Origin of the sequence: Pseudomonas sp. B19125 (assembly GCF_044218855.1) — a bacterium.
In the GTDB taxonomy this organism is placed as follows: domain Bacteria; phylum Pseudomonadota; class Gammaproteobacteria; order Pseudomonadales; family Pseudomonadaceae; genus Aquipseudomonas; species Aquipseudomonas edaphica.
The window spans coordinates 6,359,432-6,417,102 of the sequence record NZ_CP162589.1; the positions used below are offsets into that span (position 1 = coordinate 6,359,432).

Genomic DNA, 57,671 nt, shown 5'->3' on the forward strand with positions numbered 1-57,671 from the left:
CGATGAGGCCGGCGCAGACGACGCTAAGCCCGAAACTGCCCCAAACTCGCCTTCAACTGCGCTGCCAACCCATCCAGCACCTTGCCACTGGCCGTCGTCTCCACCACCGCCTGCGCGGCCCGCTCAGCCTGGGCGTGGATCACCTCGACCCGGCCACGCACCGCATGCGCGCCCTGGGCCTGGTGCTCGGCCGCACGCGTCGCCAGGCCAATCGCCGCATGCACTTGCTCCACCGAAGCCTGCACCGACTGTTGCAAGCGCACACTGTCGCGCAGCACCAACAACCCTTCATTCGCCTGGCGCCCGGCCTTGCCGATGGTTTCCACCGCTTCCCGTGCGCCCTGCTGCAACGCCACGATATGCGCCTGGATATCCCCAGTGGAGCTTTGGGTTTTACTCGCCAGCGCCCGCACTTCGTCCGCCACCACCGCAAAACCTCGCCCGGTCTCACCGGCACGCGCCGCTTCAATCGCCGCATTCAGGGCCAGCAGGTTGGTCTGCTCGGCAATCCCGTGAATCACCGTCAACACCACTTCGATCTGCTCGCTTTGCTGCGCCAACCGCTCGATCACCTGGGAACCGGCCTGCACTTGCCCCGCCAGCGCTTCGATCAGGCTGCCGACCTCAGCCGAGGTCCGTGAGTTTTCGTCCGTGGCCTGGCGAATACCCACCACCTGCTGCAACGCTGCCTGCATTGCATGGCTTTCGGCCTGGGCCTCATCGGCCATTTGCGACAGAGCGCGCAAGCTTTCGGCAACTTCGTCGCGCTGCAAACCGGCCGCCTTGTCAGCCCCGGCATTGCGCAAGGTCATGGCGCCGATTTCGACGCCGGTGCGCTGTGCCACATCGCCGGCCTCACGCACGATTGGCTGCAACTTATCCACAAAGCGATTGACCGCCGAGGCCATGTCGCCGATTTCGTCCTTGCTATTGATCTGCACACGCTTGGTGAGGTCGCCCTCGCCCGCCGCCAGGTCGTCCATAGCGGCAATCAACAACTTCAGCCGATTGACCACACGGCGCCCCAGCACGATGGCGATCAGCAGCAATACGCCAAACCCGACAAGGGCGAGCCCCAGGCCGATGCGCCAGCGCAACGCTCCCGCAGCGTCCTGTACGGCGCCGCTGGTGTTGGCGGTCATCTGGGTGGCAGTGGCTTGCGCCGATTGCAGGCGCGCGCCCATGGCCGCTGCGCTGTCGGCGGCGGCGCCTTTGAGGCTGTCACCGACCAACTGATCACTGCTCGCGATCAGTGCGGCAAAACGCTTGTCCAGCGCCGCCAGGTCGGCCTCTACGGCTTTGGTCGAGACGCCCATGCGGACTTTGCCGATCTCCGTGCCGTTGGGGCTGATGGACGCCTCGACGTAGAACACCGAAGGGTCGTTTTTAGCCGCATCCAGGACCTTATCCAAGGCTCGGTCGCCCTTGCCCTTGTCGAGCAGTGCCTGGTTGATCGGGTTTTCGCGATTGAGGTAACGGGTCAGGTGCTCGCCAGCGGCGTCGTCATACACCACGAACAACACGTTGGGATTACGCTGGGCGCGCCGGGCGAACTCCGACAATGTCGGCACGTCGCTGTCCCACATGGCGCGGGGCGCCACCGACGCCAGCAGTTGGGCCATGTCATTGGCCGAGTCCTGCAGGTCTTTTTCCAGGGTCGCACGCAGTTGCTTCTGCTCCTCTTGCAGGCGCGTGGAAAGCCCTGCGGTCAGACGCTGGCGCGTGCTCGAAGACAAGCTGTCCAGGCTCGAGGTGACTTCCTTGCCGGCTTGCGCCAGCTCGCCAGACAGTTTCTGGCTGTCGGCACCCAGGCGGCTGCTTAAATCCGCTTCCAACGCCGTCACGGTGCTTCGCGTCAGGGCAACGGCCACCAGCACTTGCACCAAAAGAGCGATACCTAGGGTAACGAACACCGGCCGCAACAGCCGGCTTTGTAACAATGAGAGAACGGCAGACACGGTAAATCCCTCCACCACGGGTGCCATTAATTTGATAGCACCGCGAAAGAAAGAACCGTAGCAAGGGTCGTGCCGATTGCCAGCCGGCCACAAAAAAGGGCTCCCGAAGGAGCCCTTTGCTTTTTACATCAACAGCTTATTAAGCGAACGGGTGACGCAGAACGATGGTCTCGTTGCGGTCCGGGCCTGTCGAAATAATGTCGATCGGCGCGCCGATCAGCTCTTCAACACGCTTGATGTAGGCACGAGCATTGGCCGGCAGTTCTTCCAGGGTTTTGGCGCCCACGGTCGATTCGGTCCAGCCCGGCACTTCTTCGTACACAGGCTGCAGGCCTACGTAGCTGTCAGCGTCGGTCGGTGCAACATCCTTGCCTTCGGCATCTTTGTAGCCGATGCAGATGTTGATGGTTTCCAGGCCGTCGAGAACGTCCAGCTTGGTCAGGCAGATGCCCGAGATGCTGTTCACATCGATAGCGCGGCGCAGGATAACGGCGTCGAACCAGCCGCAACGACGGGCGCGGCCAGTGGTAGCACCGAACTCGTGACCTTGCTTGGCCAGGTGCGCGCCGACTGCGTCGAACAGCTCAGTCGGGAACGGGCCCGAACCCACGCGCGTGGTGTAAGCCTTGGTGATGCCCAGGATGTAGTCCAGGAACATCGGGCCAACGCCCGAACCGGTCGCAACGCCACCCGCGGTGGTGTTGGAGCTGGTCACGTACGGATAGGTGCCGTGATCGATGTCCAGCAACGAACCCTGGGCGCCTTCGAACATGATGTCTTTGCCGGCGCGACGCAGGTCGTGCAGCTCGGCGGTCACGTCCAGCATCAGCGGCTTGAGCAGCTCAGCGTATTCCTTGCACTCAGCCAGAGTCTTTTCGAACTCGATGGCCGGCTCTTTGTAGTAACCCACCAGCATGAAGTTGTGGTAATCCACCAGCTCACGCAGCTTGTCTTCAAAGCGCGGCATGTTGAGCAGGTCGCCCACACGCAGGCCACGACGTGCAACCTTGTCTTCGTACGCCGGGCCAATGCCGCGACCGGTGGTGCCGATCTTCAGCTCGCCACGCGCCTTTTCACGGGCCTGGTCCAGCGCAACGTGGAAGGACAGGATCAGCGGGCAGGACGGGCTGATACGCAGGCGCTCGCGCACCGGTACGCCTTTCTCTTCCAGCTTGGTGATCTCACGCAGCAGGGCGTCAGGTGCAACCACAACACCGTTGCCGATCAGGCACTGCACGCCTTCGCGCAGCACGCCCGACGGGATCAGGTGCAAAACGGTTTTTTCGCCATCGATGACCAGGGTGTGGCCAGCGTTGTGGCCACCTTGGTAGCGCACTACGGCGGCAGCATGTTCGGTCAGCAGATCAACGATCTTGCCTTTGCCCTCATCACCCCATTGGGTGCCCAGGACTACGACATTCTTACCCATAACACTTGTCCTCATTCGCGCAAACTTGGTGCCGGCGATGGCCGGCAGGAAAACTCAAGAAGCCAGTGGCGATACTTGCCAAAGCCCGTTCTGCAGAATCAATTGCCGGTCGCAGTCCGCTTCACGGGCGGCGGCCAATGGCTGCCCAGGCAAAGCCTGGACAACACGCTGACCCTCACTGCGCAACTGGCAAACCTGCTGCCAGAGTGCTGCGTCCGTACTGTCGGGCATCCAGATGCCACCAGACGGCAGCTCGACCTCAGCACGCCCCAGGGTCACCAGGGTTTTCAAATCGGTAGAAAAGCCAGTCGCCGGACGTGCGCGACCGAAGTCAGCGCCGATATCGTCATAACGACCGCCCTGGGCGATGGCCTGGCCAACACCCGGCACAAAAACGGCAAACACCACACCGGTGTGGTAGTGATAGCCGCGCAACTCACCCAGGTCGAAATACAGCGGCAACTCGGGGAAGCGCGCCGACAACTGCTCGGCAATCGCAAACACATCATCCAGTGCAGCCAATACCGGCGCCGGCGCATTGGCCAGGCGCTCACGGGCAGCCACCAGCACTTCACGGCCACCGCACAGGTTCACCAGTGCGCGCAACATGTCGGCCAGGTCCGCAGGCACGCCTGCAGTCAGGGCGATGACTTCATCGATAGCCTTGCGCTGCAAGGCATCGAACAACTGTTGCTCCACTTCACCGGACAAACCAGCCGCACGGGCCAGACCACGGTAGATACCAACGTGGCCCAGGTCCATGTGTACATCCGGCACATCAGCCAGTTGCAGCATGGCCAGCATCAGGCTGATCACTTCAACGTCGCTGCTCGGGCTGGCATCACCGTACAACTCGGCGCCCAACTGGATCGGGCTGCGCGAAGACGACAAAGCACGCGGCTGAGCATGCAGCACGCTGCCGGCGTAGCACAGGCGGCTCGGGCCTTCGCGGCGCAGGGTGTGCGCATCAATGCGCGCCACCTGCGGCGTGATGTCGGCACGGAAACCCATTTGCCGGCCCGATTGCGGGTCGATGACCTTGAAGGTGCGCAGATCCAGGTCCTGGCCCGCGCCGGTCAGCAGGGATTCCAGGTACTCGATATGGGGGGTCACGACAAACTCGTAACCCCAGCTCTGGAACAGATCCAACACCTGGCGACGCGCTACTTCAATGCGCGCAGCTTCTGGTGGCAGTACTTCTTCGATGCCATCTGGCAGCAGCCAGCGGTCTACCGTTGCCATTACGCCATTCCCCTATGATCCGGGCGGCCAGCCCTCGGCCGAGCCTTGAGTGAAGCAGAAAATACCCACGCTTTGCATAATCCACGCGCAAGAGCGACGTGACGAACGGCCTGCCAGCGGCCTCGTCGGGCACTTTCCTCGAAAAACCTGTGGCGCCTGCCGAATCAAACATGCAGACGCAAAAAAGCCGGGAATTTCCCGGCTGCCGCATCATACACCCGTTTTCTGAAAGGATCACCCCGCCAGGCATTTTAGCCGCCCGACGGAGTGCGCCCTAAGGTCACAGGCTTGGTTACTTGGACTTTTCCAGGTAGCGGAAGAAGTCGCTGCTTGGGTCCAGCACCATGACGTCGGTTTTGTTCGCGAAGCTTTCACGGTAGGCACGCAGGCTACGGTAGAACGCGTAGAACTCCTGGTCCTGGCCGTAAGCCTTGGCGTAGATCGCCGCAGCTTGAGCGTCGCCGTCACCACGAGCCTCTTCAGACTCGCGATAAGCCTCTGCCAGCAGTACACGGCGCTGACGGTCGGCATCCGCACGGATACCTTCAGCCAACTCGTTACCTTTGGCGCGATGCTCACGGGCTTCACGCTCACGCTCGGTGCTCATACGCTCGAACACGCTGCGGTTCACTTCCTTCGGCAGGTCGATAGCCTTGACCCGGACATCAACCACTTCAATGCCCAACTCTTTTTCTGCCATCGTGTTCAGCGAACGGGTGATGTCAGCCATCAGCGCATCACGTTCACCGGATACCACCTCGTGCAGGGTGCGTTTACCAAACTGGTCACGCAGGCCCGATTCCAGACGGCGCGACAAACGCTCGTCGGCAATCTGCTTGAGGCCGGAGGTCGCGGTGTAGAAGCGCTCGGCATCCTTGACGCGCCACTTGGCGTAGGCGTCAACCATCACGGCTTTCTTTTCCAGGGTGAGGAAGCGTTGTGTCGGTGCATCCAGGGTCATCAGGCGGCCGTCGAACTTGCGCACCTGGTTCACGTAGGGGACTTTCACATGCAGGCCCGGCTGGACATCCGCCTGCACCACACGACCGAATTGCAGCAACACCGCGCGCTCGGTCTGAGACACGATGTAGAAGCAGTTCCAGGCAGCGATGACCACGACGACGCCCACAATCAGGGCGGTCAGCGATTTATTGCTCATCAACGACTCTCCCTGGTACGTGTTTGCTGTTGCAGCAAGTCAGCGGCCGCACGGGCGCTCGCTTCGTTGGCAGCGGCATTCGAGCTGCTGGACGGTGCGCTGGTGCCGCTACGACCACCTTCGATCATCTTGTCCAGCGGCAGGTACAGCAGGTTGTTCTGCCCACCTTTGCTGCCGGTCACGAGAACCTTGCTGGTGTTGCTGAAAACTTCCTGCATGGTGTCCAGGTACAGACGCTCACGCGTGACTTCCGGAGCCTTGCGGTACTCGGCAACCAGTTTGGTGAAGCGATCCGCCTCACCCTTGGCGCGGGAGACCACTTCGTCGCGGTAACCGTTGGCATCTTCAAGGATACGCTGGGCCTGACCACGGGCTTCCGGTACGACACCGTTGGCGTAGGTTTCAGCCTGGTTGCGCGAACGCTGCTCGTCTTCACGGGCGCGGATCACGTCATCAAAGGCTTCCTGCACTTCGCGCGGTGCAGCTGCGCTCTGTACGTTCACCTGAGTGACGGTGATGCCGGTGCGGTAGGTATCGAGGAACCGCTGCAGGCGCTCCTTGATCTCGCTGGCCATCAATTCACGACCTTCGGTCAGCACCTGGTCCATGGCGGTGGAACCCACCACATGGCGCAGGGCACTTTCGGTTGCGTGTTGCAGGCTGATTTCCGGCTGATCAACGTTCAGCACGAAGTCCTGCAGGTTGCTGATCTTGTACTGCACGGTCAGTGGCACTTCGACGATGTTCTCGTCTTCGGTCAGCATCTGGCCCTGCTTGGTGTAGGCACGCTCACGCGTGACGTTCTCCATGTACTTCTTGTCGATCGGCGGGAAATAGATGTTCAGGCCTGGCCCGACAGTCTCGTAGTACTTGCCGAAGCGCAGCACAACAGCCTGCTCCTGCTCGTCCACCACGTACACGGCGCTGTACAGCCACACGGCTGCGAGCACGACAAGCCCGAGGCCCAGCAGGCCATAGCCGCCGCCCTTGCTTGTGCGACCGCCGTCGTCACCACCACCACGTTTTTTTCCACCACCGAACAACCCATTCAGGCTTTCCTGCAGCTTTCGGAAGGCCTCGTCGAGATCTGGTGGCCCCTTGCGGTCGCCATTATTGCGGCGTTTACCACCCCAAGGATCCTGATTATTCGAGTTGCCACCCGGCTCATTCCAAGCCATAGCGCTCTCCATCTGATAAAGCAAAGACGCACCCACGGCGCGCCGACCAATGCTACAGAATGCCTGCTACTGCGGCACAACCGCTTTCGGAGGCTTTTATTGCAAAGTGTGTTGTTCGATGAACTCTGTCGGTACCACACCTTCACGGCTGACCAGCCGATTCAGCTCCGAGCGCGGCAATCGAACGGCCAGCAAGCTGACACCTTCTTCGTCGTATTCTTCTTTCTGTACGGCGCCCAGTTCGAAAAACTGTGCACGCAGTCGAGCAAAACGTTGCGGCAAGCGCAAGGTGCCGACAAACAAATCGCTGCCCAGCAGTTCGGCAATCGCTTGTTCAAGCAACTCCAGACCACTGCCATCGCGCGCCGACAGCCATACCCGCTGGGGCTTGCCGTCTTCATCGCGCTGGATTTGCGGCTCAACGCCCTCAAGCAAATCGAGTTTGTTATAGACCTCGAGGATCGGCAAGTCTTGTGCACCAATCTCGCCCAGCACCACCATCACTTGCTCGATCTGCAACATGCGATCCGGTTCGGCCGCATCGATCACGTGCAACAGCAGGTCGGAATTGCTCGACTCTTCGAGCGTAGACCGAAATGCCTCGACCAGCTTGTGGGGCAAATGACGAATGAAACCTACTGTGTCGGCCAGGACAATCGGCCCCAGGTCGTCGATATCCAAACGGCGCAAGGTCGGGTCAAGGGTGGCGAACAGTTGGTCGGCCGCGTACACGTCCGATTTCGTCACGTTGTTGAACAGCGTGGATTTGCCGGCGTTGGTATAGCCCACCAGGGACACGGTAGGGATATCCGCACGCGAGCGACCACGGCGTGATTGTTCGCGCTGGCTGCGTACTTTTTCCAGGCGGCCCTTGATCTGGCGCAGGCGCACCCGCAGCAGGCGGCGGTCGGTTTCCAGCTGGGTTTCACCCGGGCCGCGCATGCCGATGCCACCACCCTGGCGTTCAAGGTGAGTCCAGCCGCGTACCAACCGGGTGCTCATGTGGTCAAGCTGGGCCAGTTCTACCTGGAGCTTGCCTTCATGGGTACGGGCGCGCTGGGCGAAAATATCGAGAATCAGACCGGTGCGGTCGATCACGCGACACTCGAAAACACGTTCGAGGTTACGTTCCTGACTGGGCGTGAGGGTGTGATTGAAGATCACCAGATCGGCTTCTTCGGCGTGAACCAGGTCGCGCAGTTCCTCGACCTTGCCGCTGCCTATCAGGTATTTGGCGGTTGGCCGATGACGCGGTACGTTAAAAAACGCAACGGTCTCGGCGCCGGCCGAATTTGCCAACTCCTGAAACTCCTGCGGATCTTCGCGCGCCTCAGGGTCCTGTCCATCCAAGTGAACGAGGATTACTCGCTCACCACCACCGTGGCGCTCAAAGAACAAAGGAGACTCCTATCAGGCGTTACCTGGCTCAGCGTCACCCTGTTCATCACCTGCTGCGCTAGGCAGACGGATTGGACGAACTGGAACGACTGTCGAGATAGCGTGCTTGTAAACCATCTGGCTGACGGTGTTTTTCAGCAGGATCACGAACTGGTCGAACGACTCGATCGTGCCTTGCAGCTTGATACCGTTAACCAGGTAGATGGAAACCCCAACTTTCTCTTTACGTAAAGTATTCAAGTAAGGGTCTTGTAGCGAATGCCCTTTTGACATGTGCCGCACTCCTTTAAGGATCAATAATAAAATTCGGAAAATAGATAGCTTATGGCCGTCACACCCCCAAGGATAGACGGCAATTGCAAGGACTCAGCTCAATATGGAGACCGATCCCAAGTATTTCAAGGCGCGTGACAGATTGTCGCTGTCCAGGCTGTCCAACCAGTGCAACTCGCTCCAGCTGCGCAGCCAGGTGAACTGGCGCTTCGCCAATTGGCGCGTGGCAATGATGCCGCGCTCCTGCATTTCGGCTGACGTCAGCTTGCCATCCAGGTGTTCCCAGACTTGGCGGTAGCCTACAGCACGTATCGAAGGCAACCCGGCATGCAGGTCACCTCTGGAACGCAGTGCTACGACCTCGTCCACAAACCCCTGTTCCAACATAATTGTGAATCTTTGTGCAATTCGTTCATGCAACACCTGGCGATTTGCCGGAGCAATGGCCAGATTCGCCACAGTATAGGGCAATTGTGACTGTCCAGATGCGCCTGCATCAGCACTTTGCGCAGTTTGTTTCAGCCTGTGTTCAGTCATGGTCTGGCCGCTCACCCGCCAGACTTCCAGGGCGCGACTGAGGCGCTGGGGGTCATTGGGGTGAATGCGCGCAGCGGAAACCGGGTCGACTGCCGCCAACTGGTCGTGCAGGGCTTGCCAGCCAAGGCGTGCAGCCTCTTCTTCAATTTCGCCACGCACCTGGGCGTCGGCCGCAGGCATATCCGCCAAGCCTTCCTGCAAAGCCTTGTAATAGAGCATCGTACCGCCCACCAGCAGCGGAATATTGCCCCGCGCGGTGATCTCGGCCATGGCGGCCAGGGCATCGGCACGGAAATCGGCGGCGGAATAGCTCTCGGCCGGGTCGATGATGTCAATCAACCGGTGCGGATACTGTGCCAACAGTTCTTTTGAAGGCTTGGCCGTGCCGATGTCCATGTCCCGGTAAACCAGGGCAGAGTCGACGCTGATCAGCTCGCAAGGCAGCACTTTGGTCAGCTCGATGGCCAGGTCGGTCTTGCCGGCGGCCGTAGGGCCCATCAGGAAGATGGCGGGGGGCAAGGCACTCATCAACGGCCGCGCAAGAACAGTTTGTCCAAGTCGTCCAGGCCCATTTGGGTCCAGGTCGGTCGGCCATGGTTGCATTGCCCGCTGCGCTCGGTGTTCTCCATGTCGCGCAGCAAACCGTTCATTTCCGGCAACGCCAGGCGGCGGTTGGCGCGGATTGCACCGTGGCAGGCCATGGTACCGAGCAGTTCGTTGATATGTGCCTGGATGCGATCGCTGGTGCCGTATTCCATCAGGTCGGCCAGCACGTCGGCGACCAGGCGGTTGGCTTCGGCTTGCTTGAGCAAGGCGGGAATCTGGCGAATAGCCAGGGTTTCCGGGCCCAGGCGTTGCAGTTCGAAGCCCAGCTTCTGGAACACGCTGTGGTGCTCCTCGGCGCAATCGGCTTCACGCTGGCTCACCGCCAGGGATTCCGGCACCAACAACGGCTGGCCGCTCAGACCTTCACTGGCCATGGCGATCTTCAAGCGCTCGTACATGATCCGTTCGTGGGCGGCGTGCATGTCCACCAGCACCAGGCCATGGGCGTTTTCGGACAGGATATAAATGCCCTTGAGCTGCGCCAGCGCATACCCCAAAGGCGGAATATCACCGCCGCCCTCAGGCAACGCCACAGCGCCCGGCTCAGCCCCCGGCAGCGGTGCAAAAAATTCGCGATAGGCCGCCTGGGCCTCGGCTACCGGCACAGTCGACTGCGGGCGTGGCGTGTATTGGTACTGATAACCCGCGCCCGCACCGGACCCCGGCGCGGTGTAGGAAGGCTGCGGCTGCGGCGATTGCAGCAGGTTGGCCGCCAGGCTCATTTCACCCTGAGGCCCGAACTCGCCGGCCTCCGGACCGCTGGGCCTGACCACCGCCGTCACAATCGGCGCTGACAACTGATCATCGGGGCGCACATCGCCCAAGGCGCGGTGCAGCGTGCCGTAGAGGAAGTCATGCACCATGCGCCCGTCACGGAAGCGCACTTCGTGCTTGGTCGGGTGCACGTTGACGTCGACCACCGACGGGTCGACTTCAAAGAACAGCACAAACGTCGGGTGCCGCCCGTTGAACAGCACATCGCGATACGCCTGGCGCACCGCGTGGGCCACCAGTTTGTCGCGTACCGCACGGCCATTCACAAAGAAATACTGCAAGTCCGCCTGGCTGCGGGAGAAGGTCGGCAAACCGACCCAGCCCCACAGGCGCAAGCCATTGCGCTCGATTTCAATCGGCAGCGCCTGCTCAAGGAAGCCTGCGCCGCAGATCGCCGAGACCCGCCGAGCGCGCGCGGCGTCGTCATGGGCTTCGTGCAGGCTGAGGATGGTTTTGCCGTTGTGGCGTAAATGGAACGCCACATCAAAACGCGCCAACGCCAGGCGCTTGATGACTTCTTGCAGGTGATCGAATTCGGTTTTTTCGGCCTTGAGGAACTTGCGTCGCGCGGGCGTGTTGAAAAACAGGTCGCGAACTTCAACCGACGTCCCCACCGGGTGCGCGGCCGGCTGCACACGAGGCGCCATGTCACGGCCTTCGGTTTCCACCTGCCAGGCTTGCTCGGCGCTGCGGGTGCGCGAAGTCAGGGTCAGGCGCGCTACGGAGCTGATGGACGCCAATGCCTCACCGCGAAAACCCAGGCTCATTACCCGCTCAAGGTCTTCAAGGTCGCGAATCTTGCTGGTGGCGTGACGAGCCAGGGCCAGCGGCAGGTCATCCGAGGAAATCCCGCTGCCGTCGTCGCGAACCCGCAGCAGCTTGACGCCGCCCTGCTCCACATCGACATCAATGCGCTTGGCACCGGAGTCGATACTGTTTTCCAGCAATTCCTTGATCACCGACGCCGGGCGCTCAACCACCTCACCCGCAGCAATCTGGTTGGCGAGGCGCGGGCTGAGCAGTTCGATGCGCGAGCCACTGTTCAATAAGGAGTCGCTCATTACTGCGCCGCCAATTCAGTGCCAGGGATGGTCAACACCTGACCGACTTTCAATTCATCGGTCTTCAGGTTGTTGGCGCTGCGCAAGGTCGCGGCAGATACCTGGAAACGCACGGCCAGCATGGCCAGCGTGTCGCCGGGTTGCACGCGATGGTCACGCGGGCCTTGGGCGATTTTGCCGGAATCACGCAGCCAGGCAATGTAGGTACCCGGCGGCGGGTTCTGCTGGAAGAACTGGCGAATACCCGCGCTGATCGAACGCGCCAGCGCCTGCTGGTGATTGGCGCTGGCCAGCTTCGAGGCTTCGTTGGAGTTGGAAATAAACCCGGTTTCCACCAGGATCGACGGGATATCCGGCGACTTCAACACCATGAACCCAGCCTGCTCCACGCGCTGTTTGTGCAGGGACGTCACGCGGCCAATGTTGCTGAGGACTTTTTGGCCAACGTTCAAGCTGGAGGTCAGCGAAGCGGTCATCGACAGGTCGAGCAGTACACCGGCGAGCATTTTGTCCTTGTCGTCGAGGGACACGTTGCCGGCCCCGCCGATCAGGTCGGAACGGTTTTCACTGTCGGCCAGCCAGCGTGCGGTCTCGGACGTGGCGCCACGATCCGACAAGGCAAACACCGAGGCACCGAAGGCAGCGGTTGATGGCGCGGCGTCGGCATGGATCGACACAAACAGGTCTGCACCCTTCTTGCGGGCGATTTCGGTACGGCCACGCAGCGGGATGAAGTAGTCGCCGGTACGGGTCAGCTCGGCGCGATAACCTTTCATGCCATTAACCTGGCGCTGCAGTTCACGGGCGATGGCCAGTACCACATCTTTTTCATGCTGGCCGCGCGAGCCGGAGGCGCCCGGGTCTTCGCCGCCGTGGCCGGCGTCGATCACCACAATAATGTCGCGCTTGCCCGCAGGCGCAGGTGGTGGCGGCGGCAACTTGACCTGCGGCTGCGACGGGTTGACCGGCACGGCCGGAACAGTCGCAACGCTTGGGGTTGGCGCAGGCGGCGGTGCAGCGTCGGCGGCGTTGTCGAACAGGTCGACCACCAACCGATTGCCGTATTGGGCATTAGGCGCCAGCACAAAGCTTTTCGGGGTCACGGCCTTTTTCAGGTCGATGACCACACGCAGGTCCGTCGGCGTGCGCTGGGCCGAGCGCATCGCGGTGATCGGGGTATTGGCGGTTGAGACTTTCAGCGGCGCGCCGAGGGTGGCGCCGTTGATGTCGATCACCAGCCGATCGGGCGCCGTCAGGGTAAAGACGCTGTGCTGGACCGGGCCAGACAGGTCGAACACCAGTCGCGTGTTATCCGGCGCTCGCCACAGGCGAACACTTTTCACCTGTGAAGCAGCCAGAGCATTGAAAGTCATTGCCGCAAGCAACACCCCTACGACAGCAACTATCGCGCGAAAGCGCATACCTAACCCCACCAATTTTATTTGAATTCCAATGCCAGGGCCGCGCACCAAGACTGGCCGCGCGCACTCTGGGGCAACAACTTCAGCTGACGTCCATGCTCATGCGGCGTAATGGTAATGGTCAGGTCCGGCTTTGGCAAAAAGCCTGTGCCTTTATCTGGCCACTCGATCAAGCACAGTGCGTCTTCATCGAAGTAATCACGGATACCCATGTACTCCAGTTCTTCAGGGTCGACCAGCCGATACAGGTCGAAATGGAAGGCGCGAACTGCACCGATCTCGTAGGGTTCGACCAAGGTGAACGTCGGGCTTTTTACCGCGCCCGTGTGGCCCAACCCACGAATGATCCCTCGCGACAGCGTGGTTTTGCCCGCGCCCAGGTCCCCTTCAAGGAAAATCAGTCCTGCGCCGGCCGAAACCTGTGCAATACGCTGACCCAACGCAACCATGGCGTCTTCATCAGCCAGAAAAAGGCTTACTTCAGGCACGGCGACTGCTCCTCCAGCAATTGACGAATGGCAGGTATCAGGTCGCTGGCGGCCAGGCCGCGACCATAAGTGCCTTGGCGATCCCCCGCCGTGGCGTGCAACCACACGGCCAGGCAACTTGCCTCATAGGCGGGCATGCCCTGGGCCAGCAATGCACCCACCAAGCCGCTCAGCACATCACCCAAACCGGCCGTCGCCATCGCCGGGTGACCTTGGTCACAGCGCGAAACACGGCCGTCCGGGCTGGCAATCAAACTGCCAGCACCCTTGAGGATAGCCACTGCATTGAATTTCTGGCTTAACGCGCGCGCCACGTTAAGGCGATCGGCCTGAACCGCGGCTGTCGTGATGCCCATCAACCGCGCCGCCTCACCGGGATGCGGCGTGATAACGCTGTTGGCCGGCAGGCTTACGACGCCTGCGGCCAACTGGTTCAAGGCGTCAGCATCCCAAACTTGCGGCTGCTGGGCGTTGGCGGCAACCGACAACAGGCTTTTGCCCCAGGACGCTGCGCCCAGGCCAGGACCGATAACGATCACCGAGATTTTTTCCAGCAGCCCCATCAACTGATTGGCCGAACTGACGCCGACGGTCATCACCTCCGGCAAACGTGCGAGTGCGGCTGGCACGTGTTCCGGGCGAGTCGCCAACGAAACCATGCCTGCGCCACTGCGCAAGGCGCTTTCGGCGCTGAGCAGCCCGGCACCGCCAAAGCCATGGTCGCCGCCGATGACCAGCAGGTGACCGAACTGGCCTTTATGGGCGTCCGGGGAACGTGCAGCCAGTTGCGGCAAATGGCCGTGCAACAGCGGCTGTACGTCGGTAATTGTGTGTTTTGTCTGCGGCATGCGTCTTCAAGCTCCGATGTCTGGCAGAATTATACGCATCTAACCTGTGGTTTCCCGTGTCTCATGCCTGCAATTACTTCCGATCTGCCCGCCCTCGCCCAATCGATCAAAGACTGGGGCCGCGAGCTGGGTTTTCAACAAGTCGGCATCAGCGGCCTGGACCTGGCCGAGCATGAGCAGCACCTGCAACGCTGGCTCGACGCGGGCTACCACGGCGAGATGGAATACATGGGCGCCCATGGCAGCAAACGCTCGCACCCCGATGAACTGGTGCCGGGCACGCTGCGTGTAGTTTCGCTGCGCATGGATTATCTGCCAGGCGACACGCAAATGGCGCAGTTGCTGGCCAAGCCAGAAAAAGCCTACATCTCCCGTTACGCCTTGGGCCGCGATTACCACAAGCTGATCCGCAAGCGCGTGCAACAACTGGCCGACCGTATCCAGGCACAGATCGGCCCGTTCGGCTTTCGCGCCTTTGTCGACAGCGCGCCCGTTTTGGAAAAAGCCATTGCCGAACAAGCTGGCCTCGGCTGGATCGGCAAAAACACCCTGGTACTCAATCGCAAGGCCGGCAGCTATTTCTTTTTAAGCGAACTGTTTGTCGATTTGCCGTTGCCGGTGGACGCGCCTCACGTCACCGAGCATTGCGGCCGCTGCACCGCATGCCTGGATATCTGCCCCACCAATGCCTTCGTCGGCCCTTATGTGCTCGACGCGCGGCGCTGCATTTCCTACCTGACCATCGAACTCAAGAGTGCGATCCCCGAGGACCTGCGCCCACTGATCGGCAATCGGGTATTCGGCTGCGATGACTGTCAGATCGTTTGCCCCTGGAATCGTTTCGCCCGATCCACGGCCGAAAGCGATTTCAAGCCACGGCACAATCTGGATAACGCAGAACTGGCCGAATTGTTTATGTGGGACGAGGATAAATTCCTCAGCAACACAGAAGGCTCGCCCCTGCGTCGTGCCGGGTATGAGCGCTGGCTGCGCAACCTGGCAGTGGGCCTGGGCAACGCGCCGTCAAGCATTCCGGTACTCGAAGCCTTGAAAGCACGTCGCGATTATCCGTCCGAACTGGTGCGCGAACATGTGGAATGGGCGCTGAACCAGCACGCTACGCGCTAGTGCACGTCGTCGTTGTAGACAAACTTGGGCATTTCCCAGTGAAAACGTATCGCCAGCAACCGCAATAAAAAGCCGCTGAACAAAGTCAGCAGAATCGCCTGCTCGCTGGGCAGTTGCAGATACAGGCACAGCATGTAGAACCAGGCGGCGAGAAACGACACACTGGCGTACAGCTCGCGGCGAAAGATCAGCGGGATGTCGTTACAGAAGATATCGCGCAGGATGCCGCCGAATACGCCCGTGATCACGCCGCTGACTGAAGCCACCAGCATGCCGTGACCCATTTCCAAAGCAGTCATGCAGCCGATCAGGGTAAACGCCACCAGGCCCAAGGCGTCCAGCGCCAGGAACAGCGAGCGCAGACGGCGCATCAGCGGTGCAATAAAGATCGTCACCAGCGCGGCGATCGAGGTCAGCACCAGGTATTCCGGGTGTTTGACCCACGTCAGCGGGTAATGCCCCAACAGTACATCGCGCACCGAACCGCCGCCCAGCGCCGTGACGCAGGCGATCAGCACCACGCCAAACCAGTCCATGCCACGGCGCCCGGCGGACAGCGCGCCGGTCATGGCTTCGGCGGTGATGGCGATGAGGTAGAGCATCAACAGCATGATGGCGATCCTTGCGAATAGGCGCGCATTCTAATCATTGGGTGATGGCACCAAAAGGGGGCAGCAGGCGAAAGACCGTATCGACAGCATCGCAGGCAAGCCAGCTCCCACATTTGAATGTGTTCACAAGTCAAAGTGTGGGAGCTGGCTTGCCTGCGATAGGGCCTGGTATCTACACAACTTGAAGGCATCCAGATTTCCCTGTGGCGAGCAGGCTTGCCCTGCGTTGGGCTGCGAAGCGGCCCCAGTAAAGACACTGCAATTTTCCTGAAAGAACTCAGCGTCTGGATTTGGGGCTGCTTCGCAGCCCAACGCAGGGCAAGCCTGCTCGCCACAACAGCCCACTTACCACAGACTTTGTTTCAACCGGCTGCGTAGACACCAATGCTGCAATGGGGCCAGAGCAGGCGCCACAGATTCAAGCCTTGATGAAATGCTTGCGGTAATGCTGCAACTCGGCGATCGACTCGCGAATGTCATCCAGCGCCAAATGCGTGCTGCCTTTGTGGAAGCTGTCCTTGACCTCCGGCGCCCAGCGCGCCGCCAGCTCTTTGAGTGTGGACACGTCCAGGTTGCGATAGTGGAAGTAGCTTTCCAGCCCCTTCATGTGCGTATAAAGGAAGCGACGATCCTGGCAGATGCTGTTGCCGCAGATCGGCGACTTGCCCTTGGGCACCCACTTTTCCAGGAAGGCGATGGTTTCAGCTTCGGCCTCAGCCATGCTGATGCGGCTCTCGCGCACGCGCTGGGTCAGGCCCGAGTTGCCGTGGGTGCGGGTATTCCACTCGTCCATGGTGGCCAGTACAGCGTCGCTGTGATGGATGGCGATCACCGGACCTTCGGCCAAGGTGTTGAGGTTGCTGTCGGTGACAATGGTCGCCATCTCGATGATGACGTCGGTGTCGGGGTTCAGACCGGTCATTTCCAGATCGATCCAAATCAGGTTCTGTGGGTTTTGCATGGCTTGATTCTCTTGGCCCTTGGCTTAGCTGCGCAGTTTAGCAGGCGGGGGCGTGCTAGACTCGCGACCGTTTTACCCAACCTTTGCATTATCGACACGGAACACCAATGGCCAAACGCCAGCTCAATCGCCGCCAAAACTGGCGCATCGAAAAGATTCAAGGCGAACGCGCCGCTCGCGCCGCCAAACGTGAATCCTCCGCCGTGGAAGCGCTCGAGGGCGGCGACCTGGGGCCTGAACAAACGGGCCTGGTGATCGCGCACTTCGGCGTGCAGGTCGAAGTCGAGGCGCTCGAAGGCGAACTCGCAGGTTCGGTGTCCCGCTGCCACTTGCGCGCCAACCTGCCTGCGCTGGTCACCGGCGACAAGGTCGTGTGGCGTGCCGGCAACCAGGGCATCGGCGTGATCGTCGCCCAGTTGCCGCGCACCACCGAACTGCGCCGCCCCGACAGCCGTGGCCAGCTCAAGCCGGTGGCGGCCAACGTCGACATGATCGTGATCGTGTTCGCGCCGCTGCCCGAGCCGCACGCCAACCTGATCGACCGCTACCTGGTCGCAGCCGAGCATGCCGGCATTCGCCCGCTGCTGCTGCTGAACAAATTCGACCTGATCGACGAGCAGAACGCCCGGGCGCTCAACGCGTTGCTGGCGGTCTACCGCACCCTGGGTTACCCGGTGCTGGAAGTGTCGGCGCATCACGGCAATGGCATGGAACAACTGCAACAGCAGTTGGACGGGCGCATCAGTGTGTTCGTCGGCCAGTCTGGCGTGGGCAAGTCATCGCTGGTCAACAGCCTGCTGCCGGAAGTCGACACCCGTGTCGGCCCGCTGTCGGAACTGTCCGGCCAGGGTACCCACACCACCACCACCGCGCGGTTGTTCCACTTCCCCGGCGGCGGTGAGTTGATCGACTCCCCAGGCATCCGTGAATTCGGCCTCGGCCACGTCAGCCGCAGCGATGTGGAAGCGGGCTTCATCGAGTTCAACGACCTGATCGGCACCTGCCGCTTCCGCGACTGCAAACACGACCGCGAGCCGGGCTGTGCGTTGCTAAAGGCCCTGGAAGATGGGCGTGTGCAGCAGCAGCGAATGAACAGCTATCGGTCGATTATTGCGAGCTTGCCGGAGAGCAGCTACTAACGATCCACTTCTTGATACACATAAACCAGTGTACTGAAGCCCCTAGTCCATTGATTTAATAGGAGCAGGCATCAAGAATCCGGACCAACTGGGTGGCTCATACGCACAAGCCAGCTTGTATTCGGATTTCTCGATGCGCATAATTGCTCCGTCACCAGCGAAAGCTGGCAGGAGTCTGGATCCTTTTCGGGGTTGATCCAGCGGCGCAGAAGGGGCGAAGCAAGCTCCACTGCGCGTCGAATGAAGCCGCCTTCGGGCGGCTTTGCTTTTTGTGGGGCATTAACAACTGCACAGAAAGACTCGCTCCAAGGGCCGGGAGTACTTCGTGCCGCGCCAGTGCGTGGAGGACATGCGAGGTGTCATCAGCGGCGTCAAAGCCTACCTTCCTCTCTGAACACAAATGAAAACGCCCCGACATAGTCGGGGCGTTTTCATTTACAACCAACAAAGACCGCTTACGAACCCGGCGTTGGCGCAGGCGCCGTAGGGTCTTTCACCCCGCCGTCATCAAACAGGTTCAGCTTCTGCCGCAGCTCATGGGCCGGCAGCGGCTCCTGCCCTGGCGGAATAGCATTCGGATCTGCCGGCACTTCACCCGGAGCGCCTTCGCCCTGGGTCGGCGCCGCAGGTGGCGGCTGATCACCTTCAATCGCACGCTGGGCTTTTTTAGTCAGCACCACGATATCGATACGGCGGTTGATCGGGTTGAACGGGTCTTTAGGGTCAAACAACTGCGAGGACGCAAACCCCACCACGCGCGCCACTTGCGGGTCGGGATAGCTGCCCGCCACCAGCGCACGACGGGCGGCATTGGCGCGGTTGGCCGAAAGCTCCCAGTTGCCGAAGTCGCCTTGGCCCGCATAGGGCTTGGCGTCGGTATGACCGCTGATGCTGATCTTGTTCGGCACCGCCTTGATGGTGTCGGCCATGGCCAGCAGGATATCTTCGAAGTACGGCTTCAAGCGCGCACTGCCGGAGTCGAACATCGGCCGATTGGCCGCATCGGTGATCTGGATGCGCAAGCCTTCGGGGGTGATCTCGAAGGAAATCTGATCCTTGAACTTCAGCAGCTGCGGGTTTTCTTCGACCTTGGTCTGCAGTTCCTGCAGCAACAACTCCAGGCGCTCTTTCTCGACCTGCTCGGCCATGCTCTCGACGGTGTCGCGCTCGATCGGGATATTTTCCTGCGGCGACTCGGTCTTGACCTCGGGGTTGATGGTGCGCTCAGGCGCCAGTTGCGGTGAGCCGCCCAGGTCGATCACGAAGGGCGTGCCGCTTTCCGAAAAACCAATCGGGTCTTTGAAGTAACCGGCAATGGCGATCTTCTGCTCGGGCGTGGCGGTCGACATCAGCCACAGCACCAGGAAGAACGCCATCATCGCCGTGGCAAAGTCGGCGAAGGCGATTTTCCAGGCGCCGCCATGGTGCCCCGCAGCGAAGCGCTTGACGCGCTTGATGATTATCGGCTGGTTGTTTTCCATGACTTAGCGACCGCGAACCGCTTGTTCCAGCTCGGCAAAACTTGGGCGATGTTTCGGGTACAGCACCTTGCGCCCGAACTCCACCGCCAGCGATGGCGGCATGCCGGACGCCGAAGCCACCAGGCAGGCCTTGATCGCTTCGTACAAATTCACTTCTTCCTTGGCATCGTGGGCCAGGGACGTGGCCAGTGGGCCGAAGAAACCGTAGGCCGCGAGGATACCGAAGAAGGTACCGACGAGGGCCGCGCCCACGTGCATGCCGATAGCCTTCTGGTCGCCCTCACCCAGGGATGCCATGGTCACCACAATGCCCAGTACCGCCGCAACGATACCAAAACCGGGCATGCCGTCAGCGACGCCGGTCACGGCGTGGGAAGGATGTTCCAGCTCTTCCTTCAGGCTGAACAGCTCCATGTCGAACAGCCCTTCGAGCTCGTGCGGGGCCATGTTGCCGGAGGACATGATGCGCAGGTAGTCACAGATGTAGGCGGTCATGCGCTCATCTTTGAGCACGGCCGGGTACTTGGCGAAAATCGGGCTGGCGGCAGCGTCTTCGATGTCGCCTTCGATGGCCATCATGCCTTCGCGGCGGCTCTTGTTGAGGATCTCGTAGATCAGCCCCAGCACTTCAAGATAGAACGTGTGAGAGAAGCGTGAGCTGAACATGCCCAGCGACTTTTTGATCACGTGCATGGTCATGTAGCCGGGGTTGGCCTGCAGGAAAGCACCAAACGCGGCGCCGCCGATGATCAGCACTTCGAAGGGCTGGATCAGCGCGGCAATTTTACCGTGGGACAGGACGTACCCACCGAGCACACTTGCGATGACGACGATGATGCCGATAATTTTAGCCATAGGAGATTGGTACTTGCGCCGTCGGGTTCATGGACATAGTGGGTGCTGCAGAAAACTCTTGTTCTACTTATCGGCAAAACTGCGCCAGACTATAGCCCGTTAAGGCGAAAAGCCAATTCGGCCCGTTCCGGGCGTGTAGAACGCAAGTGATGATCGCGCCCCAATCATGGCAAACGAAACGACAGTTCCAAATACAAAACCCACCACCCTCGCCGCTTGGATCAAGCGCCTGGACGATGTGCTGCTGCCTGTTCCTCAGGCTAGTCACGAACGCGTGTGCAAGGCCATCCGCGACAGCCGCAGTTCATTGCGAGATATTGCCGAGCTGATGCAAAACAGCCCGGCACTGGTGCTCAGTGTGATGCGCGAGGCCAACAGCCAGGCGCACGGCAGCCTGTCGGGGCCGGCGGAAAACCTCGAAGTGGCGCTGAACCGCCTGGGTCTCAAACGCGCCGAAGAATTGCTCGCGCGCCTGCCCTCGGTGCCGGAAAAAGACATCCCGGTGGCTTTGCGCCAACTGCTGCTGATAAGCCAGCACGCCTCACAGCAAGCCAACGGTTTGTTCGCCAGCCGCCTGGCGCGGCTGTGGCAAGACATCCATTGGGGCAGCCTGCTGTTTCTGTCGCCGCTGTGGCCGCTGGCCGTGGCCTACCCCAAACTCCTGGAAGAATGGGAACTGCGGGTCATCCACAAAGGCCAGTCGGCGCACAAGGTCGAGCAGGAACTGTTCGGTGTACGCCTGCTCGACTTGTGCCTTGGCCTGACCGAAGCCTGGCACCTGCCGATCTGGGTGTCCCAGGGCTACAACCTGCTGCTGACCGAGCAGCGCTTGCTGGTCAAGGCGCTGCACATCGCCCGCGAAGATGACGCGCTGCGCCAGCAGCAACTGCTCGATGCCGAACCCAACCTGCGGCGCTGGTTGAACCAACCCGCCAACACCGTGCTGCTGGCCAACGGCCTGGCGATGTCGGCCCAGGAATCCTGGACCTGCCCGCACACCGAGCGCTGGCAATACCTTACCGCGCTGTACCTGCAAGCGCCGCTGTGTGACGTGCAGCAGCAGGTTCACCAACAAGCGGTCACCAGCGCGCGCACCACCTTGATGCCGGACCTCTGGCACCCGGCGCTGTCGCTGATCTGGCCGTGGCATGTGCAGAAGGTCCATCGCGGCCTGCTGCCCGCACCGCCGCCCACTGCCGAAGCACTGGCCGTGTGGCGCAAGCGCTGCACCGAGTTGCTGGTCGAACCAAGCCGCTTTGCCAACGCCATGCACTTGACCACCTGCGCCAAGGAAGCCTTGGTCGCCAGTGGCATGCAGCGGGTGCTGCTCTTTATGGCCGACCGCGCCCTGAGTACCTTGCGTGTGCATCAGGCCGATGGCTTGCCCAAGGACGCTGCCAACCTGAGCCTCGACGTCGTCAACAGCACACTGCTGCAACGCTTGCTGGAAAAGTCCGCCCAGGTGCGCCTCACGCCAGACAATCACGCGCAATTTTCTGCGCTGCTGCCGCCGATCCTGCGCCGCTGGTTTACCGGTGAACACCTGTTGCTACGCTCTCTGAGCTGCAATGGTCGCGTGGTGATGCTGATGGTCGCCGACCAGGGCGGCGGGCCGTTCTCGGAAACCACCGTGCAGGCTTTTGGCAAAACCGCTCAATGCATCGAGAAAGCGCTGCACAGCTTTACCAACCGCAGCGCCTGATGCTTGCGCTACAATCGCCCTCTTTTATCACCAACATTTGTGCCCAGGAGACCTCACATGCCTGACTTCTCTGGCTTGCCGCTGGTGATCGAGTCCAGCGACCTGCTTGGTCGCCTGGATGCCGAACACTTGATTCTGGTGGACCTCACCAGTGCCGCCCGCTACGCCGAAGGGCATATCCCCGGCGCGCATTTCGTTGACCCCAAGCGCACCCAACTGGGCCAGCCGCCAGCACCCGGCTTGCTGCCGCACAAGGCCGACCTGGAAAAGCTGTTCGGCGAACTGGGCCACACCCCGGACGCCACTTACGTCGTCTATGACGACGAAGGCGGCGGCTGGGCCGGGCGGTTTATCTGGTTGCTCGACGTGATCGGCCACCAGAAGTACCACTACCTGGATGGCGGCCTGCTGGCCTGGCTGGACGAAAAACACCCGGTATCCACCGAAGTGCCCGCCCCGGTTGGCGGCCCGGTCAGCCTCACGCTGCACGACGGCCCCACCGCCACCCGCGAATACCTGCAAAGCCGTCTCGGCGCCGCCGACCTGGGGATCTGGGACGCACGCGGCCCGCTGGAATATTCCGGCGAGAAAGTGCTCGCCGCCAAGGGTGGTCACATCCCCGGCGCCGTCAACTTCGAATGGACTGCCGGTATGGACAAGGCGCGCAACCTGCGTATCCGCCGCGACATGCCGCAGATCCTCGAAGACCTCGGGCTGACCCGCGACAAAGAAATCATCACCCACTGCCAGACTCACCACCGCTCTGGCTTCACCTACCTGGTGGCCAAGGCGCTCGGTTATCCGCGAGTCAAAGGTTATGCCGGTTCCTGGGGCGAATGGGGCAACCACCCCGACACCCCCGTCGAGATTTAAGGTTTAAGGACAGTTATGAAAAAGCAGTTGTTTATCCTCAGCCAGTACTTGCTGCCGCACCACTTGCTGTCGCGCCTGGCCGGCTGCATTGCCGAGTGCCGCGTGCGCTGGTTCAAGAATGCCTTCACGGCGTGGTTCGCCAAGCGCTATCAAGTGGACATGTCCCAGGCGCTGGTCGAAGACCTAACCGCCTACGAGCACTTCAATGCCTTCTTTACCCGCGCCCTGAAAGACGGCGCCCGCCCGTTGGATGAAACTCCAGGCGCGGTGCTGAGCCCAGCCGACGGCGCGGTCAGCCAGCTTGGCCCGATTGAACACGGTCGTGTGTTCCAGGCCAAAGGCCATAGCTTCAGCGTGCTGGAATTGCTCGGTGGTGATGCGGCGTTGGCTGCACCGTTCATGGGCGGTGATTTCGCCACTATTTACCTGTCACCGAAGGATTACCACCGCGTACACATGCCTTTGGCCGGTACGCTGCGTGAGATGGTCTACGTGCCGGGCCGGATTTTCTCGGTCAACCAGACCACCGCCGAAAACGTGCCGGAACTGTTTGCGCGCAACGAGCGTGTTGTCTGCCTGTTCGACACCGAACGCGGCCCGATGGCTGTGGTGTTGGTGGGCGCGATGATTGTGGCGTCGATTGAAACCGTATGGGCCGGGCTGGTCACGCCGCCGAAACGCGAGCTGAAAACCTTCCGCTACGACGAAGCCGCACGCGCGCCGATTCACTTGGAGAAAGGTGCTGAACTGGGCCGCTTCAAGCTGGGTTCGACCGCCATCGTGCTGTTCGGGCCGGATCAGGTGAAGTGGGCAGAGGAGTTGGTGGCGGGTACGCCGGTACAGATGGGCCAGGGTATCGCACTGCCGAAAGCCTGATTTGAAGCTGATGCAAATCAAATGTGGGAGCCGGGCTTGCCCGCGATAGCGGCGTACCAGTCAATACTTCAATGACTGAACTACCGCTATCGCGGGCAAGCCCGGCTCCCACAGTTACTGCAATATTGCAGTTAGATCGGGTTACAACTGCCCGTCGCGATCGCGAAAGCCCAACAGATACAACACACCATCCAGCCCCAGCGTCGAAATCGCCTGCTTGGCCGATTGCTTCACCAACGGCTTGGCACGGAACGCCACACCCAACCCGGCAATCGCCAGCATCGGCAAGTCATTGGCGCCGTCGCCGACCGCAATGGTCTGCTCCAGACGCAAACCTTCCTTGTGGGCCAATTCCTTCAGCAAGTCCGCCTTGCGCTGTGCGTCGACAATCGGCTCGACCGCCACGCCGGTCACTTTGCCATCCACCACTTCCAGCTCGTTGGCAAATACATAGTCAATGCCCAGCTTGGCCTGCAATTGCTTGGCGAAGTAGGTGAAACCGCCCGAGAGAATTGCAGTCTTGTAGCCCAGGCGCTTGAGTTCGGCAAACAAGGTTTCGGCGCCTTCGGTCAGGCGCAGCGAAGCACCGATCGAATCCAACACACTTACGTCCAAGCCCTTGAGCAGTGCCAGGCGCTCCTTGAAGCTGGCGCGAAAATCCAGCTCACCGGCCATGGCGCGCTCGGTGATTTCGGACACCTGCTCGCCCACACCGGCGGCCTTGGCCAACTCGTCGATGACTTCGGCTTCGATCAGCGTGGAATCCATATCGAACACCGCCAGGCGGCGGTTACGGCGGAACAGCGAATCTTCCTGGAAGGCGATGTCGACATTCAGTTCCTGGGCCACGCTGAGGAATTCGGCGCGCAAGGCTTGCGGGTCGGCCGGCTCGCCGCGCACGGAGAATTCGATGCAGCCCTTGCCTTTGTCGGCCGGCGTGTCCAACGGCATACGACCCGACAGACGGTCGATGTGATCGATATTCAAACCATATTGAGCGGTGATCGAGCTGACACGCTGCAATTGTTCGGCGGTTACTTTGCGGGTCAGCAGGGTCACGATGTGGCGCTTTTTACCCTGGCCTTCGACCCAATGCTGGTAATCGGCTTCGGAAACCGGGGTGAAACGCACCTGTTGATCAAGCTTATACGCCGTAAACAGGATGTCTTTGAGCACCGACGAGGCCTGCTCGGTGCTGGGGATTTCCACCAGGATGCCGAACGACAGCGTGTCGTGGATCACCGCTTGGCCGATGTCGAGAATGTTCACACCACCCTGGGCCAGAACACCGGTAATGGCTGCGGTGAGACCCGGGCGGTCTTCGCCGGTGATGTTTATCAGGACAATTTCGCGCAAAGCGCACCCCCAGGCTGGAAAAAAACCGCATTCTACCCACTTTCAGTGACCATCGGGCACAGCGAGCGCTTTGCCGGTTCTAGGCCTGTCGCTATACTGCGCGTCAACTTCACGGACCAAGAGCCGAGCGCAAGTGAACCGGCCCACGCCAGTAAAAACCGATAACTTCTTCCTGCTGATCTTCCGGGCACTGCGCCACCGCCGTGTACCGATCGCATTACGCATCGCCAGCCATAACGTGATCCTGGTCGCTCTGGCCCTGGTGATCTACGCCTGCGTGATGGGTTTGCAGTTCAAGCAGGCCATGCACGAGCAAGCCGACGCCCTGGGCGAGAGCCTGACGACCCAGACCGCCACTTCGGCGACTGAGTTGCTGGTGTCCAACGACATCCTCAGCCTCAACGTGCTGCTCAATAACCTGACCAAGAACCCGCTGGTGGCCCACGCCGCCATCTACAGCGTGGACAACCGGATCATGGCCGAAGCCGGGCAGCGCCCGAAAAACGGCCTGCTGGGTGAAGCCGAAGGTCTGTATTCGAGCAATATTACGTTTCAGGATGTGAAGGCCGGGCAACTGCGCATCAGCCTCGACATGCAGCAATTCCAGCAGCCGATGACCATCAGCCTGCAAAGCATGGGCATCCTCAGCGCGATCCTGCTGGCACTGGCCCTGGCCCTGAGCTTGCGCCTGGGTCGGCATATCTCCACGCCGCTGATGCAACTGCGCATCTGGCTGCGCGATATCGACGAACACACCCCGGCCACCGACCGCCAGGATGAAATCGGCGACCTCGCCCGCCAGCTTCACGCCAGCTTCGCTCCCGAGCCGGTGGTGCCTGAGGTTGAACCCGAGCCTGAGTACGACGACACCGACTACGACGACGAGCCCGAGTTTGAAGTGCGCAACCTGCGTGACCCAGGCTTTGACGAAAGCACGCCGGTGGCCGCCCTCAAGCCTGCGCCACGCCAGGTGATCAAGGCCGAAGAAGACGAACTGGACGATGAAGACCCGTTCGCCGACCTGCGCGACACCTCGGCCGCCGCACCCGTTGTGGCCCCGCAACCTGCGCCGGTAAAAAATACCGAGCCGCAGCACAGCGCGGTACTGGCTGTGCAACTGGGTGCCCAGGACCAACTGCGTCGCCTGCCCCGTGCGCGCCTCACCGAATTGCTGGAGCGCTACCGCGACTGCCTCGACCAGGCTGCGTCGCTCTATCAGAGCGAGCTGCACACCCTGAACGACGGCAGCACGTTGATGCTGTTCCACAGCGAAGACAGCGGCGAAGACTACCTGACCAATGCCATCTGCTGCGGCGAGCTGCTGCGCGCCCTCGGCCATGCCTTGCAGATTGAAGTGGCCGACAGCGGCATTACCTTGCAGCTGCAACTTGGCCTGACCGTCGGAGACGATCTGTTCGGCATGAGCCAGATCGACCTGCTGCTTACCGAGATCGCCCAGGATGCGCTGGCCTTGTCCCAACACAGCCGCAACCTGCTGCTGGTGGAGCGCAAGATCAGTGAAGATGCGCTGATCCGCCAGCGCGCACGAATCCGCCCGATCGCCAGCCCTGAAGGCGCGAGCTGTGTGGAGCGGCTGATGGAGCCGTACCCGTCGATGCTCGAGCGGCAGTTGGCGCGCATGCATGAGACCCGTAACAAGCCCTGATGGCTGATCGTTCCCACGCTCCGCGTGGGAATGCATTCCGTGACGCTCTGCGTCACTGCTGCGCAACGGGACGCGGAGCGTCCCAAGAGGCATTCCCACGCGGAGCGTGGGAACGATCAACAACAAAAAGGCCCGCTGAGTAAGCGGGCCTTTTGTTTGGGCGCGATTCAGATCAGAACCTGAACACTTCCATATCCGTGCGAATCGGCGTGGCCATCGGCATCTTAGGCTTCTGCGGAGCTGACGGTTTGGCCTGGGATGGCGCTTGCTTGCGCGGCGCCTCGGCCACTGGCGGCTGGTTGGCCAATGGCTTGAGCGCCACCGACAACTGTTGCGCCAGATGCTGCAACAACACGCCCTGGGCCTGGACCTGGGACGCGGTGGTGCCGGTATGTTCTTCCTGCAGGTGCACGATGCGGTTATCGCGCACCTGGCCACGGCGGTCGATCAAGCGCCATTGGGCGTCAAGAATCGCCGGTTGCGAAGTACCCGAATCGAGCCGCGTGATGGTCAGCAATACCTGCACGTCCGGGGTAAAACCCGCCGGCCCAGGTGCAAGCACCACACGCTGGCTGTCGAGATGGCCAGCCACCTGACGCAACATCAGCTGGTTGATATCGGACGACAAACTGCCCGCCCAACGACCATCGGTGGAACCTTGCAGGCTGCCGTCGTTCTGACGTTGAAGCAGGGTTTCGCGTTGCAGGTAATCAGCAACGACGACCGGGCCAAGCAAAACGGCCATGCCTGCGGTTTGCGCAGGCTGAGCCGGACTTCCGCTGTCCAGCTGGTACAGCGACACCGGTTGGTGTGTGCTGCAACCCGCCAGCCCCAAAAGGCCAGCGAGCATCAAAAATAAAGGAAGGCGTGGAGCAGTCATCATCCCATCCAGGTGGCTGCCACAAGGCGAACCACAATGTAATACTAAAAATAACCTAAACACGCTCGGCCACGCCGGCGCTGGAAAGGCCATATCATCCGTGAATATGCGCCCTGACTCCAGCGCGAAAGCGCCGATCTACGCGTTAAATCGTAGATCGAGCCCTCTAATCCGCCTTAAACAGGCGTTTCCACCAGCAAAGCATCCACGCGCTGGAAGCCACGCGGCAGTTTATTACCCCGTCGGCCACGCTCACCCTTGTAGTGTTCAAGGTCGTCGGGGCGCAGTGACAGCGTGCGCTTGCCAGCCTGGAGCACCAGGGTAGAGCCTTCCGGGATCACGGCGATGTCGGTCACGTACTCTTCGCGACTGGCCACGCGCTCCCCGGGAATCCCGATAATCTTGTTGCCCTTGCCTTTACCCAACTGCGGCAAATCGCTGATCTTGAACACCAGCAAACGCCCTTCGGTGGTCACCGATGCCAGCCAATTGCTCTCGCGATCTTCCACGGTACGCGGCAGGATCACCTTGGCGTTGTTCGGCAAGCTCAACAACGCTTTGCCCGCCTTGTTCTTGGCCTGCAGGTCTTCACCCTTGACCACAAAACCGTAACCCGCGTCGGAGGCGATCACGTACAGCGAATCGTCATCCGGCAGCAGCACGCACTCGAAATTCGCCCCCGGTGGCGGTGTGAGACGCCCGGTCAGCGGTTCGCCTTGGCCACGTGCCGATGGCAAGGTGTGCGCCGGCACCGAATAGCTGCGCCCGGTGGAGTCGATAAACACCGCAAACTGGTTGGAACGCCCGGCCGCAGCGGTCTTGAAACCATCGCCAGCCTTGTACGAGAGGCCGGTGGCGTCAATATCATGCCCTTTGGCGGAACGAACCCAACCCTTTTCCGACAGAACGACGGTAATTTTCTCGTTAGGCAACAGTTCGGTTTCTGTCAGGGCTTTCGCTTCTGCGCGCTCGACGATTGGCGAGCGGCGATCATCGCCATAGGTTTCGGCGTCTTTGATCAGTTCGCTGCGCACCAGCTTCTTGAGCTTGGTTTCGCTACCCAACAGGGCTTGCAGCTTGGCTTGCTCCTTGAGCAGCGCGTCTTGCTCGTCGCGCAACTTCATCTCTTCGAGCCGCGCCAACTGACGCAAGCGGGTGTCGAGGATGTAGTCGGCCTGGATCTCGCTCAGTTCGAAACGCGCTATCAGCTCGGCTTTCGGGTGCTCGGCGGTGCGGATGATGTGGATCACTTCATCCAGGTTGAGGTAAGCGATCAGCAAACCATCCAACAGGTGCAGGCGGCGCTCAACCTTGTCGAGACGAAATTGCAGGCGGCGGCGCACGGTCTGTACGCGGAACTCCAGCCATTCCACCAGCAGGTTGCGCAGGTTTTTCAGCTGTGGCTTGCCGTCCAGGCCGATGATGTTGACGTTGACCCGGTAGCTGGACTCAAGGTCGGTGCTGGCGAACAGATGCTGCATCAGCACTTCGTGGTCGACCCGGCTGTTGGTCGGGATGATCACGATGCGGCAGGGGTTTTCGTGGTCGGACTCGTCACGCAAGTCAGCCACTTGCGGCAATTTCGACGGTTTGGCCTGCATCAGCGCGGCAATCTGCTCCAGCACCTTGGCACCGGACACCTGGTGCGGCAGTGCGGTGACAATAATGTCGCCGTCTTCAATGTGGTAAACCGCGCGCATGCGCACCGAGCCCTTGCCGGTCTCGTACATCTTCAGCAGGTCGGCACGCGGCGTGATGATTTCCGCTTCGGTCGGGTAATCCGGGCCTTGAATATGCTCGCAGAGCTGCTCGACCGTAGCTTTTGGCTCATCAAGCAAACGCACGCAGGCAGTCGCGACTTCGCGCAGGTTGTGCGGCGGCACATCAGTGGCCATGCCGACCGCGATGCCGGTGGTGCCATTGAGCAGGATATTCGGCAAACGCGCCGGCAACACCAGCGGTTCGTCCAAGGTGCCGTCAAAATTCGGCCCCCAGTTCGCAGTGCCCTGGCCCAACTCGCTCAGCAGCACTTCCGAGTAACGCGACAGGCGCGCCTCGGTGTAACGCATGGCGGCGAAGGACTTGGGATCATCCGGCGCACCCCAGTTACCCTGGCCATCCACCAAGGTGTAGCGGTAGCTGAACGGCTGGGCCATCAGCACCATGGCTTCGTAGCAGGCCGAGTCGCCGTGCGGGTGGAACTTACCAAGCACGTCACCGACCGTACGCGCCGATTTCTTGTGCTTGGAATCTGCGTCCAGGCCCAACTCACTCATGGCGTAGATAATGCGCCGTTGTACGGGCTTAAGGCCGTCGCCGATATGCGGCAAGGCACGGTCCATGATCACGTACATGGAGTAGTTGAGGTAGGCATTTTCGGTGAAGTCAGCCAGCGATCGGCGTTCTACGCCATCTAAGCTGTCTGCGAGGATGTCACTCATGCGGGCCTCATCATTGTTTGGTCTGGCGCAGCAGCATGGTGCCGCTGCGCTGGGTAAATTCAAGTTGTTTCAATGCACTCATGCCCAACAGTACCTGCTCACCGCCCAAGCCCGGCGCTACCAGCGCGCGGACGTCCTGCAGGACAATATCGCCCAGCTTCAGGCGATCAAGGCTGGTGCGGTAGCCCTGGCTACGCCCATTGGCGGTGCTCAAGGTCACGGGCAGGCCGCGCTTGAGCCCGAGGCGGTCGGCCAATTCGGCCGGCACCGCCACATCGGTCGCGCCGGTGTCGAGCATAAACTCCACCGGCGATCCGTTGATCTGGCCGCTGGCGACAAAATGCCCTTGGCCGTTGCCCAGCAATTTTACTTCGATGTAACCCTCATGCTGCTCTGAGGTCACCACCGCATTGGGGTTTTCCTGACGCGCTTCCCACTGCCCAAAAAAACGCGTGGCCAAAAACAGCCCGGCGCCCCATGCCACGAACATCAGTACACGTCCGGCACGTTTGCCGGGCGGCGCTGCCGTCATGGTTGGGCGCCCCAGCCACCGGCCGGCGCGGCAAAACGATAGACCACCGGGCGTTTTTCACCGTCGGCACGCGGGCCAAAATTATTGTCGATACCCAACCACACACCTTCGGCATCCACCACCAGGGCTTCGGCCAAGCCATAAGGCTGGGCATAACGCCGGTTCGGTGTCAGGGTTTCGTCGGCAAACGACCAGCACAGCTCGACTTTGGCCGTGACCGCATCGCGCCGGCAAATCTGGAACGCATTGCGCTCCAGGGTAAACAGCTTGCCGTTGAACAGCGCCAGGTCGGCAAAGTCCTTGGACACCGCCTTGGCGTTGGTGAACTGTGCCGGTTGCACTTCCTGGCCGGCCTCGCTCAGCAACACACAGGGCCCATCGCAATCCCACACGCTCTGGCCACGCTTGATCGAGATCAACCCTCGTCGCTCTCGCTCGGCGGCCAGCCAGATCTGATTGCCTTCGGGGTTGATCGCCAAACCTTCGAACAAGGCATTGAAGTGCAGCAACATCCCACTGGCCCGCGCTTCGCGGACCATGCCCGGAGCAATCTTCAACCATTGCGGCGCACCGTTCACCGGCACTTGCAGCACCGCCGCATGGGCTTCACTGACAATGTAGCGGTTGCCGGCGGCGTCACAGGTGATGCCTTCAAAATCCAGGTCGCCGCCACGAATGAACGACGCAGCCTTGGTGCGCGAACGCAAACCCCAAGGCAGGCCGGACTCGGGTACCGGCGGCACCTCGATCTTTACAGTTTCGGCCTTCCAGGTCGGCGCGCTGATATCGAGGCGATAGATCTGGTCGTCATCACGGTCGGAAACCGTCCACAGGTCCTGGCCACACAGCGCCAGGCCCGACAGGTTGCCACCGCGCATGCCGTCCACCGGGTGTTCGGAGACCAGTTTAAGCTCAGCCACGGGCGCGGCCACCGCTTGGGTGGCCGCCAACCCGCTCAACATCAGGATCGCCAGGGCGAAGCCTGTGCGCATCAGCCCAGTACCTCGGCCAGGTTACCCTTGGACTCCAGCCAGGCTTTGCGGTCCGGCGCACGCTTCTTCGCCAGCAGCATGTCCATCATTTCCGACGTGCCGGCGAAGTCTTCCAGGGTCAACTGCACCAGGCGCCGCGTGTTCGGGTCCATGGTGGTTTCGCGCAGCTGCGGCGGGTTCATCTCACCCAGGCCTTTGAATCGCGTGACCTGTGGCTTGCCGCGTTTCTTCTCGGCCACCAGGCGGTCGAGGATGCCATCGCGCTCGGCTTCGTCCAGGGCGTAGAAAATCTCTTTGCCCAGGTCGATACGGTACAAGGGCGGCATGGCGACGTAGACGTGGCCGGCATCCACCAACGGGCGGAAGTGCTGCACAAACAGCGCACACAGCAAGGTGGCGATGTGCAAACCGTCGGAGTCGGCGTCGGCAAGGATGCAGATCTTGCCGTAGCGCAGCTGGCTCATGTCCGCCGCGCCCGGGTCTACACCAATTGCAACGGCGATGTTGTGCACTTCCTGGCTGGCCAGGACTTCGCTGCCGTCGACTTCCCAGGTGTTGAGGATCTTGCCGCGCAACGGCAGGATCGCCTGGAATTCCTTGTCTCGCGCTTGCTTGGCGGAACCGCCGGCGGAGTCACCTTCGACCAGGAACAGCTCGGAGCGCATCGGGTCTTGCCCGGCGCAATCGGCCAATTTGCCTGGGAGTGCCGGGCCTTGGGTGATGCGCTTGCGCTCGACTTTCTTGCTGGCCTTCAGGCGACGACCGGCGTTGTTGATCGCCAGCTCCGCCAGGGCCAGGCCCAGTTCCGGGTGCTCGTTGAGCCATAGGCTGAACGCGTCCTTGACCACACCGGAGACAAACGCCGCCGCCTCGCGGGACGACAAACGCTCTTTGGTCTGGCCGGAGAACTGCGGCTCCTGCATCTTCATCGACAGCACGAACGCGATGCGCTCCCACACGTCTTCCGGCGCCAGCTTCACACCGCGCGGCAACAGGCTGCGGTATTCGCAGAACTCGCGCATGGCGTCCAGCAAACCCTGGCGCAAACCGTTGACGTGGGTGCCGCCCTGGGCGGTGGGGATCAGGTTGACGTAGCTTTCCTGCACGCTGTCGCCACCTTCGGGCAACCACAGCAGCGCCCAGTCGACGGCTTCTTTATTCCCCGCCAGGCTGCCGCAGAACGGCTCGTTAGGCAGGCGTTCAAAGTCGCTGACCGAGTCTTCCAGGTAGGAGCGCAGGCCATCTTCGTAGTGCCATTCGACCTTTTCGCCGGTGCCTTTGTCTTCAAAGCTGACCAGCAGGCCCGGGCACAATACCGCCTTGGCCTTGAGTACATGCTTGAGGCGGCTGATGGAGAATTTTGGCGAATCGAAGTATTTCGGGTCCGGCGCGAAGTACACGCTGGTGCCGGTGTTGCGCTTGCCAACGGTACCGACGACCTCCAGGTCGGTGGCTTTGTAGCCATCGGCAAAGGTCATCTGGTACTCGTTGCCGTCACGCTTGACCTTGACCCGCACCAGGGTCGACAGGGCGTTGACCACGGATATACCCACACCGTGCAAGCCACCGGAGAACTGGTAGTTCTTGTTGGAGAACTTGCCGCCCGCATGGAGCTTGGTAAGGATCAGCTCGACGCCCGACACACCCTCTTCCGGGTGAATGTCCACCGGCATGCCGCGACCATCGTCGGACACTTCCAGGGAATGGTCGGCGTGGAGGATGACTTGTACCGACTTGGCATGCCCGGCCAAGGCTTCGTCGACGCTGTTGTCGATGACTTCCTGGGCAAGGTGGTTCGGCCGACTGGTGTCGGTGTACATGCCGGGGCGTTTGCGCACCGGGTCGAGGCCCGAGAGGACTTCGATGGCGTCGGCGTTATAAGAGCTAGCGCTGGGAGTGGCCATGGGGTCTCGTCGTGAGTCGTTCGATTAAAAAGTGCCCCTGGACTTTACAGTGCTGCAAAGTCGAAGGATTGATACTGATCTGCGCCAATGCCGGCAAAACTCAACATGGCCGGCAATTGCTGGGCGAACCCCTGGTAACCATGGTCGCCACCGGCCTGGATGCGCAAGGCACAGGCCCGGTAATACTGCTGGGCGAGGCGATAATCCAGGGTTTCATCCCCGGTCTGCAACCACACTTGATAACGCGCGGCATCCTGGGGCGCCGGCACTTCCAGTTCGGCCAGGGCCGTGACGTGGTCGTGGGTCAGCTCCCAGGTTTCATCGGTGTAGAGGTTCTTCTGGGTGCCCAGGTAACCGTCAAACATCCGATGCGGGCTGACCGCCGGGTTCACCAGCAGCGCCTTGAGGCCATGGCGTTCGGCAAGATGGGTTGCATAGTAGCCGCCGAGTGAGCTTCCCACCAGCAGCGGCCGCCCCAGTTCCGCAATGGCCTCTTCCAATTGAGGAATCGCCTGACGCGGGTGGTGATGCAGGGCCGGCACACGCAATTGGTCGCTCAACCCGAGGCTGTCCATCACGGTGCTCAACTGGGTTGCCTTGTTGGACGCAGGCGCGCTGTTGAAACCGTGGATATATAGAATCGACGCGGACATGCCGGGCTCTCCGTGCATCAGCCAAAGAGGCGCAGTTTACAGGGAATACAGGCAGAAGCGGATCGAATGTGGGAGCTGGCTTGCCTGCGATGGCGGCGGATCAGTTAGCTATTGATTAACTGGCCCAGCGCTATCGCAGGCAAGCCAGCTCCCACATTTTGATCAGTGTTTGCAGGGTTTAATAGCCGTTGCTGCCGTAATCGACGGTAAATTCGAATCCTTTTACCCGCTCCACGCCCGTCTCCAACCGTCCGTCGGCATGCAATCGCAGCCAGCGATACCCCGGCGCCTGTTCGCTGACCTTGAAGTCCTCGCTGCCCGGCGCGAACTGGATACAGGTGGACGGCGACGCCAGCAGGCGCACGTCGTTGCGCTCGCGGTCGATTTCCTGGTGCACATGGCCCCACAGCACCGCTTTTACCTGTGGGAAACGGTCGAGTACGGCAAACAGGGCTTCAGGGTTGCACAGGCCGATGGGCTCCATCCACGCACAACCGATGGACACCGGATGATGGTGAAAACACACCAGATGATGACGGTTTGGCGCCTCACTCAGGGCTTGGGCGAGCAATTGCAATTGCGAATCCTGCAAATAACCGGGGACCGAGCCCGGAACCGCCGAATCCAGCAGGGTGACGCGCCAATTGCCGATATCGACCACCGGCTCGAGCAAATCGCTGTGCACCGCCGCGTGGGCCATGATCTGCGGCTCGTCGTGGTTGCCAGGAATCCAGCGCGCCGGCGCGTCGATCTGCCGAGTCAGGTCGCGAAATAGCTGGTAAGACTCAAGCGTGCCGTCCTGGGACAAGTCTCCCGTGGCCAGCACCAAATCGATCTGCGGCTGTTGCTCGCGCACCAAACCAATCACCCGCTGCAGGCTGTCGCGGGTGTTCATGCCCAGCAGCGAACCGTCGGCCTCGGCAAACAGGTGGCTGTCGGACAACTGCACCAGCAGCACCGACGCATCAGGGTTCACAGCGGATACGCTCGGCAAGGCGCTCTCCCAAGGCAATCACAGGAATGGATAGGTAGCGCGATTATGCTGGGGCAGGACACAAAGAGGAAAGACGCAGTTCACATCTAGCGCACGACTTCGAATTCATGGCCCAGGGCCAGGCAGTGACTCAACCATTCGCCGAGGAACACATTGAGTTGTGCTTTCTCATCGGGCTGGTGCATGAACACATTCGGATAAGGATAGATGCTGCGAAAGCGTCGCGCGTGTTCTGCGCTGATGACTTCGGCCATGCGCGCATCGTGATACACCTGAACCTCCAGCTGCGGCACCGGCAGCCAGGGCAGGCTGTGCTCCTGGCGCACCCGCAGGGTGGTGGTGTACGGGCAGTTGACGATGACCTCAAGGGTCAGCACGCCCAGCATCTGGTCGCCATGGGTCACGGCAATACGCCGCGCCTCAGGCGCGTGACGCATGTCGGGGAGCAGGCGCATCAGCCGCGCATAATTGGCCTCGCAGGCGGCTTGCAGCCCGATCAGGTCAACCCGGTATCGTTCCCGTGCCTTTACTGCCATAACCCCCTCACTTCCGCGCGATTAAGCGCAAGCCATTGCAGGGCGATAATGCTGGCTGCGTTGGAAATTTTGCCGTCACGCACCGCTTGCAGGGCATCTTCAAAGGCCCAGGGGGTGACGCGGATATCTTCTGCTTCTTCTTCCAGTCCATGGACGCCACCTGCACCTGAGCTGTCGCAACGACCGAGGTACAAGTGCACGAATTCGGTACTGCCACCGGGCGACGGGAAATATTTGGTGATCGGCCACAGCGCAGAGAACGTAAGGCCAGCTTCCTCCTCGGCTTCGCGGTGTGCAACCTCCTCCGGTTGTTCATCCTTATCAATCAGCCCCGCGACCATTTCCACCAGCCACGGGTTGCCGGTACGGCCCATGGCGCCGATACGGAACTGCTCGATCAACACCACTTCATCGCGCTGCGGGTCGTAGGGCAGCACGCACACCGCGTCATGACGCACAAAGACTTCACGATTGATCACCCGGCTCATGCCGCCATCGAACTTCTCGTGGCGCAGTTGCACGCGATCAAGCTGGTAAAAGCCCTTATAGGCATTGTCGCGCTGAACGATCTCGATGGTGTTCGGCGTCGATTTGGCAATGTCCGTCATATCCTTCCTCGTTACGCAGGTGCAATTCGCGCCATCCTAACGCGCCCATGGCCCTTGATGCAGCCCCTTTCCGGTTGCCGGGATAGACGGCGAGCGTCAAACTCACTCTAATCAGCTTAGTGGCGAACTGACGGCTTTGTTCGCAGTCGAAGCGCTACTCTTTTTCGCTTTCCATCGATTTCCGAAGGACGCACATGTCGCTTTTAAAAATCGCCTCCGTGGCCTGTATTGCCTTGACTCTGGGCGCTTGCCAGAGCCTGTTCCAGCCCAGCTACCTCAAGCCCCTGGACACCAAGCCGGACACTTCCGAACAAATCAAACCCGGCTGCAACAGCCCGGAATGCCCACTGGTGAACATCGACACCGTGCACTTCCCCAGCGAGCCGCAGTTGGACAGCATTGTTGAGCAACGCCTGCTGCAAATGACCCGCACCACGCCCGGCGCCAGCGTGCCGCCGACCCTGAATGCCTACCGCGACAAGTTCCTGCGCGAGTCGCCGACCCGCAACAGCATGTACTTGCAAGCCAAGGTACGTGAGCAGCATGACGGACTGGTGATCGTTGAAGTGTCCAGTTATCTGGATACCGGCACCGCCCACGGCGCGCCCGGCCGCGGTTTCATCAACTATTCACGCCTGCTGCACAAAGAGCTGAGCCTGGCCGACATGTTGCTGCCGGGCCAGGAACAGGCATTCTGGAACACCGCGAAAGTCGCCCACAACAGCTGGCTGATCAATTCGCAGATGGACCGCGACCCGGAGTTCGTGAAGAGCTGGCCGTTCCAGAAAACCCCGAATGTGGCCCTGACCAGCGCCGGCGTGGTGCTCAAGTACAACGTGAGCACCATCGCCCCTTATGCATTGGGGCTGATCGAAATGACCATCCCCTATGCGCGCCTCACCGGCGTGCTCAAGCCTGAGCTGATGCCTGCGCGCCACTGACCGCACGCCCAAGGATCAGCTGTAACAGCCCTGCCAGCACCAGTGCCGGCAGGGTTGCACCGATATTCGGATACAGGTTGGCCAGCACGTGATAGGTGGCGATGCCACCCAGCCAGGCCACCAGCGCCGGCCAATGCAGGTTGGCAACCGTGCCTTGGCCACGGTGACGCAGGATAATGTGATCCACCAGCACCACGCCAAACAGCGGCGCAAACACCGAGCCGATCAGCAGCAGGAAGTTCTGATACTGCGCCAGCGGCGCCAGGCAGGCGATCAAGGTGCAGATCACACCGATGGCCAAGGCCAGGTGCTCGACCTTCAAGCGCAACAGAATCCCGCTGGACACTGCCGCCGAGTGAATATCGGCAAAGGCGTTTTCCGACTCGTCCAACAGGATCAGCAGCAACGGAATGCCCAAGCCAGCACCGGCCAGCGCCAGCAACAGCGCATTCACTTCACCACTGGGCGCAAACGCCAGGGTGTAGGCCACGCCCAGGCTCATCAGCCAGAAGTTACCGATAAAGAAGCCCAACGCCGTACCGCCGAACACGCTTTTGGCGCGCTGGCCGAAGCGTGAGTAGTCGGCGATAAGCGGCAACCACGACAGCGGCATGGCGATGGCAATATCAAAGCCCACCGCAAACGGCATCGAGCCGTCACCGGACTTGGCCCACAACGCCGTGAGGTCAGCCTTGGCGAACAGGTTCCAGGTCAGCCACAGGCAGGCGGCGAGCAGCAGCCAGATGCCCCATTTACGCAGGATCTGGCGCACGAATGTCAGCGGCCCGCTGACCGCCAGCAACGTCGCCAAGCCTCCGAAAAACAGGGTCCACAGCAATGGGCTGGCGAGCAGGCTGCCCTCGCTGAACGCGCGGGTGCCCAGCAAGCTGGCGGCGTCGCGCATCACGATGATCTCGAACGAGCCCCAGCCGACCAGTTGTAAAAGGTTCAGCAGTGCCGGCAGGCTCGCGCCCTTGGCGCCGAGGCTGAGTTTGAGCGCGGCCATGGCGGACAGGCCGGTGTCGCTGCCGATCACACCGACGGCGGCCAGCAGCAACACACCGACCAGCGTGCCGAGAAAAATCGCCAGCAACGAGCCGGACAAGCCCAGGCCCGGCGCGAGCAAGGCGCCGGTTTGCAGGACCATCAGGCCGATGCCAAGGGAGAACCACAGGGAGAACAGGTCGCGGGCGCCGAACACGCGTTTGTCAGCCGGCACCGCGATTTCAGGAGAGTAAGTACTCGGTTGAATGCTCAAGGGTGTTATCTCTGAGGGACATGATCGTTCCCACGCTCTGCGTGGGAATGCCGCTAAGGACGCTCTGCGTCCGCCTTTGTGACGCAGAGCGTCACGGGATGCATTCCCACGCTGAGCGTGGGAACGATCGTGGATGTCAGACCTTCTTGTACAGCTGACTGCCTTCCTGCTTGAACCGCTCCGCCTGCTCGGCCAAGCCCTTGGCCACGTCCACATCCACCGCTTCAATGCGTTGGTTGGCGGCGTACTCGCGTACTTCCTGGGTAATCTTCATCGAGCAGAATTTCGGCCCGCACATCGAACAGAAGTGCGCGACCTTGGCCGAGTCCTTCGGCAAGGTTTCATCGTGATACGAACGCGCGGTGTCAGGGTCCAGGCCGAGGTTGAACTGGTCTTCCCAGCGGAACTCGAAGCGCGCCTTGCTCAAGGCGTTGTCACGAATCTGCGCGCCCGGATGCCCCTTGGCCAAGTCCGCAGCGTGCGCGGCGATCTTGTAGGTGATGATCCCGGTCTTCACGTCATCCTTGTTCGGCAAACCCAAGTGTTCCTTGGGCGTGACATAGCAGAGCATGGCGCAACCGAACCAGCCGATCATCGCCGCACCGATACCCGAGGTGATGTGGTCGTAGCCCGGTGCGATGTCGGTGGTCAGCGGGCCGAGGGTGTAGAACGGCGCCTCGTCGCAGCATTCGAGCTGCTTGTCCATGTTCTCCTTGATCAACTGCATCGGCACGTGGCCCGGGCCTTCGATCATGGTTTGCACGTCGTGCTTCCAGGCGATTTTGGTCAGCTCGCCGAGAGTTTCCAGTTCGCCGAATTGCGCAGCATCGTTGGCGTCGGCAATCGAGCCTGGGCGCAAGCCGTCGCCAAGGGAGAAGCTGACGTCATAGGCCTTCATGATTTCGCAGATTTCGTCGAAATGCGTGTAGGTAAAGTTCTCTTTGTGGTGCGCCAGGCACCACTTGGCCATGATCGAACCGCCACGGGACACGATGCCGGTCACGCGTTTGGCAGTCAGCGGCACATAACGCAGCAGCACGCCTGCGTGGATGGTGAAGTAGTCGACGCCCTGCTCGGCCTGTTCGATCAGGGTGTCGCGGAACAGCTCCCACGTCAGGTCTTCGGCGGCGCCGCCGACTTTTTCCAAGGCTTGATAGATCGGAACGGTGCCAATCGGCACCGGCGAGTTGCGGATGATCCACTCGCGGGTTTCGTGGATGTGCTTGCCAGTGGACAGGTCCATCACCGTGTCCGAACCCCAGCGAATGCCCCAGGTCAGTTTCGCCACTTCTTCTTCAATGGACGAACCCAACGCACTGTTGCCGATATTGCCGTTGATCTTCACCAGGAAGTTACGGCCGATGATCATTGGCTCCAGTTCGGTGTGGTTGATGTTGGCCGGGATAATCGCGCGGCCACGGGCGATTTCTTCGCGCACAAACTCAGGCGTGATGATTTTCGGCACGCTGGCGCCGAAGCTGTGACCGGCGTGCTGCTGGTCGAGCAGGCCACTGGCACGGGCTTCTTCAAGCTTCATGTTTTCGCGGATGGCGACGTATTCCATCTCGGCGGTAATGATGCCTTTGCGCGCGTAGTGCATCTGCGTGACGTTGGCACCTGCCTTGGCGCGGCGCGGGTTCTTCACGTGCGCAAAGCGCAGTGCGGTGAGCTCAGCATCGCTGAGGCGCTGTTGGCCAAAGTGCGAACTCAGGCCGGACAGGCGCTCGGTGTCGCCACGCACTTCGATCCACGGCGAACGCACATCACCCAGGCCTTTGCGCACGTCAATGATGACGTTGGGGTCGGTGTACGGGCCGGAGGTGTCGTACACCACCACCGGTGCGTTGATTTCACCGCCGAAATCGGTGGGCGTCACGTCCAGGCTGATTTCACGCATCGGCACACGAATGTCCGGGCGAGTGCCTTGCACGTAGATTTTTTGCGAGCGGGTAAACGGCTGCACGGAGCCGGAGTCGACTTTGGCCGATTCACTCAGGTGCACGGTATTTTTTAATTTTTGGCTTTTTAATTCAGTGCTCATCACGGGCTCTCCAACTTATCCAGGCGGTGGATTTTTGTCGGAGCGAACCTGTGACGGATGGACGCACTGAAACCAGTGCTGTGCAAGGCACGAGGGCTGTTCGATTGTCGAACAACATCCCGGACGAAGCACAAGAGGACTCGCCGGGTGACGAGAAATCTTGTTCCCTACGCAGGCGTTAACCTGATCAGGTTCAACGGGATCCGGTATTTACCGATCTCAGCCTTCCAACAAGGCACCCCGACAAGAACGCGGCCAGTCTAGACCATGGTGTGGGCAAATTGCCAATAGCGGTGTATTCAGCGTGATGAATGGCGTGATTGCGGGATTGTTGCGCGGGGTCAGCGCCACTACACTCGGGCGTCGTCACAATGCTTGACGCCAGGAATGGCCAGCCTTAGCCTTGGGCGCTTAATTACAGTCGTAATATTCACACTAGGGATCGCCTCATGCTGCGCAAACTCTCACTGGCTCTTGCCGTGTCTTGTGCGACCAATGGAATGGTCTGGGCAGCTGAAGCGCCCTTGTCCGCCAAAACCGACTTGGTCAGCGTCTACCAGGAAGCGGTGAACAACAACGCCGACCTGGCCGCCGCCCGCGCTCAATATGGCGCGCAAAAAGAAGTGGTGCCCCAGGCTCGCGCCGGTTTGCTGCCGAACCTGTCGGCCGGCGCCGACAGCAATAACGTGCGCACCCAGATCGACCAACCGGCAGCCACCGTCAACCGTGACGCGCACTCCTGGCGTGCAACCTTGAGCCAGCCGCTGTTCCGCGCTGATCGCTGGTTCCAGCTGCAAGCCGCCGAAGCCGTCAACGAACAAGCTTCGCTGCAACTCTCGGCGACTGAACAGAACCTGATCCTGCAAAGCGCCGAAAGCTACTTCGCCGTGCTGCGCGCCCAGGACAACCTGGCGTCGACCAAGGCCGAAGAAAACGCCTTCAAGCGCCAGCTCGACCAGTCCAACGAACGCTTTGATGTAGGCCTGTCGGACAAGACCGACGTGCTGCAATCCCAGGCCAGCTACGACACAGCCCGCGCCAACCGCATCGTCGCCCAACGCCAGGTGGACGACGCCTTTGAGGCGCTGATCACGCTGACCAACCGCCAATACAACGCGATCCAGGGCATCGTGCACACGCTGCCGGTGCTGCCACCGGCGCCGAATGACGCCAAATCCTGGGTCGAAACCGCCGGCCGCCAAAACTTGAACTTGCTGGCCAGCAACTACGCCGTGACCGCTGCCGAAGAAACCCTGCGCCAGCGCAAGGCCGGCCACTTGCCGACCCTCGACGCCGTGGCGCAATACGAAAAAGGCGACAACGACGCGCTGGGTTTCAGCAACCCGAACCAATTGCCCGTGCCGTACGGTGGTGATGTGTCTCAGCGCACCATCGGCCTGCGCCTGAATATCCCGATCTACAGCGGCGGTTTGACCAGCTCGCAAGTGCGCGAATCCTATTCACGCCTCGACCAGACTGAACAGCAACGCGAAGGCCTGCGCCGCCAGGTGGTGGAAAACACCCGTAATCTGCACCGCGCGGTGAACACCGATGTGGAACAGGTGCAGGCGCGCCGCCAGTCGATCATCTCCAACCAGAGCGCGGTGGAAGCCACGGAAATTGGCTATCAAGTGGGTACGCGCAATATCGTCGATGTGCTGGATTCACAACGCCAGCTGTACTCGTCGGTGCGCAACTACAACAACAGCCGCTACGACTACATCCTCGACAACCTGCGCTTGAAGCAGGCGGCGGGCACGCTCAGCCCTGGGGATTTACAGGACCTGACGCGTTACCTCAAGGCTGATTACAACCCGGACAAGGATTTCCTGCCGCCGGATCTGGCCAAGGCCGCCGCCGAGCAGCTCAAAGCCCGCCCGGGCTACTAAACACACTACAAACCAATGTGGGAGCTGGCTTGTGTGGGAGCTGGCTTGCCTGCGATGCAGGCAACTCGGTACATCAGACATGCCCAGTTGATGCTATCGCAGGCAAGCCAGCTCCCACATTTTGGTCCGTGTTGGTTCAGTGATTGAGCAGTTTGTCCAAACCATCCAGCAAGCGTTTGAGCGCACCCTGGTTGGCCTGCATCACCTTCAATCCCGCCTCTGCCATCTTGCGCGCATCCTGCGGCAGTTCGAACAACTGCCGCACGGCTTCTGCCAAGCCTTGCGCATCATCCACCTCACGCAACGCCCCGGCCTCACGCATCATCGCGCTGATTTCGAGGAAGTTGAACAGGTGTGGCCCCATGATCACAGGCTTGGCCAGCGCCGCCGGTTCCAGCGGGTTGTGGCCGCCGGTAGGCACCAGGCTGCCGCCGACGAAGGCGCTGTCGGCCAAGGCGTAAAGGAATAGCAGCTCGCCCATGGTGTCACCGAGCAGCACGGAGGTCTGCGCCGTCACCGGTTCAGTGCTGGAGCGGCGCACCGTGGCAAAGCCTTGTTGCTCGCACAACTCGAACATCGGCCCGAAGCGCTCCTGATGACGCGGCACCAGAATCAGCAGCGCGTTGGGGTAACTTTCGAGCAGTTGGCGATGGGCGGCCAGCACCACTTCATCCTCGCCTTCGTGGGTGCTGGCGGCGATCCACACCGGGCGCTCGGTGGCGCCCCATTGCTCGCGCAAGGCGGCGGCACGCACCGGCAGTTGCGGATCGATGGTCAGATCGAACTTGATCGAGCCGGTGACTTCAACGGTTTGTGGTCGTGCGCCCAGGCTCAAGAAACGCTGGGCTTCGGTTTTTGTCTGCACCGCAAACAGGCTCATCTCGGCCAGCATCGGCGCGGTCAGCTTGGCAAAGCGTGCATAACCTTTGGCCGAGCGTGCCGACAGCCGCGCATTGGCCAGCGCTACCGGAATACCACGCTGAGCGCAGGCGTGGATGTGGTTGGGCCACAGCTCGGTTTCCATGATCACGGCGAGCCTGGGCTGCACACGATCAAGAAAGCGCTTGGCGGCGCAAGGCAAGTCATAGGGCAAGTAGCAGTGCTGAATACGCGGCTCATTGGCGAACAGTGCCTGGATACGCTCCGAACCGGTGGGCGTCATGCAAGTGACGGTGATCGGCAGCGTCGGGTGGCGCTCCATCAACCCGCGAATCATCGGCGCGGCCGCGATACTTTCGCCCACCGACACCGCATGCACCCAGATCCCGCCCGGCTGCATCACCGGCAGGCCATAGGAAAACCGCTCGCCGATACGTTTTGCATACGCCGGCGCCTTGCGCGCGCGCAGCCACAGACGTAAAGCCACCAACGGCAGCGCCAGGTAAAACAGACAGCTGTAGAGAGTTCTATTCATGGCGGCGGAGTTTATCGGCTTTTTCAGTCGATCGCCTGCAAGCACTCGGCAAATCGCTCGGTCAGGAAGCGTGCGGCCGGGCCCAGGTGCTCGTCGCGGCGCCAGACCAGCTCCACCACCAGCGCCGGCGGCGTCCATTCGCTGTCCAGCTCGACCATCTGCTGTTGATAGGCCGGGTACTGCACGATGTGCCGAGGCAGCCAGGCCCAGCCCAGGCCACTCATCAGCCATTCGGCCAATACGTAGAAGCTGTCGGCACGCCACACCAGGGGGCTCGCGGCTTCACTGCCGGGGTACACGCTGGTCTGGGTCGACATCAGCAGTTGCCGGAACTGCGCCAGGCGCTGGCAAGTCACGTATTTGTCCTGGGCCAGTGGATGATTCACGCCGCACACCGTGACCATTTCCACGCTGCCCACCACCCGCCGCTCAAGCGCTTCGGGGATCTGGTCGTGATAGAACAGCAAACCCAGGTCGGCCTTGCGCTCCACCAGCTTGCGCGCCACATCGCCTTGCGCGGCGCTGGAAAGCTGTACTTCCAGCAGCGGGTATTGCCGGGCCAACGCTTCAAGACTGTCGAGCACCGGCTGAAATAACATGGCTTCGTCCTGGGCCAGGCGCAGGCAGGCTTCTTCACCACGGGTCAGCGACAACGCCCGACCATTGAGCCGTTCACATTGGCGCAGCACCTCACGCGCTTCTTCCAGCAACACACTGCCGGCTTCAGTCAGACGGGGCTGACGGCCGCTGCTGCGCTCGAACAGGCTAAGCCCAAGGTCCGCTTCCAGCAGGGCAATTGCGTTACTCACCGCCGATTGCGCCTTGCGCTGCCCACGCGCCACCGCCGAAAACGAGCGCTGCTCGGCGACGCTGACAAACAGGCGCATCTGTTCCAGGTTCCATTGCACGCTCATGACTCAACCCATCTTTAAATCGGATAGGTAATGACTTTATCTCATCTCGCGAAGGGTTAAAATGCGGACCTAATCAAGCACGTATCACACCGAGGATTCCCCCATGAATGTTGCCTACGTTTACCTGGCCATTGCCATTTGCTCGGAAGTGATCGCGACCGTTTCCATGAAAGCCGTCAAGGGCTTGAGCACGCCGATTCCGCTGTTGCTGATGATTGTGGGGTATGGCGTGGCCTTCTGGATGCTCACGCTGGTGGTGCGCACGGTGCCGGTGGGCATCGCCTATGCGGTCTGGGCCGGACTGGGCATTGTAATGGTCAGTATCGCCGCGCTGTTTATCTACGGGCAGAAGCTGGATGTACCAGCAATGCTGGGCATGGGCCTGATTGTGCTGGGTGTGGTGGTGATTCAGCTGTTCTCGAAAACCGCCGGGCACTGACCGCCACGCTACAGCCTGTATACTGCGCCTCTTGTCTTGAACACTGAGGTCGCCGATGCCATCCGTTATTTCCACCGACGTTCTGATTGTCGGCGCCGGGGTTGCCGGCCTCTGGCTTAACGCACGCCTGCGCCGCGAGGGGTTTTCCACGGTGGTGGTGGAAAGCGCTACCTTGGGCGGCGGGCAAAGCGTGAAGTCCCAAGGTATCATTCACGGCGGCGCGAAATACGCCCTGCACGGCGCCCTCACCGGCGCGTCCGAAGCCATTGCCGACATGCCGCGCCGCTGGCGCGAAGCCCTGGCGGGTAACGGCGAGTTGGACCTGACCGGCGTGCGCTTGCTCTCCGAAGCCCATTACCTGTGGTCGCCCGGCACGATCGCCGGCAACCTCACCAGCTTCTTCGCCAGTAAAGCCGTGCGTGGCCGCGTCGATCAGGTCAAGGGCGACGAATTGCCGCCAGCCCTGCAGGACCGTCGCTTCAAGGGCAAAGTCTATCGCCTGGCCGAACTGGTCATCGATGTGCCCAGCCTGATCGAACGCCTGGCGCAATTGGCCGGCGACGGCTTGCTCGCCGGGCAACACATCGAACCGCTGCTTGAAGGCGATACCTTGGTGGGCCTGAAGGTCGATGGCCGCGAGATCCGCGCCCAGCGCATCGTGCTGAGTGCCGGTGGCGGCACCGCTGAGTTACTGACGGCCCTGGGCCTCAGCCAGCCCGCCATGCAAACCCGCCCATTGCATATGATCATCGCCAAAGGCCCGGGCCTGAAGCCGCTGTATGCACACTGCCTGGGCGGCGGCACCAAGCCGCGCCTTACCATCACCACTCACCCGGCTGCCGACGGCAACTGGGTGTGGTACATGGGCGGCGATATCGCCGAGGCGGATGGCGTGGCCCGCACACCACAAGAACAGATCGCCACTGCGCAAAAAGAGCTGGCGCAGTTACTGCCGTGGATCGACATGAGCCAGACCCAATGGGCCACCCTGCGTGTCGAGCGTGCCGAGCCGCTGCAATCGGGCCTGAGCCGCCCCGACAATGCCTTCCTCGCCGAACAGGGCCGCTTGCTGGTGGGCTGGCCGACCAAACTGGCGCTGGCGCCGGACTTCGCCGATCGTGTACTCAACGCCCTGGAACGCGACGGCATTCGTCCAAGCGCCAGCGACGCGCTGCCCGAGCTGCCAAAACCGACCCTCGGCCAACCTGCCTGGGAGCAACTGTTGCCATGAGCCTGCCAACCCTGCACGACCTGCATCGACCACTGGGCAGCACCGGCCTGCTGGTCTCGCCGCTGGGCCTGGGCACCGTCAAGCTGGGCCGTGATCAAGGGGTGAAATACCCCAACGGCTTCCAGATTCCCAATGACGACGAAGCACGGATGTTATTGCGCCAGGCCCAGCAGTTGGGCATCAACCTGATCGACACCGCGCCAGCTTACGGGCGCAGTGAGGAACGCCTGGGGCCACTGCTACGCGGCCAGCGCAACGACTGGGTGATTGTCAGCAAGGTCGGCGAAGAGTTTGCCGACGGCGTGTCCCATCACGATTTCAGTGCCGCGCATACGCGCATGTCCATTGAGCGCAGCTTGAAACGACTTGAAACGGATTTCATCGATCTGGTGCTGGTGCATTCTGACGGCAATGACCTGCATATCCTCAATGATTGCGAGGTGTACGAGACCCTGGCGCAGCTGAAAAAAGAGGGCAAGATCCGTGGTTTCGGCTTCTCCGGCAAAACCGTCGAAGGTGGCGTGAAGGCTCTGGAACAAGGTGATTGCGCGATGGTCACCTACAATCTGAATGAACAGGCCGAGAAAGCCGTGATCGATTACGCCGCCGCCCACGGCAAAGGCATCCTGGTGAAAAAAGCTCTGGCCAGCGGCCACGTGTGCCTTGAGCCAGGAATGGATCCAATTCATGCCAGTTTCATGCTGTTGTTTGCGCAAACGGGCGTCGCCAGTGCTATTGTCGGGACCATTAATCCGCTGCACCTGGCCCACAACGTGGCGACCGCTGCCCAGGTCATTCGTCAACTCTGATGCCGCCCACGCGGCCGACCCCGTCGCAAGAAGGAGCCGACATGCCGCGAACGCTGATTAGAAAAAACCCCAGTAACTTCAAGACACTGCCGCTGCACGTCGAAGCCACCCCCGAAGGCCTGAGTTACCAGAGCGTGGGCATGCCGCTCAACTTCGCCCAGACCCTGCAACGGCGCAAGCCGGTGGAGGTGGCAAACCCTGAACGTTTCGCCCTGGAACTGGCCAACCTCGGCGTGTCGGTGCGCCTGACCCTGCATTGGCAGAACAAGGATTACTGGGTACTGGTGCGCCAGCGCCGCCAGGACCGTGGCGACGTGGTGCTCAAGCTGATCTCCGGCTACGTACCCGCCCACGAACTGAACCTGCCGCTGCACACCGCCATCCAGGAAATTGCCGAAGAATGCCTGCTGGAGACGCCCGAAGGCTGGCTGGGCGGGCGCTTCAATGACACCTGGCTGCCCGCGCCCTACTCCGCCGCGCTGCATTACCGTGAAGCCCTGCCGTTTCGCTTGAGCCCGCTGTCCGGCGCCGCTCGCCCGGTGCGCTGCGCCACCATGCAACTGATCGAGCGCCCACGGGCGTATGTGCATCTGCCGACGGCGTCGCTGCAATTGATTTATGACTTGCGCCTTGAAGTCCCCAAGGAAGCCAAGTCCTTGAGCCTGTTCCATGTGGATGAGCGCCTCGAAGGCGACCAGTTGGTGGCACGCCTGGACCGTCAGCGGCCCGACCTGTACCTGATGCCGTTGAAGGACGGCCAGCCGCTGGCAGAGTTGTACACCGTAAAGAAAGACCAGCTATACCCGGCCAGCACACGCGGCTTGTACCTGGCGGAAAGCTTCGCCCAGCAGGAAGGCTGGCTGGTGCGCGATGAGCGCATTCGCTGGAAGGATTGGCTGCGCCAACAAGGCCTGGCGGAGCCTGAGAAGGAGTCGAAGTTGAAGCGATTGGCGCAACGGGTGCTGCGCAAGATCGTGCCGAAGAAAAAGGCCAAAGGCTGACGCAAATCCAATGTGGGAGCTGGCTTGTGTGGGAGCTGGCTTGCCTGCGATGCAGGCAACTCGGTACATCAGGCAAACCCAGTTGATGCCATCGCAGGCAAGCCAGCTCCCACACAAGCCAGCTCCCACAGATGACCGAGGTCAGCCGTTAAGCAAGCGCTCCAGGCCGACCTTCAGCGGCGTCGGCTCCGGCAGCGTAAAGCTCGCCAACAGGCGCTGGTTATTCGCCCGCGAATGGCGGATATCACCCGAGCGCGCCGGCCCGTAAGTGATCACCGGCAACTGCCCCACCACCTCTTCCAGCGCCTGAAGCACCTGCTTGAGCGTGGTCGTGCGGTTCCATCCCACGTTGATCGCACCCAGTGGCGCTTCGGGCGCTTCGATGGCCTGGACCAGCACATCCACCAGGTCTTCCACGTACATGAAATCCCGGGTTTGCTCGCCGTCGCCAAACACGCTGATCGGCACACCCTGCTGCACACGCTCGCTGAAGATACTGATCACGCCGGAATACGGCGATGACGGATCCTGGCGTGGCCCGAAAATGTTGAAGAAACGGAAAATCACCGGTTCCAGGCCATGCTGGCGGCGATAGAAATCAAAGTAGTGCTCACCCGCCAACTTGTCCGACGCGTAAGGCGTCAGCGGCGCCTTGGTGGTGTCTTCGTCAATCGAAGCACCCTCGCCGTTGTTGCCATACACCGCCGCGCTGGAGGCAAACACCACGCGCTTCACGCCAGCCTTGCGCATGGCTTCGCAGACATTCAGGGTGCCGACGAAATTGCTCTGGTGCGTGCTCACCGGATCATCCACCGAGGCCTGCACTGAAGCCACAGCAGCCAGGTGCACGACGGCGGTGGCGCCGACGGCGGCTTGCGCCACCAACTCGGCATTGGCGACATTGCCTTCAATCAGTTGTACGCGCGGGTTATCCAGCGGCAAATTGCTGCGTTTGCCGGTGGACAAGTCATCCAGCACCCGCACGGCATAGCCTTTGGCAAGTAGCGCATCGACCAGGTGCGAGCCGATAAAGCCGGCACCTCCGGTGATCAACACCCACTTTTCAGCATTACTCATTGTTGCGGATCTTCTCGACAATGGCTGTGGTCGAGCTGTTCTCAACCAACCCCAGCACTTTGACCGTACCACCGTAAGCGCTGACGATATCGGCGCCTACGACTTGATCGACGGAGTAGTCGCCACCCTTGACCAACACGTCCGGCTTGACCTGGGCCAGCAGGTTTTCCGGGGTGCCTTCAGAGAAGCTGATCACCCAGTCGACTGCGCCGAGACCGGCCAATACGGCCATACGCCGGTCAACACTGTTGATCGGACGGCCAGGCCCCTTCAAGCGGCTGACGGAGGCATCGTCGTTGACCGCGACGATCAGGCGGTCGCCTTGGGCGCGCGCCTGTTCCAGATAAGTCACGTGGCCAGCATGCAGGATGTCGAAGCAGCCGTTGGTGAACACGATGCTTTCTTTGTGGGCACGGGCGTCGTCAATGGCCAGCAGCAATTGCTCGATGCCCAGCACGCCGCGCTCCGAGCCTTCGGAACGCTGGATCGCCCGGCGCAGCTCGGGTGCGCTGATAGCCGCGGTACCCAGTTTGCCCACCACAATACCCGCCGCCAGGTTGGCCAGGGCCACGGCGTGGGGCAGTTCTTCACCCGCCGCAATCGAGGCGGCCAGGGTGGAGATGACGGTGTCACCGGCACCGGTGACGTCGAACACTTCACGGGCACGGGCCGGCAGGTGCATCGCCGGGTGGTCCGGGCGCAGCAGGGTCATGCCGTGCTCGCCACGGGTGACCAGCAAGGCGCCCAGGTCGAGGTCGGCCATCAGCGCCGCGCCTTTGGTCACCAGCTCATGCTCATCGGCGCAACCGCCGACAATGGCTTCGAACTCACTGAGGTTTGGCGTGATCAGGCTGGCGCCCCGATAAATCGAAAAGTCCTTGCCCTTGGGATCGGCCAATACCGGAATGCCGCGGGCCTTGGCGGCCTGGATCAGCATCTGGTGGTTTTTCAAGGCGCCTTTGCCGTAGTCGGACAACACCAGCACCTTGATACCTTCGAGCAGCGCGTCGACCTGGCCGCTGAGGGCCAGGGCGTCGGTGGCGAAGGGTTCTTCGAAATCGATACGCAGCAATTGCTGGTGACGGCTCATGACCCGCAGCTTGACGATGGTCGGCTGATGGGCAATGCGCTGGAACAGCGCGCGCACACCGGCACCGCGCAGGCTGTTGGCCAGGCTGTCGGCGGCTTCGTCGTCGCCGGTCACACCCACCAGGGAGGCCGGGGCGCCGAGGGCGGCAATATTGAGGGCAACGTTGGCAGCGCCACCTGGACGGTCTTCGATTTGCTCGACCTTGACTACCGGTACCGGTGCCTCAGGGGAAATCCGTGAGGTACCGCCATGCCAGTAACGGTCGAGCATGACATCGCCGACCACCAAGACAGGGGCTTGATCGAATCGCGGCATGGACAACTTCATGGAGCAACCCACATACAAAATGAACAGGGGCGCGATATTAGCACAGGGTTATGGGAGGCTTGTGGAGGGTGTGCACAGAAGATAGTGCGACGGACCTGCCATTGAATCCACCGAGGAACACATGTGGGAGCGGGCTTGCCCGCGATGGCGGTGAATCAGTCGAAACATTCGCTGACTGACACTGCGCTATCGCGGGCAAGCCCGCTCCCACAAGGTTTAGGTGATGTCGGCCGGCACCGGGGCATCCAGGCCCATGGCATGCAGGCGGGCGTAGTAGCCGTTCTGGGCCAGCAGCTCGGCGTGGCTGCCGCGCTCGACGATCCGACCGTCGTCCATCACCAGGATCAGGTCGGCCTTCTCGATGGTGGACAGGCGGTGGGCAATTACCAGGGTCGTGCGACCCTGCATGACCTTGTCCAGGGCCGCCTGAATGTGGCGCTCGGATTCGGTGTCGAGGGCCGAGGTGGCCTCGTCGAGAATCAGCAGTGGCGCGTTCTTCAGCAGGGCCCGGGCAATGGCCAGGCGCTGGCGTTGGCCGCCGGACAGCAGCACGCCGTTCTCGCCCACCTGGGTATCGAAGCCTTTCGGCAACTGGTCGATGAAATCCTTGGCGTAAGCATCCGCCGCCGCCGCTTCAACGTCGGCCCGTGGCGCGCCGGCCAGGTCGCCGTAGGCGATGTTGTTGGTCACGGTGTCGCTGAACAGCGTGACATGCTGGGTCACCTGGGCAATATGCTTGCGCAGGTTAAGCAGCTTGTAGTCTTCGACCTCTACGCCGTCGAGCAGGATTTCGCCGCTTTCGTGGTGGTAGAAACGCGGGATCAGGCTGGCCAGTGTGGACTTGCCGCTGCCGGAACGGCCGACCAGGGCGATCATCTGCCCGGGCTCCGCGGTGAAGGTGATGTCCTTGAGCACATGGCGCTCGGTGCCTGGGTAAGTGAAGTTCAGGTTACGCACTTCCAGGCGGCCGCTAACCTTGTCGCGCTCGACGCTGCCGCGATCGACTTCCTGTTCTTCGTCCAACTGTTCGAAAATGCTTTCAGCACCGGCCACGCCTTTCTGGATGGTCGAGCTGACTTCCGACAGCTGGCGGATCGGCTTGGGCAACAGCCCGGCCAACGTGATGTAAGCCACCATGTCACCGGCCGACGCATCACCGCGAAGGTAGAGCACCAGGAACATCAGCACCGCCATGGCGGTATAGATCACCAACTGCAGCAACGGGGTGTAGATGGCCCCGGTGCGGGTCATGCGCAGTTGCTTGTCGGTGTTGCCCTGGCTGGCCTTGAAGAAGCGTTTCTCTTCGTAGACTTCACCGCCGAAGCTGCGCACCACGCGATAGCCCTGGATGGTTTCCGAAGCCACGTGGGTCACATCGCCCATGGCCACCTGGATCTTCTTGCTCTGCTTGCGGAATTTCTTGCTGGCCGTGCTGACCATCACTGCAATCAACGGCAGGATGGCGATCATCACCAGCGTCAGGCGCCAGTTCATGAACAGCAGCGAGGCAAACAGGAAGATTACCGTCATGCCTTCGCGAATCACCACCTTGATGGCATCGGTGGCCGCCCCCGTAACCATGGTCACGTTGAAGGTGATGCGCGAAATCAGGTGCCCGGAGTTGTGGTTGTCGAAATAACGGTTGGGCAGCGTCAGCAGGTTGTTGAACAGCTGCACACGCAAGTCGTGAACCAGGCCCAGGGAAACCTTGGCCAGCAAGTAGTTGCCCAGGAACGAACCCAGGCCCTGCCAGGCGGCGATCAAAATGATCAGCAACGGCACGGCTTGCAACAATTTCATGTCACGCAGGAATGGGACGCTGGGGAACAGCACGGCGTCAGGATTGGATAGGCCGTCGACAAAGTACTTGAGGATGTACCCCAGCATAGGCTGGGTCGACGCGAAAATCAGAAATCCGACAATACTCAACGCGAACAAGCCGGCGTAAGGCTTAACGTACATGAGCAGGCGGAAGTATATTTTCAAGCTCGAAGGGCTTGCGCTCGGACTGGAGTCGGTCATATCACGCGGCGTTTTGAAAAAGGAGGCTGACTTTAGCACAGCTTCTCTGTTGTACTTGCACCCGGCGTGACCCGCGGCCCGGCTGGATCCAACGGGCGACATTATATAGCCACTGTCTTAACATGGTCGGCTTTCTCTATTCTGGAACGGCTTTACTGTATGCACTCCAAGCGCCTTACCTATGGCACAAATCGCGTTTTCGACTTCCTGGTCCTCTGGATTTTGCCCATTGGCTTATTGTTGCTTCTGAGTTCGCTGTTTTTCGTCAACAATCGCAATGTCATGCACCGCGGCTTCTATATTTTCTTTGCCCTGCCGGCCTTGCTCCTGCTGTGCCTGCGCCCACGTGAACTCAAAGAGTTACTACGCGAGCCGCTGGTGCTTGCCTTCACAGCATTTTGCGCATGGGCAATGATCACGGTGCTCTGGAGCCCGGAACCCACCGGCGACTCCAACCTGTTCAAGATCCCGTTGCAGACGTTCATGTTGTTTGCCGGCTGCGGGCTGCTGCTGCATTACCGCAATGACCTGTTCAAGCCGATCTTCTTCAGCGCCGCCGTGATTGCGCTGGTGGTGACGCTGTTAAACCTGGTGGCATTCGTCAAAGGCTTCGAGCCGAGCATGCGCATGATTGGCGGCCTTGGCGCCTTGGACAACCCGCTGCTCAGTTCCCACCTGTTCGGCTTTTTCTGCGTGTATTGGCTGTACCTCTGCGTCACCACCAAACGGCTACGGGTACTGTGGCTCAGCGCACCCGCCCTGGCGGTCATGACCCTGGCAATTCTAGCCACCGGTTCCAGGACGCCATTGGTTGCACTGGTGATAGCAGTCCTCTGGATGGGCCTGCTCAGCCGCAATCGGCGCTCGGCGCTGATGGTTGCCGCCCTGGTGCTGGCGGCCGCCGGCTTGCTGCTGTTTTACCCGCAACAGATCACCGAGCGCGGCAGCTCATTCCGCTTCGAAATCTGGCAAATCATCCTCGACCGCATCGCCGATCATCCATGGCTTGGCCACAGCTACGACTCCGAACTGTATGTGAAACCTGCCAACTACGATTTTGAACCACTGCGCGAGCCCCACAGCTTTGCCTTGGGCGTGCTTTATTACGTCGGCATCATCGGCTTTATCCCGTGGATCTTCATGCTTGGCCGCGGGATGTACGCAGGGCTCAAGGAGCGCGCGCAGCCGCTGTTTATCCTGACTTCCTCGCTGCTGGCCTACGGCATCGGCGCAGGGCTTACCGAAGGCGGTGGCATCCTGTCGCGGCCCAAGGAGCACTGGTTCCTGCTGTGGATCCCCCTCGCACTGATCGCCGGCCTGAGCATCGCCAAGCGGCGCCATAGCCTACTGCGCATTGCGGTGAGCACGCCCAAGCCACAGGTGTTCAAAGCCCTGTGCGAAGGCGCGCATATCGTCGAGGAAGATGGCCTGGGGCCTAAAGTCCTGCGCCTGGGCAATGGCAGCTTCCTCAAGCTGTTCAGGGCTCGACGCTGGTACACCTCGGGCACATTCAACCCGTACTCGGAACGGTTTGCCTGCAACAGCGAACAGCTCCAGGCACTGGGCATTACAGCACCGCCGATCCTCGACCTGTACAGCCTGCGCGACGGCAGCACCGCCGTGCGTTACCAGCCACTGCCGGGCCTGACGTTGCGCCAGGCCTTGCAAAGCCTGGACAGCAGCCTGCGCGAATCGCTGATCGAACGGTTTGGGCGGTTTATGGCCCAACTGCACGAACGCGGTGTCTACTTCCGCTCCCTGCACCTGGGCAATGTGCTGCTGTTGGAAGACGGAGAGTTCGGCCTGATCGACGTGGCGGATATGCGCGTCTATCCGTCAGCGCTGCGCAACACGCTGCGCCAGCGCAACCTCAAGCATATGCAACGCTATTCGCAGGATCGCAATTGGTTGTTCGAAGCTCACTTCGAGCAATTGGCCAAGGGCTATGCCTCGGTGGCTTCGCCGCACGCCACGCAGAAAATCCGCGAGCAGGTACTGACACTCGCCCGCCCCGCGGCCTGAGGTCGTATTCGGCGCAAATAGATGTGGGAGCTGGCTTGCCTGCGATGCAGACACCTCGGTACTTCTGATGCACCGAGGTGATGCTATCGCAGGCAAGCCAGCTCCCACCTTTGACCGAGTATGGCTCTGCTGTTGCTGTTGCTCTTACATCCTTTTCGATGACGAAGTCAGCGGTCTTTTGATCTGCGCTTTTGATCGTGATCTTGATCTGAAATCGCCCCGTCAAACACGATGGCCGCAATTCGACAGTGATTTGGGGGGTAAACCGGCAGGGATGCCGGTTTAGCCGCGCTGGGCCAAGGATGGCCCATCGCGGCGCCCCCCCAAATCACTGGCGGATTGCGGGCATGCCGAGCCATAGCGAGGCACCGAGTGTTGGGGCGAAGACTTTTTGGTTACTTTTGTCTGGGCCGGCATTCCGGTCTTTACAAAAGTGACCCGCTGTAAGAGCGGAACCAATAGAAGCCGTTACCGCAGCAACGGATATGTACACCAACAACCCGCCATCGCAGGCAAGCCAGATCCCACATCTAGATCGCGGCACACACGGTGAAGGTGTGCTGCTCTGATCTTGGTATCAGTCTTTTTCCAGCGGGGAAAAATACAGGCGGCCCAAGCCGCGCCACGTCTTCTTGTTCCAGGCCCGAAACGGAATTTGCGCCAGCAGCTCTCGCGCCAACGCACGGTTGCGGTTGGAGGTTTTGAGGAACATGGAGCTGAGGAACTTGTAACGCACCTCGTTGTACAGCGGGTGATCACTGAACAACGCGTAGGTGCGCAGGATGTTATCGATCATGAATCGATGATTCTTGTACGAATTGGTCGCGTGCTTGCGGTAGCGCGCCATCACCACGTTCAAGCCATCAATAAAGTACCCGGCGTGGGTAATCTTCAGTTCGATCAGCAAATCTTCCAGACGAATCTGCGGGTCAAACCCACCGACCCTTTCCAGCGCTTCACGCCGGATCATCAGCGTAGGCGCTGGCGGGTAAGGTTTGCGCTCCAGGAACATATCGTCGAAATCCAGGCGTCGAAACGGCACGTCACGGCGCTGGCGCTTCTCCGGGAACAGCTCGCCCTGGGAGTCGATCAGCTCGATATTGCCCGCACAGATCCCCACCTCAGGCTTGCCATCCATATAGGCCACCTGGGTCGCAATGCGCTCGGGCATCATGATGTCGTCCGAACCGAACGGCACGATCAGCGGCCCCTGAGACCGGGCAATCGCACCATTGAGGGTGTTGGTCAGCCCCTGGTTCTGCTGCACACGAAAGTCGAACCTGTGTTGCTCCTGCAGGCGACGGATGCGCTCGACACTGTCGTCTGTCGAGCCATCGTCCACCACCAGCAGTTCGATGTTGGGATAGGTCTGGTTCAACACACTGAGGATACTTTCCTCAATGTAGGGCGCATGGTTATACGACGCAATGATCACCGTGACCAAAGGCTGACTCTGGCTCATACATTCTTCCCGCGTGCTTGAGCCAACCCTGAATCAATCAGCTCCAGGTATTCCTGACGGAATACCTCAATGTCGTGTTGCGCCTGAAGGTACTGGTAGGCCTGCTCGCCTTTTTGTGCGAGTGCCTCGTCGGACAGCGCCAGGTAAGTGTCCAGCGCCTCGGTCAGCTGGGGCACATTGGCCGGCTCAACCGCCAGGCCACCGGCGCCTTCGATCAACGGCAGCATGGCCGGTACGCTGGAGGCAATCACCGGCAGGCGACCGCTCATGCCTTCCAGCAGTGCCAGGCCCAGGCCTTCTGCGAGCGAAGGCATTGCCCAGATGTCAAAGGCACGCACGTATTGCAGGGCATTTTCCTTGAAGCCCAACAGGTGCACGCGTCCATCCAGGCCAAGGTTCTGGATTTGCGCGGCCAGGTTGGCCTCTTCGCGCCCGGCGCCAATGATGGCCAGTTGCGCGGTGGGGTATTTATCTTTCAGCGCCGCAAACGCCTGCAACAAATAGGTGTGGCCCTTGACCGGCACCAGCCGGCCCAAGGCGCCGATCAAGCGCACCGAAGGGTCGATGCCCAGCAACTCGCGCGCGTGAGTGCGTGAATGCTGCAAGCCTTCGGCCTGCTCGATGTCGATGGCGTTGGTAATGGCGTAGGTATTCTGGTCGGTAAACCCGCACTGGCAATCGAGCAGGTACTGCTTGACCGCCGGTGACACGCCGACAAAGCGCCAGTGCGCGTCGATCCAGCGCTGCGCCTGCTTGCGGCGGTAGAGACGGTCATACTCGCCAAAACCGTGGGAGATGCCGATGCACAACGGGATCTTCAACCAACGGTTGAGCTGCAACATCATGTTGACCGGCTTGAAGCGGTTGCACACCACCACGTCGAACTGTTCGCGGCGGCAGAACTTATACAACTGCCACATGGCGCGCAGTCGCAAGCCTTTGAGTGACTTGTCGGAAAACTCGAAGTAGACCGACTTGGCAGCCCGGCTGACCGGTGCCCCAGGCGCCGGCTTGCCACGCAGGAACGCGGCGGTGACCTCATAGCGCTCGGCGGGCAATGCCTTGACGATCTGCTCGGCCAGGTCGGCAAAGTCATGGGATTTAACATTGTAGTCAGGCTGCAGTTGCAGGACCTTGAAACGCCGACTCATAACTCTCCTCGATGGAAACCCGT

49 protein-coding genes and 1 riboswitch (1 of these 50 cut by a window edge) are annotated in these 57,671 nt (G+C 61.0%); of the genes, 13 read left to right on the forward strand and 36 right to left on the reverse strand.

Annotation, left to right across the window (positions count from 1 at the left end; genetic code table 11):
* Positions 1–23: 23 nt before the first annotated feature.
* From AB4P96_RS29135 to AB4P96_RS29190, 12 genes are all read right to left on the reverse strand, one after another.
* Positions 24–1,958, reverse strand: coding sequence for a methyl-accepting chemotaxis protein (locus tag AB4P96_RS29135; RefSeq protein WP_395600363.1), 1,935 nt, complete (start codon positions 1,956–1,958; stop codon positions 24–26).
* Positions 1,959–2,097: 139 nt separating this feature from the next.
* Positions 2,098–3,387, reverse strand: coding sequence for an adenylosuccinate synthase (locus AB4P96_RS29140; RefSeq protein WP_017138458.1), 1,290 nt, complete (start codon positions 3,385–3,387; stop codon positions 2,098–2,100).
* Between the two features lie 54 nt (positions 3,388–3,441).
* Positions 3,442–4,629 (reverse strand): ATP phosphoribosyltransferase regulatory subunit, encoded by a 1,188-nt coding sequence (locus tag AB4P96_RS29145; protein ID WP_017138459.1) that lies wholly within the window; start codon positions 4,627–4,629, stop codon positions 3,442–3,444.
* A 292-nt stretch (positions 4,630–4,921) separates the two neighbouring features.
* Positions 4,922–5,788: a protease modulator HflC gene (gene hflC, locus AB4P96_RS29150; protein WP_017138460.1), complete on the reverse strand. Its 867-nt coding sequence runs from the start codon at positions 5,786–5,788 to the stop codon at positions 4,922–4,924.
* Positions 5,788–6,966: an FtsH protease activity modulator HflK gene (gene hflK, locus AB4P96_RS29155; protein WP_017138461.1), complete on the reverse strand. Its 1,179-nt coding sequence runs from the start codon at positions 6,964–6,966 to the stop codon at positions 5,788–5,790. Before hflK ends, hflC begins: the two co-directional genes overlap by 1 nt.
* Before the next feature lie 96 nt (positions 6,967–7,062).
* Positions 7,063–8,364: a ribosome rescue GTPase HflX gene (gene hflX, locus AB4P96_RS29160; RefSeq protein WP_017138462.1), complete on the reverse strand. Its 1,302-nt coding sequence runs from the start codon at positions 8,362–8,364 to the stop codon at positions 7,063–7,065.
* A gap of 12 nt (positions 8,365–8,376) precedes the next feature.
* The gene (hfq, locus tag AB4P96_RS29165) at positions 8,377–8,637 is read right to left on the reverse strand and encodes an RNA chaperone Hfq (RefSeq protein WP_003188059.1); all 261 of its coding nucleotides are present in this window, start codon (positions 8,635–8,637) and stop codon (positions 8,377–8,379) included.
* Positions 8,638–8,730: 93 nt separating this feature from the next.
* Positions 8,731–9,702: a tRNA (adenosine(37)-N6)-dimethylallyltransferase MiaA gene (gene miaA / locus AB4P96_RS29170; protein WP_099548094.1), complete on the reverse strand. Its 972-nt coding sequence runs from the start codon at positions 9,700–9,702 to the stop codon at positions 8,731–8,733.
* Complete coding sequence (gene mutL, locus AB4P96_RS29175; protein WP_370589495.1) at positions 9,702–11,615, reverse strand: DNA mismatch repair endonuclease MutL; 1,914 nt, start codon at positions 11,613–11,615, stop codon at positions 9,702–9,704. The genes miaA and mutL overlap by 1 nt, the downstream gene beginning before the upstream one ends.
* Positions 11,615–13,036 (reverse strand): N-acetylmuramoyl-L-alanine amidase, encoded by a 1,422-nt coding sequence (locus AB4P96_RS29180; protein WP_395600364.1) that lies wholly within the window; start codon positions 13,034–13,036, stop codon positions 11,615–11,617. The genes mutL and AB4P96_RS29180 overlap by 1 nt, the downstream gene beginning before the upstream one ends.
* A gap of 17 nt (positions 13,037–13,053) precedes the next feature.
* A complete protein-coding gene (gene tsaE / locus AB4P96_RS29185) occupies positions 13,054–13,524 on the reverse strand; it encodes a tRNA (adenosine(37)-N6)-threonylcarbamoyltransferase complex ATPase subunit type 1 TsaE (RefSeq protein WP_099548093.1) in 471 nt (156 codons plus the stop codon).
* Complete coding sequence (locus AB4P96_RS29190) at positions 13,512–14,372, reverse strand: NAD(P)H-hydrate dehydratase (protein WP_138449469.1); 861 nt, start codon at positions 14,370–14,372, stop codon at positions 13,512–13,514. Before AB4P96_RS29190 ends, tsaE begins: the two co-directional genes overlap by 13 nt.
* 63 nt (positions 14,373–14,435) lie before the next feature.
* Between AB4P96_RS29190 and queG the strand changes: the two genes are divergently transcribed.
* Entirely contained in the window at positions 14,436–15,500 is a 1,065-nt protein-coding gene (queG, locus tag AB4P96_RS29195; protein ID WP_017138468.1) for a tRNA epoxyqueuosine(34) reductase QueG, read from the forward strand.
* Here queG and AB4P96_RS29200 read toward each other — a convergent pair.
* Together AB4P96_RS29200 and orn are read right to left on the reverse strand one after the other, a co-directional pair.
* Positions 15,497–16,114 carry a trimeric intracellular cation channel family protein gene (locus tag AB4P96_RS29200; RefSeq protein WP_169986743.1) on the reverse strand — a complete coding sequence of 206 codons (618 nt, stop codon included), beginning with the start codon at positions 16,112–16,114 and terminating at the stop codon, positions 15,497–15,499. The two genes, queG and AB4P96_RS29200, sit on opposite strands and share 4 nt — an antisense overlap.
* Positions 16,115–16,529: 415 nt before the next feature.
* Complete coding sequence (gene orn, locus AB4P96_RS29205) at positions 16,530–17,072, reverse strand: oligoribonuclease (protein WP_060767947.1); 543 nt, start codon at positions 17,070–17,072, stop codon at positions 16,530–16,532.
* 107 nt (positions 17,073–17,179) lie between these two features.
* Between orn and rsgA the strand changes: the two genes are divergently transcribed.
* Complete coding sequence (rsgA, locus tag AB4P96_RS29210; RefSeq protein ID WP_395600365.1) at positions 17,180–18,211, forward strand: small ribosomal subunit biogenesis GTPase RsgA; 1,032 nt, start codon at positions 17,180–17,182, stop codon at positions 18,209–18,211.
* A gap of 455 nt (positions 18,212–18,666) precedes the next feature.
* Here rsgA and motB read toward each other — a convergent pair whose 3' ends face one another.
* A complete protein-coding gene (gene motB / locus AB4P96_RS29215) occupies positions 18,667–19,692 on the reverse strand; it encodes a flagellar motor protein MotB (RefSeq protein ID WP_017138471.1) in 1,026 nt (341 codons plus the stop codon).
* A gap of 3 nt (positions 19,693–19,695) precedes the next feature.
* Complete coding sequence (gene motA / locus AB4P96_RS29220) at positions 19,696–20,547, reverse strand: flagellar motor stator protein MotA (RefSeq protein ID WP_017138472.1); 852 nt, start codon at positions 20,545–20,547, stop codon at positions 19,696–19,698.
* 166 nt (positions 20,548–20,713) lie between these two features.
* On the opposite strand from motA, the gene AB4P96_RS29225 reads away from it, so the two are divergent.
* The 3 genes from AB4P96_RS29225 to asd are packed head-to-tail and all read left to right on the forward strand — an operon-like array spanning position 20,714 to position 23,998.
* On the forward strand, positions 20,714–22,249 hold the full coding sequence (locus AB4P96_RS29225) for an HDOD domain-containing protein (RefSeq protein ID WP_017138473.1): 1,536 nt from the start codon (positions 20,714–20,716) through the stop codon (positions 22,247–22,249).
* A gap of 57 nt (positions 22,250–22,306) precedes the next feature.
* Positions 22,307–23,122 carry a thiosulfate sulfurtransferase gene (rhdA, locus tag AB4P96_RS29230; protein WP_099548090.1) on the forward strand — a complete coding sequence of 272 codons (816 nt, stop codon included), beginning with the start codon at positions 22,307–22,309 and terminating at the stop codon, positions 23,120–23,122.
* Positions 23,123–23,137: 15 nt separating this feature from the next.
* Positions 23,138–23,998: an archaetidylserine decarboxylase gene (gene asd / locus AB4P96_RS29235; protein WP_017138475.1), complete on the forward strand. Its 861-nt coding sequence runs from the start codon at positions 23,138–23,140 to the stop codon at positions 23,996–23,998.
* 141 nt (positions 23,999–24,139) lie between these two features.
* Here the strand turns inward: asd and serB are convergent, their stop codons facing one another.
* Entirely contained in the window at positions 24,140–25,354 is a 1,215-nt protein-coding gene (gene serB / locus AB4P96_RS29240) for a phosphoserine phosphatase SerB (RefSeq protein WP_017138476.1), read from the reverse strand.
* A 133-nt stretch (positions 25,355–25,487) separates the two neighbouring features.
* On the opposite strand from serB, the gene AB4P96_RS29245 reads away from it, so the two are divergent.
* Positions 25,488–27,020, forward strand: a complete 1,533-nt coding sequence (locus tag AB4P96_RS29245; protein WP_017138477.1) for an AhpA/YtjB family protein — start codon at positions 25,488–25,490, stop codon at positions 27,018–27,020.
* 172 nt (positions 27,021–27,192) lie between these two features.
* On the opposite strand, the gene AB4P96_RS29250 is transcribed toward AB4P96_RS29245, so the two are convergent.
* The 9 genes from AB4P96_RS29250 to AB4P96_RS29290 form a co-directional block, all read right to left on the reverse strand.
* Positions 27,193–27,900 carry a membrane integrity-associated transporter subunit PqiC gene (locus tag AB4P96_RS29250; RefSeq protein WP_026013799.1) on the reverse strand — a complete coding sequence of 236 codons (708 nt, stop codon included), beginning with the start codon at positions 27,898–27,900 and terminating at the stop codon, positions 27,193–27,195.
* A 176-nt stretch (positions 27,901–28,076) separates the two neighbouring features.
* On the reverse strand, positions 28,077–30,341 hold the full coding sequence (gene parC / locus AB4P96_RS29255; protein ID WP_017138479.1) for a DNA topoisomerase IV subunit A: 2,265 nt from the start codon (positions 30,339–30,341) through the stop codon (positions 28,077–28,079).
* A gap of 10 nt (positions 30,342–30,351) precedes the next feature.
* Complete coding sequence (locus tag AB4P96_RS29260) at positions 30,352–30,873, reverse strand: TIGR02281 family clan AA aspartic protease (RefSeq protein ID WP_017138480.1); 522 nt, start codon at positions 30,871–30,873, stop codon at positions 30,352–30,354.
* Positions 30,870–31,865 (reverse strand): esterase-like activity of phytase family protein, encoded by a 996-nt coding sequence (locus AB4P96_RS29265; RefSeq protein WP_170039105.1) that lies wholly within the window; start codon positions 31,863–31,865, stop codon positions 30,870–30,872. Before AB4P96_RS29265 ends, AB4P96_RS29260 begins: the two co-directional genes overlap by 4 nt.
* Positions 31,865–33,769 carry a DNA topoisomerase IV subunit B gene (gene parE, locus AB4P96_RS29270; RefSeq protein WP_099548087.1) on the reverse strand — a complete coding sequence of 635 codons (1,905 nt, stop codon included), beginning with the start codon at positions 33,767–33,769 and terminating at the stop codon, positions 31,865–31,867. Before parE ends, AB4P96_RS29265 begins: the two co-directional genes overlap by 1 nt.
* A 44-nt stretch (positions 33,770–33,813) precedes the next feature.
* Positions 33,814–34,422 (reverse strand): YqiA/YcfP family alpha/beta fold hydrolase, encoded by a 609-nt coding sequence (locus AB4P96_RS29275; protein WP_099548086.1) that lies wholly within the window; start codon positions 34,420–34,422, stop codon positions 33,814–33,816.
* Between the two features lie 178 nt (positions 34,423–34,600).
* Entirely contained in the window at positions 34,601–35,416 is an 816-nt protein-coding gene (cpdA, locus tag AB4P96_RS29280) for a 3',5'-cyclic-AMP phosphodiesterase (protein ID WP_395600366.1), read from the reverse strand.
* A gap of 86 nt (positions 35,417–35,502) precedes the next feature.
* Positions 35,503–35,952, reverse strand: a complete 450-nt coding sequence (locus tag AB4P96_RS29285) for a DUF1249 domain-containing protein (RefSeq protein ID WP_017138485.1) — start codon at positions 35,950–35,952, stop codon at positions 35,503–35,505.
* Positions 35,943–36,560 carry an NUDIX domain-containing protein gene (locus AB4P96_RS29290; protein WP_017138486.1) on the reverse strand — a complete coding sequence of 206 codons (618 nt, stop codon included), beginning with the start codon at positions 36,558–36,560 and terminating at the stop codon, positions 35,943–35,945. Before AB4P96_RS29290 ends, AB4P96_RS29285 begins: the two co-directional genes overlap by 10 nt.
* Before the next feature lie 194 nt (positions 36,561–36,754).
* Here AB4P96_RS29290 and AB4P96_RS29295 point away from each other — a divergent pair, with 194 nt between their 5' ends.
* Positions 36,755–37,501, forward strand: coding sequence for an RsiV family protein (locus tag AB4P96_RS29295; RefSeq protein ID WP_395600367.1), 747 nt, complete (start codon positions 36,755–36,757; stop codon positions 37,499–37,501).
* On the opposite strand, the gene cytX is transcribed toward AB4P96_RS29295, so the two are convergent.
* Together cytX and thiC are read right to left on the reverse strand one after the other, a co-directional pair.
* Entirely contained in the window at positions 37,470–38,759 is a 1,290-nt protein-coding gene (gene cytX / locus AB4P96_RS29300) for a putative hydroxymethylpyrimidine transporter CytX (RefSeq protein ID WP_395600368.1), read from the reverse strand. The genes AB4P96_RS29295 and cytX overlap by 32 nt on opposite strands.
* Positions 38,760–38,895: 136 nt before the next feature.
* A complete protein-coding gene (gene thiC / locus AB4P96_RS29305; protein ID WP_138453474.1) occupies positions 38,896–40,800 on the reverse strand; it encodes a phosphomethylpyrimidine synthase ThiC in 1,905 nt (634 codons plus the stop codon).
* A gap of 147 nt (positions 40,801–40,947) precedes the next feature.
* Positions 40,948–41,053, reverse strand: a riboswitch (TPP riboswitch).
* 196 nt (positions 41,054–41,249) lie between these two features.
* Between thiC and AB4P96_RS29310 the strand changes: the two genes are divergently transcribed.
* Complete coding sequence (locus AB4P96_RS29310) at positions 41,250–42,689, forward strand: TolC family outer membrane protein (protein WP_026013800.1); 1,440 nt, start codon at positions 41,250–41,252, stop codon at positions 42,687–42,689.
* 136 nt (positions 42,690–42,825) lie between these two features.
* Here AB4P96_RS29310 and waaA read toward each other — a convergent pair whose 3' ends face one another.
* Together waaA and AB4P96_RS29320 are read right to left on the reverse strand one after the other, a co-directional pair.
* Positions 42,826–44,103 (reverse strand): lipid IV(A) 3-deoxy-D-manno-octulosonic acid transferase, encoded by a 1,278-nt coding sequence (gene waaA, locus AB4P96_RS29315; RefSeq protein WP_017138491.1) that lies wholly within the window; start codon positions 44,101–44,103, stop codon positions 42,826–42,828.
* A gap of 23 nt (positions 44,104–44,126) precedes the next feature.
* Positions 44,127–45,017 carry a LysR family transcriptional regulator gene (locus AB4P96_RS29320; RefSeq protein WP_017138492.1) on the reverse strand — a complete coding sequence of 297 codons (891 nt, stop codon included), beginning with the start codon at positions 45,015–45,017 and terminating at the stop codon, positions 44,127–44,129.
* 103 nt (positions 45,018–45,120) lie between these two features.
* On the opposite strand from AB4P96_RS29320, the gene AB4P96_RS29325 reads away from it, so the two are divergent.
* Genes AB4P96_RS29325 through AB4P96_RS29340 form a run of 4 tightly spaced genes read left to right on the forward strand, consistent with a single transcriptional unit; the run spans position 45,121 to position 48,497 of the window.
* Positions 45,121–45,456 (forward strand): multidrug efflux SMR transporter, encoded by a 336-nt coding sequence (locus AB4P96_RS29325; protein WP_017138493.1) that lies wholly within the window; start codon positions 45,121–45,123, stop codon positions 45,454–45,456.
* Positions 45,457–45,511: 55 nt separating this feature from the next.
* Positions 45,512–46,687, forward strand: a complete 1,176-nt coding sequence (locus tag AB4P96_RS29330; RefSeq protein WP_170039095.1) for an FAD-binding oxidoreductase — start codon at positions 45,512–45,514, stop codon at positions 46,685–46,687.
* Positions 46,684–47,496, forward strand: coding sequence for an aldo/keto reductase (locus AB4P96_RS29335; protein WP_138450526.1), 813 nt, complete (start codon positions 46,684–46,686; stop codon positions 47,494–47,496). Before AB4P96_RS29330 ends, AB4P96_RS29335 begins: the two co-directional genes overlap by 4 nt.
* Before the next feature lie 41 nt (positions 47,497–47,537).
* Positions 47,538–48,497 (forward strand): hypothetical protein, encoded by a 960-nt coding sequence (locus AB4P96_RS29340; protein WP_017138496.1) that lies wholly within the window; start codon positions 47,538–47,540, stop codon positions 48,495–48,497.
* Between the two features lie 141 nt (positions 48,498–48,638).
* Here the strand turns inward: AB4P96_RS29340 and AB4P96_RS29345 are convergent, their stop codons facing one another.
* The 3 genes from AB4P96_RS29345 to msbA all read right to left on the reverse strand — a co-directional run bounded on the left by AB4P96_RS29345 (position 48,639) and on the right by msbA (position 53,013).
* Positions 48,639–49,574, reverse strand: a complete 936-nt coding sequence (locus AB4P96_RS29345) for an NAD-dependent epimerase/dehydratase family protein (RefSeq protein WP_017138497.1) — start codon at positions 49,572–49,574, stop codon at positions 48,639–48,641.
* Positions 49,567–50,991 (reverse strand): bifunctional D-glycero-beta-D-manno-heptose-7-phosphate kinase/D-glycero-beta-D-manno-heptose 1-phosphate adenylyltransferase HldE, encoded by a 1,425-nt coding sequence (gene hldE, locus AB4P96_RS29350; protein WP_017138498.1) that lies wholly within the window; start codon positions 50,989–50,991, stop codon positions 49,567–49,569. Before hldE ends, AB4P96_RS29345 begins: the two co-directional genes overlap by 8 nt.
* Positions 50,992–51,207: 216 nt before the next feature.
* On the reverse strand, positions 51,208–53,013 hold the full coding sequence (msbA, locus tag AB4P96_RS29355) for a lipid A export permease/ATP-binding protein MsbA (protein WP_017138499.1): 1,806 nt from the start codon (positions 53,011–53,013) through the stop codon (positions 51,208–51,210).
* A 159-nt stretch (positions 53,014–53,172) separates the two neighbouring features.
* Here msbA and AB4P96_RS29360 point away from each other — a divergent pair, with 159 nt between their 5' ends.
* Positions 53,173–55,035 carry a bifunctional O-antigen ligase/aminoglycoside phosphotransferase family protein gene (locus AB4P96_RS29360; RefSeq protein ID WP_186617924.1) on the forward strand — a complete coding sequence of 621 codons (1,863 nt, stop codon included), beginning with the start codon at positions 53,173–53,175 and terminating at the stop codon, positions 55,033–55,035.
* Between the two features lie 577 nt (positions 55,036–55,612).
* Here the strand turns inward: AB4P96_RS29360 and AB4P96_RS29365 are convergent.
* The 3 genes in view from AB4P96_RS29365 to AB4P96_RS29375 are tightly spaced (each overlapping or abutting the next) and all read right to left on the reverse strand, a layout consistent with a single transcriptional unit that may run on beyond the window.
* Positions 55,613–56,497 (reverse strand): glycosyltransferase, encoded by an 885-nt coding sequence (locus tag AB4P96_RS29365; RefSeq protein ID WP_177034882.1) that lies wholly within the window; start codon positions 56,495–56,497, stop codon positions 55,613–55,615.
* Positions 56,494–57,648 carry a glycosyltransferase family 4 protein gene (locus AB4P96_RS29370; protein ID WP_395600369.1) on the reverse strand — a complete coding sequence of 385 codons (1,155 nt, stop codon included), beginning with the start codon at positions 57,646–57,648 and terminating at the stop codon, positions 56,494–56,496. The genes AB4P96_RS29365 and AB4P96_RS29370 overlap by 4 nt, the downstream gene beginning before the upstream one ends.
* On the reverse strand, positions 57,645–57,671 hold the final stretch of the coding sequence (locus tag AB4P96_RS29375; protein WP_099548081.1) for a DUF6625 family protein. Its footprint extends 858 nt past the window's final position; 27 of the gene's 885 nt are visible here — the last part of the coding sequence; its start codon lies off the right edge, out of view; the stop codon is at positions 57,645–57,647. Before AB4P96_RS29375 ends, AB4P96_RS29370 begins: the two co-directional genes overlap by 4 nt.

Bases quoted from the DNA above. Each gene is read 5' to 3' on its own strand.
- AB4P96_RS29140 (WP_017138458.1), bottom strand. From the start codon at position 3,387: ATGGGTAAGAATGTCGTAGTCCTGGGCACCCAATGGGGTGATGAGGGC.
- AB4P96_RS29145 (WP_017138459.1), bottom strand. From the start codon at position 4,629: ATGGCAACGGTAGACCGCTGGCTGCTGCCAGATGGCATCGAAGAAGTA.
- hflC (WP_017138460.1), bottom strand. From the start codon at position 5,788: ATGAGCAATAAATCGCTGACCGCCCTGATTGTGGGCGTCGTCGTGGTC.
- hflK (WP_017138461.1), bottom strand. From the start codon at position 6,966: ATGGCTTGGAATGAGCCGGGTGGCAACTCGAATAATCAGGATCCTTGG.
- hfq (WP_003188059.1), bottom strand. From the start codon at position 8,637: ATGTCAAAAGGGCATTCGCTACAAGACCCTTACTTGAATACTTTACGT.
- miaA (WP_099548094.1), bottom strand. From the start codon at position 9,702: ATGAGTGCCTTGCCCCCCGCCATCTTCCTGATGGGCCCTACGGCCGCC.
- mutL (WP_370589495.1), bottom strand. From the start codon at position 11,615: ATGAGCGACTCCTTATTGAACAGTGGCTCGCGCATCGAACTGCTCAGC.
- AB4P96_RS29180 (WP_395600364.1), bottom strand. From the start codon at position 13,036: ATGCGCTTTCGCGCGATAGTTGCTGTCGTAGGGGTGTTGCTTGCGGCA.
- AB4P96_RS29190 (WP_138449469.1), bottom strand. From the start codon at position 14,372: ATGCCGCAGACAAAACACACAATTACCGACGTACAGCCGCTGTTGCAC.
- queG (WP_017138468.1), top strand. From the start codon at position 14,436: ATGCCTGCAATTACTTCCGATCTGCCCGCCCTCGCCCAATCGATCAAA.
- orn (WP_060767947.1), bottom strand. From the start codon at position 17,072: ATGCAAAACCCACAGAACCTGATTTGGATCGATCTGGAAATGACCGGT.
- rsgA (WP_395600365.1), top strand. From the start codon at position 17,180: ATGGCCAAACGCCAGCTCAATCGCCGCCAAAACTGGCGCATCGAAAAG.
- motB (WP_017138471.1), bottom strand. From the start codon at position 19,692: ATGGAAAACAACCAGCCGATAATCATCAAGCGCGTCAAGCGCTTCGCT.
- motA (WP_017138472.1), bottom strand. From the start codon at position 20,547: ATGGCTAAAATTATCGGCATCATCGTCGTCATCGCAAGTGTGCTCGGT.
- AB4P96_RS29225 (WP_017138473.1), top strand. From the start codon at position 20,714: ATGGCAAACGAAACGACAGTTCCAAATACAAAACCCACCACCCTCGCC.
- rhdA (WP_099548090.1), top strand. From the start codon at position 22,307: ATGCCTGACTTCTCTGGCTTGCCGCTGGTGATCGAGTCCAGCGACCTG.
- asd (WP_017138475.1), top strand. From the start codon at position 23,138: ATGAAAAAGCAGTTGTTTATCCTCAGCCAGTACTTGCTGCCGCACCAC.
- AB4P96_RS29250 (WP_026013799.1), bottom strand. From the start codon at position 27,900: ATGACTGCTCCACGCCTTCCTTTATTTTTGATGCTCGCTGGCCTTTTG.
- parC (WP_017138479.1), bottom strand. From the start codon at position 30,341: ATGAGTGACATCCTCGCAGACAGCTTAGATGGCGTAGAACGCCGATCG.
- AB4P96_RS29260 (WP_017138480.1), bottom strand. From the start codon at position 30,873: ATGACGGCAGCGCCGCCCGGCAAACGTGCCGGACGTGTACTGATGTTC.
- AB4P96_RS29265 (WP_170039105.1), bottom strand. From the start codon at position 31,865: ATGCGCACAGGCTTCGCCCTGGCGATCCTGATGTTGAGCGGGTTGGCG.
- parE (WP_099548087.1), bottom strand. From the start codon at position 33,769: ATGGCCACTCCCAGCGCTAGCTCTTATAACGCCGACGCCATCGAAGTC.
- AB4P96_RS29275 (WP_099548086.1), bottom strand. From the start codon at position 34,422: ATGTCCGCGTCGATTCTATATATCCACGGTTTCAACAGCGCGCCTGCG.
- AB4P96_RS29285 (WP_017138485.1), bottom strand. From the start codon at position 35,952: ATGGCAGTAAAGGCACGGGAACGATACCGGGTTGACCTGATCGGGCTG.
- AB4P96_RS29290 (WP_017138486.1), bottom strand. From the start codon at position 36,560: ATGACGGACATTGCCAAATCGACGCCGAACACCATCGAGATCGTTCAG.
- AB4P96_RS29295 (WP_395600367.1), top strand. From the start codon at position 36,755: ATGTCGCTTTTAAAAATCGCCTCCGTGGCCTGTATTGCCTTGACTCTG.
- thiC (WP_138453474.1), bottom strand. From the start codon at position 40,800: ATGAGCACTGAATTAAAAAGCCAAAAATTAAAAAATACCGTGCACCTG.
- AB4P96_RS29310 (WP_026013800.1), top strand. From the start codon at position 41,250: ATGCTGCGCAAACTCTCACTGGCTCTTGCCGTGTCTTGTGCGACCAAT.
- waaA (WP_017138491.1), bottom strand. From the start codon at position 44,103: ATGAATAGAACTCTCTACAGCTGTCTGTTTTACCTGGCGCTGCCGTTG.
- AB4P96_RS29320 (WP_017138492.1), bottom strand. From the start codon at position 45,017: ATGAGCGTGCAATGGAACCTGGAACAGATGCGCCTGTTTGTCAGCGTC.
- AB4P96_RS29325 (WP_017138493.1), top strand. From the start codon at position 45,121: ATGAATGTTGCCTACGTTTACCTGGCCATTGCCATTTGCTCGGAAGTG.
- AB4P96_RS29330 (WP_170039095.1), top strand. From the start codon at position 45,512: ATGCCATCCGTTATTTCCACCGACGTTCTGATTGTCGGCGCCGGGGTT.
- AB4P96_RS29335 (WP_138450526.1), top strand. From the start codon at position 46,684: ATGAGCCTGCCAACCCTGCACGACCTGCATCGACCACTGGGCAGCACC.
- AB4P96_RS29340 (WP_017138496.1), top strand. From the start codon at position 47,538: ATGCCGCGAACGCTGATTAGAAAAAACCCCAGTAACTTCAAGACACTG.
- AB4P96_RS29345 (WP_017138497.1), bottom strand. From the start codon at position 49,574: ATGAGTAATGCTGAAAAGTGGGTGTTGATCACCGGAGGTGCCGGCTTT.
- hldE (WP_017138498.1), bottom strand. From the start codon at position 50,991: ATGAAGTTGTCCATGCCGCGATTCGATCAAGCCCCTGTCTTGGTGGTC.
- msbA (WP_017138499.1), bottom strand. From the start codon at position 53,013: ATGACCGACTCCAGTCCGAGCGCAAGCCCTTCGAGCTTGAAAATATAC.
- AB4P96_RS29360 (WP_186617924.1), top strand. From the start codon at position 53,173: ATGCACTCCAAGCGCCTTACCTATGGCACAAATCGCGTTTTCGACTTC.
- AB4P96_RS29365 (WP_177034882.1), bottom strand. From the start codon at position 56,497: ATGAGCCAGAGTCAGCCTTTGGTCACGGTGATCATTGCGTCGTATAAC.
- AB4P96_RS29370 (WP_395600369.1), bottom strand. From the start codon at position 57,648: ATGAGTCGGCGTTTCAAGGTCCTGCAACTGCAGCCTGACTACAATGTT.